Below are 57,671 nucleotides of genomic sequence, written 5' to 3'. Positions count from 1 at the left end.
ATGGCATTGAAGACGGTATTGATGCTAGTCATCAACTCGCTTTGTTGGCACTAAATTGCGACAACCGCTCGACGAGTGTACGGGTTTCATCAATGAGGCCACTGATTTCTGACGCCGATGCGGTGGTTTTTTGTGCCAGCGCACGCACCTCATCCGCTACTACAGCAAATCCTCGGCCCGCATCCCCAGCTCGAGCAGATTCGATCGCCGCATTAAGGGCAAGTAAATTGGTTTGGTCAGAAATACCGTTAATCGTCCCTGTAATGGTGCCAATGCTATCTAGAATTTGCACCATCGATCCATGCGTGTCGCTGATCACCGCGTTCCGTTCACTCACATCAGAGCCATAAACGATAGTTTTGGAAAGCTTTCCTTCGTCATCTAACACAGGTGACATTACAGCTTCCACCGTCACACGCTTGTGCTCATGTTCACAGGTAAAATGCTGCTGAATGACTTGGCCAGATTGGAGACGTTTTAGATCGTAATCACCGACTAACCCTTTTAAGTCGCGGTAACGGCGTTGGCATGCGTCCAGACTCTTTTCCCCAAGGGCATTTAAGCCATGACTATTGATCAACTCAAAGTGTCCTTGCGAGTCACATTCAATCACGATGTTACTTTCGGAAATCGCTTTTAGACGAGCATCATTCTCCACCGCTTCAGATTTGGTCGCATTGACATTCGCCTGCACCGAGATATACCGCTCGACTTGACCATCATGACCAAAAATTGGGTTAATCGATAACGAGATCCAGTAAGGTTCTCCCGCTTTGGTATAGTTGAGTATTTCTTCGTAAAAAGGCTGGTTATTATCAAGATTATGCCGAATACGCGCCACGGTTTCTGGGCTTGTGTTCTTGCCTTGCAATACATGCCCCGGCTTTTTGCCAACCATGTCTTCCAAGGTATAGCCCGTCATGTTGGTAAACCCAGGGTTCACATACTCAACCAAGCCATTGGGGTCGGTGATAATCACTGAGTTATCCGTCCCGTTAGCCACCAGTGACAGTACCTTAAATTCTTCTTGCTGCTTTTTCTGCGCGTCGATGTCTTTCACAAACGCGGTGTAGAGAATATCACCGCTGTCGAGTTTGACCCGAGATAGAGATAAATTTGCCCAAATGGTGTGACCGTCGAAAGTATGCAGTTGAATGTCACGTGATGTTCCCACGATTTTATCTTGCCCGGTTTCCCTATTCGCGTTCACAAATTGGTCGTGTCTAGATTGGATCTCAGCAGGCACCAGCATTTTCACATTTTTGCCTAACACATCGTCTCGCTCATATCCCCACAATGCTTCAGCCGCTTTATTGAAAAAGATCACTTCATTCTTGCTGTTAATCGTGACCACTGCATCAATACACTGTTCGAGGGTTTGATTAATGATTTCTTGCGACTCTTTCTGTTTGCTGATGTCTTTTACAAACGCGGTGTAGTGGATGTGCTTGCCAACTTGGACTTTCGATAACGAAAGGTTACACCATGCAATACTGCCATCTTTACGTTCAACCTGAACATCGCGCGATGTGCCAACAATCTTGTCCTCGCCGGTATTTCGGTTGTTATTCACGTAGCTGTCGTGATTCGCCTGATACATTCTCGGCACCAGCATTTTCACGTTTTTACCAAGGACCTCATCGGGTCGATATCCCCACAAACGCTCAGCGGCGGGATTGTAGTAGGTGATGTTATTGTGGTGATCAATCGTCACAATCGCATCAATGGCTTGATCAAGAACTTGCCGTAGCGCCCCCTCGTTGTTTCCCTTTATCCATTTAGACTTCAACATACTCGCCCCCACTACATCTCAACATTCAACTTATTGCTTAGGATCTAACGAGCCCAGTAGGAGAATCGTTCAAAATAAGTGCAACTGAGAAACTGAAAATCTTATTTTTTAATACAAGAGAAGTGACACAACGACGAGTCTTTGCATAAAACCTTAAAGGTTTTAATGCATTAAACAATGATGGTTTGGCGAGAGCTACGTATATCTAGCGGCTACGACTACGTGGTTTTTTATTTGAACGATTAAGAGGGTGAGTATAAAGATAGACAAAGTGCTATTTTATCCATCACCCTCCATAACGGTTAAAATCAATCCAGCGCCTTTTGGTAACAGACACCATCGATATTGTGCCCAGCGACACGGGCGATATTCGATACCGTGCCACATTCAATAAAGCCATTGCGTGTTAGTACGGTTTGAGAAGCAATATTGGTGGTCGCAGCCAGAGCATGCAGTGTATTTAGCCCATACTCACGTGCAACATCTAACGCATATTTGACCGCGCGAGAGGCCACGCCTTTACCCGTTTGCTCCTCAGCAATGCGATAGCCTAACGATCCTGTCCCTGATACCGCATCAATTTGGCTAATATTAACGCGACCAATAATGGCTTGGCTCGTATCAGTAATCAGCATGGGAATGTGTTCGTTTTGCGCGTTAAGCATAAGCAGTGACTCAATATGCTCAGCAACGCCATCGAGGTTATAAAAAGCGTCTCCGCGACTATCAACGAAGGTTTCAAAATAGGTTCGATTAGTCTGCTCAAACGCGAGTAACGCCTCTCGATCGTGGCTCGTCAGTGGACGCACTAACAGTTGCATAGTCTCTCCCATCAGTCAGGTCCATGTTCGAATTGTTTCAACGCTTCATTGGGCGAGTGCCAAGGCGCTTTGGATGCAGTATGAATGTGAAAATCCGGGGCGTGGCGCGGTGCCGTATCGAGGATGCCAAGCCGAATATTGAGCAGCCCTTTCTTCACTTTATGTGAAAACAAACTCGCCCCACAGTGCGCGCAAAAGGCAAGTTCGGTTTCGTCACTTTTGGGGTAATAGCGGATATCTGACGCGCCCGACACAATCGCCACTTTACTCTTTTCAATGCCACCCACGGATGAGTAATCAGCGCCAGTAAATTTGCGGCACTCAGAGCAATGGCAATTCCCCATATAAAGAAATTCATCCGGAAATGAGAGGTGTATTTTTCCGCACAGGCAGCTCGCTTTGAGTGTTGTCATCAACTTTATCCTTGTCCAACGAATTTAAAGCCAGTGTATAAAAACACTGGAGGCAAAGCGAACGTTATTCCTGATAATGCTGATATAAAACAATTATTTAATGTCCTCCTTACTCTCTGCTCGCGAGTGTTCATTGGCAACATAACACTATTTACACTGTAAATAGCGCTCATCACCTGTCTCCACCCTGAACAAAAGGTGACTTTGCTCACATAATTATTGCGATTTTATGAATCCCGCCGTAATATCCGTCGCGACGGACATATTAATGAGACTAACGTCACAGTTGTGCCGCTAGCGTTTCCCCATCGGACGGACTATTTGTATTCGAGCATCTGAGGTTGATATGAAATTGGCACAGGTTTCATCCCCCGTTCGGACCGTGTTTCATGGTGCCGGGCAATTCCTAGCCATTGCGCTTTATTTTGCGGCTATCGCTGGCATTATTCATTACAGCGTCGCGGCCCATAACGTTGCCTCTGAGGCGTCATTGATTGAGCTTTCCCAGCTTATTTTATTGGCCGCGTCCGTATTTACTTTTCGACGTGTCGCGTATGTGAATCGCACGTATAGCTCGGCTGCGTCGCTAATGAGTGCCTTTTTCTTAGTCCTAATGATCCGTGAGCTTGATGCAACATTAGATGTAGTTTTCCACGGTTTTTGGAAAATACCAGCGCTCACCGTCACGGCACTGGCTCTCTGGCCAGCAGCCAAAAACTGGCGTGAAACAGCTGAGAGTCTGGCAAGGATCGTCACATCTAAATTCGCTCCCGTACTGATGGTCGCCTTAGCGCTGTTACTCGTTTACTCGCGTTTGTTTGGCATGGGCGTGCTTTGGGAGCAAGCGATGGGCGCCAACTACGTGCGTGATGTGAAAAGCATTGCGGAAGAAAGCACTGAGCTGATGGCGTATGCCATGATTTGGCTCGCGGCACTCGGCTATTGGTTTGAAGCACGTCGCGCCCAAACGATAGACGAGACGCAATTATCTCACCCTGTATCTGAGAACGACCTTTCGCTGTAACCGCAATAAACCTAAGCGGAATAAGCGACACAAAATGTAAGCGGCCAACGGGTCGCTTTTTTATGTTTACCTCAAACATAACTAAACTGGCGACCTAATTAGACGGCTCTGCCAGCTATAGTCGGCACCATTGCTTGATGCTATTATTACCGAGAATAGATTAAGGAATTCATATATGGCTAAGTCGTTTTTCGCCTTGTTGGCGTTATTATCATTTTATGTGTATGCCCAACCCGAGGACGACATAACCACCAAAACGGGCCAAGTGGTAACCGAAAAAAACGAGTCTATTTGTAAAACCACCTTTAGTCGCGAAATGTTCAATCAACAGATGACATTTAGCGATCAGGACAACGACAAAAAAGTCCGCCGTATTGCTGAACGCAAAATTGCTGCGGCACGAGAGGCCTTTGCGGAAACCGGTAGCTACTGTGACGCCGCAGATGTGCTCCTCACCTTTGAGCCCAAATCGCTATCCAGTAAAGATGGTGACGCACAGTTCCGAGAGTAACTCATCATTTCTCACCTTATTCATTTGGCGTAAAAACACACAGAAACCAGACTGTGTTAGACTGTTGGCCAACATTTATTCAGGCAAAACACAAAACAGTTATGAAAAAAGTACTTTGCCTTATGGCATTTAGCGTGATGTTATCCGGCTGTGATAACAGCGAGGTGGGCGATGTGAGTTTAGGCATGTTCACCATGAAAGATATCAAACTCAATCACTTGGTTGATCCTATCGTTACCGGCGTCACCTGCCATGTCGCCTCGGTAGAAGCCGACCTCAGCTTTGCTGATCCCAGCGACAGTGCGATCTCTTGTCGACAAACCGGTGAGATTACGCCCGAGATGATCGCACAAATTGATAAAAGCGACTCTGGTGAAGTGGTGTTCCGTAAATCAAAAAGTATCTTCTTTAAGTCTATGAAGATCCGTCGTATTTACGATGCCAAAAACCAAACTTTGATGTACCTGTCCTATTCCACCAAAGAAACCTCAGGCAGCTTTAAGCATAGCTTGTCGACCGTCCCGTTATGGGGAACCAAGGCGTATCAGTTATCGCCTCAAAAAGGCTAACAATTCACTGAATAAGCGGCTACCATAGCGGGCCAATAGACTAAAGATGCTCGCGATGAAAACGGTAGAATCTCGTATCGCGGCGTGGTTAGATGAAGTGGTTATCGGGTTAAACCTGTGTCCCTTTGCTGCCAAACCGCGCCGAAATCAACAAATCAAAATAGATATCTGCTCCGCGTGTGACGATGCAGATATTCTTGAAGCCGTATACCAAGCACTCACCGACTTGGCGCAGACGGATCCGGCGATCACAGACACGACCGTTCTCGTCGTCCCGAACGCACTCCATGATTTTGAACATTATCTTGATGTGCTGTCGATGGCCGAGAATCTTATCGACCATTTTGGTTGGCGAGGGACTTTCCAGCTCGCCAGCTTTCATCCGCAATATTGCTTTGATGGTTGTGAACCTGATGATGCAGAGAACCTCACCAATCGTGCGCCTTATCCGTGCTTTCACTTGATCCGTGAAGACAGTATGTCGCGAGCACTTGCACATTACGGTCAGGATCCAGAGGCGATTCCGGCGCGCAATATCGCCTGTGTCTCTGCACTCACTGCCTCTCAGCGAGCCGCGTTGTTTCCGTGGTTATCCACTGACGAAGACGCATAAACGACGCGCGTTTCACCCAAATCGCACTCCCCTAAACGCAAGGTTAACTCGTCCCCATTAGCAAGGGGACCAACCCCTTCAGGGGTGCCAGTAAATACCACATCCCCAGGACGTAGCGGGAAGGTATCACTCATATGTGCAATAAGTGGCACCACTGATGTCAGCATGTGTGCCGTATAGCCTTGCTGTCGGATTTCGCCATTAATCGCCAGTGAAAAGAAAACATCGTCCCAGTTCTCTGGGGTTGCCACAAAGGGGGTTATCAGCGCGCTGCCCGCAAATGCCTTTGCCCTCTCCCAAGGCAACCCCTTTGCTTTTAGGTAACTTTGTTGGTCACGTCGTGTTAAATCCAGTCCCAACGCCATCGCTCCCAGACCTGATTGTACCTCCGACGGTGTTGCCTCATACAACGGCTGGGTGATCAGAACTGCCAGCTCGGTTTCAAAATGCACCGGCGCAAACTTCTCTGCCAACGTCAGAGCGTGACCGAGCAGTTGGATCGCGCTTGGCGGCTTGATAAAAATCACCGGTTGTTCTGGAAGCGGATTATTGAGTTCCGCCGCATGCGCCGCGTAATTTCGCCCGACACAATAAACCTGTCCGACTGGGAGTGTAATCACATTCCCGTTTATCCATTGGTGTTGATAGTCCATCTCCTTGTGGTTCCTTGTCGTTTAAAAGTCGATCCCTGACCAATTTTGATAACGAATTAATACAGATTGCAAGACACAGTTGGCATTTCAAAGGTCGTTGACTTGTTGATTTTCAACTCAGCGCTAACGATAAAGCAAGGCACAGAAGGGAGCCAATATGGAGCACTTTACCTTAAAAGAACCAATTGCCTGCGTTATCTTTGACTGCGACGGCACCTTGGTTGACTCAGAGAAGCTTTCTCACCAAGCCTTAGTCGCCACATTTGCGTCTTTCGGCGTGGCGATCGATTTGCAAGAATCTTTGGATCATTTTGAGGGCGGCAAACTCACCGACGTGTTGCGCCAAACCTGTGAGCGCTACGCCGTACAACTCCCTATCGACCAATTAGAACCAAGGTACCGTACCTTATGCCACCAGCTGTTTGAACAATCTTTACAACCCACTACAGGTATTGAAGAGGTGTTAAAAACGCTGGCCTCCCAAGGCATCGAGATGTGTGTCACTTCCAATGGTCCGACCGAAAAGATGGCGCACGCCTTAACCCTGACCGGCTTAATGCCTTATTTTGAAAACCGACTCTTCAGCGCCTTTGATACCAACAGCTGGAAACCTGCGCCAGACTTGCTTCATTACGCTGCCATGAATATGGCATGCCCGTCCCAACAGTGTATCTTTATTGATGATACCAATCGCGGCATTCAAGCGGGTATTAACGCCAACATGCGCACCATACACTTTAATGCCAACCCAAACGCGCTCACCACAGCCCACCCATTGGTGCACCGTGAATACTCAGCTGAGGGGCTAAAACAGTTATTTTACCAAGCGTATGTAGCGATCTCACCTTGAATGGCTACTTAGCGCAATCGCATGTTGGCGCCACCACTCTTCGTCGACGCGAATGGCCTGTAATTGACCGGCGCGCTCAATCAACCAATGCCGCTCCAATTTCAATGCGGGTGTACCAACCGCCACATTGAGTGCCGCCATCGGTGACCCCTCTAAGGCTTCCCAACGGCTGGTCCAGTGACATTGATGAATGGTTACATTGGCAGACAATTTCTCACTCATCGTCTGCTGCTGATATTGTGGGTAATAGTCAGGTTGTAAGTAAGTGCGAACATACCCCACAGGTACGCCCACTGACGAGACAACGCCTTCTGCTTGATAGATCGCACTAAAGGGTGGCAAGTGCATCTGTTGGCTCATTTCTGCACTGGCTAGCATTGTCGTTTCTTTTTGAATAGCAAACTGTCCGCCTTGTGCGGCGAAATCAGTCGTCCAGTCTATCAAGTCACTGGGGTTATACCGCCAAGGATTCGGCGCAATAAACCAACCTCGCCGGTCAAGCCGGTAGATACGCCCTTCTGCTTCTAAAACTGCGAGCGCTTCACGCAAAGTGACGCGCGTCGTATGGAAGGCTTCCGCTAACTGCCGCTCTGAAGGCAGTTTTTGCCCGGGGTCGAGTTGGCCACTGTTGATCTGCTCTAAGAGTTGCTGGCGAATCGCCATAAACTGCATCATTGAATTAATACGCCTAGCCAAGGTTTGCGTTTCTAATGTGATCTTTCTCAACTTGCCTATTAAAACCTGACCTCAAGGTGCCAGAACTAGACATAGGTTAAGATAGAATCGCCAGTCTACTCGGAATTGCAAACAAGAACAAAAGATGTGCCAACGGATTAAGCAGGCTTTATCATGGATTAGACCATGCCACACACTCACACTTTTCGTGTGTAGTTGGCTATTCGTTTCTCTCGGCTTGATGACCCAAAGTCACGCCGATGATAACCAGCTATCCGATTACTTTATCGAAACGTGGACCTCTGCAAGTGGTCTGCCTCACAATAGCATTAACGCGATTGAACAAACCACAGATGGCTACCTGTGGTTCGCAACGTGGGAAGGCATTGCCCGTTACAACGGGCTGGAGTTTGTTCTTTTCGATCGCGGCCCCAAAACCCAAATGCAAGATTCCGGCACCCGCGCACTCGCGGTTGGTCCCAAAAATGAGCTCTACGCGGGTGGCGCACGCGGCAGTGTGGTGATGCGACAGGGGTTTTCATGGCACTCTTTACCGACTGCACCCAGTTTAGTGAACGATATTCTACGTGACGCTGACGGCGGCCTCTGGCTCGCTATCGAAGGCATGGGCGTTGTCCATTACACGGCTGAACAGTTGCAAATGCCTACTCCCCGGCCCACACACTTTATCGAGACAATCAGTAGTTATCGTCTCGCGTTAGCGCCCAACAAGCATATCTATGCCGCCACAGAGAAAGGGGTTTATCTCTTATCGGCGCAGCAGGGTGCCACGCCCATCTCTCATCATAACCTGTTCGAAAAAGTATTCTACGTTTCTACCGCTAACGACGGTGCTCTCCTCGTCGGCTCTGAGCATGGCGCTTGGCGCTATCAACAACAGCGGTGGACACCACTCGATGGCGCCTTGCTTAACCAAGCCGTCACTCTGGTAGAGCAAGACAGTCAGGATGCCTACTGGTTTGGTACGCTGAGTCGTGGCGTTGCCCACCTGAGCGATGGCGAACTCGACTTTCTCGACAATCATCGAGGGTTGCCTAACAATCGCATTTTATCTTGGTTTGAAGACAGCGAAGGCAGTATTTGGATTGGCACTAACGGCGGGGTAATGCGTTTACGCTATGCCCCCTTTGTCACCCTGACCGAAGACCAAGGGTTGGCAGGAAACTACGTACGTACTGTCTTGGCAGGCAAAAACCATCAAGTATGGACGGGCGCGAGTGAAGGGCTTAGCCTGATTGATACACAGCACGGCAGTGCTCGAACGCTGGCGGATAATGTGTCGGTGCTCAGTCTTGCTCATCGCCGTCAAGGTGGGCTCTGGGTAGGAACCTACCAGCAAGGACTCCAGGTTTGGCAAAACGGCACGCTGCATGCGCCGCGCGGCATCAATGGCCACTTGCCAGATGAAGAAGTACGGGCAATTTTAGAAAGGCCTGATAACATCTTATGGGTTGGTACTCCTCGCGGATTGGCAAAGCTCAATCAGGGGACCCTAGCCCAGCTTTATGATAGTCAGAATAGCGATATGCCCGGCAGTTATGTCATGGCATTGGCGAGCGACGAACAAGGTAAAGTCTGGGTAGGAACCGGACGCGGGGTCAGCTATATTGAAGCGGGTCAACTCCACACACTTGACCTCTCACAACAAGAGCAAGCTCAGTATGTCTTCGGCTTTTATATTGAGCCGGGATTTGTTTGGATGGCAACCGACCGGGGCGTGATTCGTTACTCGCAAACCGATGGAAGCCTTGCGCTTGTTGGTCGCCCGCAGGGACTACCGATCGATAAATTTTTCCAAATCATCAAAGATGATAGCGATAATTTTTGGTTGTCGAGTAACCGTGGTATTTGGCGCATTAACTATCAACAAGCGCATCAAGTTGCTGACGGTACGCGCCAACGCATCGATTTTGAGCACTATGATCAAAGCGATGGCATGGCGAATAACCAAGCCAATGGCGGCTCGTCACCCGCAGCGACGATAACACCAGAGGGCACCTTACTGTTTGCAACCGCCAAAGGCGTGGCCAGTGTGAGTCCGGAGCGGATTGCGCGATTGCTCAGTCGCCCACTGCCTATCGTGATGCAGCAAGTCCAATTTGATGGTAAAGATATTAACCCCGAAGCCAATGATATCGCGCCAGCGGGTACCAATCGCGTCCTCTTTTCTTACGCTGCGCTCGGCTACTCGATGCCAGAACAAATCCAATACCGCACCCAGCTTGAGGGGTTTGAGCTTGATTGGGCCTACCGGCACGAGAGTCATGATGCGGAATACACTAACCTGTCGCCGGGGATTTATACCTTTAAAGTAAGTGCTCGCTACCCTTATGGAGAATGGAGTGACGATGTACTGCGTTACCAGTTCACCTTAGAGCCTTCGCTGTGGCAACGCTCTGATATGCGGGCACTTGGTTTTTTTCTTTTTGTGAGTGCAGCGTACGGCATCTTTTTGTGGCAAATTCAACGCCTGAAACACAAACAACTTCATCTTAAAGCCCTGGTCGAAGAAAAAACGCAAGCGCTGCAAGCGCAAGCCGATGACTTTGAACGGTTATCCAAAGAAGACCCTCTCACCGGGCTGGCGAATCGTCGTGCGTTTGATGAATATTGGCATCATGCCTTTGACCAAGCACGTGAATCTGGCGAGCCATTGCAGGTCGCTATTCTGGACATTGACCACTTCAAACGGATTAATGATCATTACTCCCACTTAGTGGGCGATCTGATTATTCAGCGTGTTGGCGCGTTTCTAAATCAAGAACAAAAACACTTACGCCATGTGGCTCGCTGGGGAGGCGAGGAGTTTACTCTGCTGTTTGCTGGCAGCGTTGCCGACGGATTCAGCTATTTCGACCACCTGCGTCGCCAAATCGCAGCGCTAGACCTGTCTGATATTGACACCACGCTCTCGATTACGGTCAGCATTGGCATGGCGGGTAATCAGCAAGCCAGTGACTATGTCGATGGTCTAAAACGCGCCGATCAGGCGCTGTATAAAGCGAAACGTGATGGCCGCAATTGTGTCCGCCAAAGCAAGAGTGAGTCGACTGCTCGGTAAAGCGATGAGATCAAAAAAGGGAGCGTTTGACGCTCCCTTGTTCATGGTTCATTACAGCCTCATGCCGTCAACGATTACGCCATGGTATCTAGGCTTTTCTCGTATCCTTCAAATTGCTTAGAGACAGACTCGCTTGGACCACCGGTCAGTTTACTGATGATGATCGCACCTAGACCAGCAAAGAAGAAACCTGGGACGATTTCATACAAATCATAGATGCCACCCGACATCTGCTTCCAAACAACCACGGTGATACCACCAATCAAGATGGCAGCAAGTGCACCGTTACGGTTCATTCCACGCCAGAAAAGGCTCAGGAGCAAGGCCGGACCGAAAGCAGCACCAAAGCCTGCCCACGCATAGGAGACCAAGCCGAGTACCGAACTTTCTGGATCCATCGCAAGCCCTAGCGCAATCGCAGAAAGCAAGATCACAGCACCACGACCTACCATCACCACTTCTTGTGTGGACGCGTCAGGACGGAATACTTGCTTATAGAAATCCTCTGCCAATGCCGATGAAGAAACCAGTAGCTGTGAATCGGCGGTACTCATGATCGCAGCCAAAATAGCAGCTAACAGAATACCTGCAATGACGGGATGGAAAGCAGCATTCACCAACAGCATGAAAATTTTCTCGCCGTCTTTCAGATCACCGGTCATGTCATTTTGTACGTACAAAATCCCAACCAAACCGATCAACACCGCACCAAACATCGACAACGCAGACCAACCCACCGCAATGCGACGCGCTGTGGTGATGTCTTTGTTTGAACGCGTCGCTTGGAAACGAGCCAAGATATGAGGCTGACCAAAGTAACCCAAGCCCCAAGCAGCCAGCGAGATGATGCTAATCCACGTCAGCGGTTCACCGTTAACATCGCGCCAGAGTGTCATCAGCTCAGGATTGATCGCGGCCACATCATTGCCCAGTTTGAAAACACTGCCATCCATAATAACAAAGGGCACAATCAGTAGAGCTGCCGCCATTAATAGACCTTGAACCAAGTCGGTCCAAGAGACGGCTAAGAAACCACCAAACAAGGTATAGGACACAACGCAAATCGTGCCAATCACAACCGCGGTGGTGTAATCAAAGCCAAAGACGGTAGTAAAGAGTTTACCACCCGCCACCAAGCCTGAACTGGTGTAGAAAAGGAAGAAAAGCAAAATGAAGAAGGCCGAGATCGTTTGCAGAAGCTTTGACTTATCTTCAAAGCGACGCGAGAAGAACTCAGGCAATGTCAATGCATTGTCGACTTCAATACTGTACGTACGCAGGCGCTTGGCACAAATCAGCCAGTTGAGGTAGGTCCCCAACAGCAAACCGCCTGCTAACCAAAGTGATTCCATTCCAGCCGCATAGGCATAGCCAGGAAGGCCAAGCAGCAACCAACCACTCATATCTGACGCACCGGCCGACAGTGCCGCAGGCCAAGGACCTAATGAGCGGCCACCGAGAAAATAATCCTCGGAGTCGGAGGTACGTTTATACGCATATATACCAATGACAAGCATCAGTATGAGATATGCAAGAAACGTGGCACTGATGGCATAGCTATTGTCTATCATATCTGTCCCTCAATTACATGGCCCCTTCCGGGGCCATCTCTGGAAAGTTAATGTTCACCACTGCCGAGTTCCAGAAGCGTGGCATTACCACCTACAGCAGTGATATTAATTGTGCGGGTGCGCTCGGTCACAAAGCGCAGCACATAGTCAGGCGCGCCGATAACCGGATACAGCTGGGTATCGGACTCTGCGACCAGAGCTGCAATCACACCCTGTCGTTGTGCAAGCTGACGATTGACATCACGTACGTGTGTAAGCGTGCCTGTCGTCGCTAAACCCACAATATTGGGATGCGCCAAGAGCGGCGCATTGGTATCAAGGTCAACACGAATGGCCACCCTGTCCGGACACCCTGCTTTGACCAAATCGGCCAACACGGCATCCGCCATATCGGTGTGAGTGCCCTCTACACTCACCACCACACAATTACCTGCCACCAACGCAGCCGCTAACTGCCCACACAGTGTGACGTGCGTCAACGACGCATCACCTGTGATAGCAAACGTCCCGCGACCAACGGTATACAGCTCGTTGGTTTCCCCGGTTGGGCCAGGTAACTCGTGTACTTTATCGAGCAAACGCTCGGCATTATCACACTGAAATCGAATCATTTTTGCTGCGTCTGCAAAGGCTTCACCTCGTGCTGACACTGTGTCAGACCAACGCTGCAATAGCGCGACACGGCCTGCGACACCTTGATCGTTCCAGTCTTCCCATACCGCTTCACATTGCTCAATGATGCTATTTAATTGGTTCATTTTTCTCTCCTGATCCTTTCAACCGACTTATTGGGCATTCACCGTCGCTTGAGTGAAGCGATACAAATAATGCGGGCCACCGGCTTTCGGGCCAGTGCCTGATAAACCACGACCGCCGAATGGCTGAACGCCAACCACAGCACCAACTTGGTCACGGTTGACGTAACAGTTGCCAACGCGTGCACGGTGTTCAATGTGCGCACAGGTGGTTTCATTGCGGCTATGTACGCCCATCGTCAGGCCAAAGCCGGTACGGTTAATGTCATCAATCACCTTGTCCAACTCTTCAGCGCGATAGCGCACAATGTGAAGAATGGGACCAAAGTGCTCTTCACTGAGCTGATCGATGCTCCGGATCTCAAAGGCCGTTGGCGGCACAAAGGTTCCTTGGTCACACTCAGGAGAGAGCGCAACTTGCGTGACTAACTTGCCACTGCGTTTCATTTGTTCGATATGCGCGAACAACTTGTCTTTCGCGGTCTGATCTATGACTGGACCAACATCCGTCGACAGCAATTCTGGGCGTCCAACAGACAGTTCAGCCATTGCGCCTTTGATCAAGCTAATCACTCGATCGGCGATATCTTCTTGGATATAAAGCACGCGAAGTGCCGAACAACGCTGACCCGCCGACGCAAATGCTGAACGCAATACATCACGAACGACTTGCTCGGGTAAGGCGGTGCTGTCGACGATCATGGCATTTTGACCGCCGGTTTCTGCCACCACAGGCACAGGGTCGGCATCTCGCTCTGCCAAGGTACGCGTAATACGCTGCGCCGTTGGCGTCGAGCCCGTAAAGGCCACACCCGCGATACGCGCATCTTGCGTCAAGGGGGCACCCACCACAGGTCCACTACCCGGCAAGAGTTGAATAACGCCCGCAGGGAGCCCGGTTTCAAGCAACAACTCGATAGCGCGGTAAGCAATGATCGAGGTTTGCTCCGCAGGCTTAGCTACCACTGTATTTCCTGCAACCAGAGCGGCACTCACTTGCCCCAAGAAAATCGCTAATGGGAAGTTCCATGGGCTAATACAGGTGAAAACACCGCGTCCGTGGTAGCTCACCGATTGTTGGGTACCATCAAAGCCTTGGTAACTAAACGGAGCCGCTTGGAGTTCCATCGCTTGCTGCGGGTAGTAACGCAAGAAGTCAACCGCCTCGCGCACTTCATCGATACTGTCGTGAATAGTCTTCCCTGCTTCTCGGTGACATATAGCCACCAACTCGCCTAAATTCGCTTCTAGTTTATCAGCAAGGTCAAGTAAGTACTTACCACGCTCGCTCACATCGGTTTTTTGCCATTCAGGGAAAGCGTTCGCCGCATTATCCAGCGCTTGGTTAACCTGTTCAGCCGTAGCCCAATCCACACGCCCTACCACTTCGTTGCGATCATAAGGAGCATGCACAGCGTGGGTATCACCTGATGGTCGTTCGCCATTCACAATCGGACCGGCTTGCCATTGGTAATCTCCCATAAAGGGCGCAACGCTATCGGTGAATGGTTGCCATTCAGATGCAATGTCCGTCGCAACGCCTTGGGAGTTTTGACGGGTCGGTCCGAAAATCTCACTCGGCAGCGGAATGCGATCATTGTGCAGCGTCGCATGCCCTCGCAAGATATCGACAGGGCTGGCAATCAGATCCTCAATAGGGCAACGGGCATCAACGAGACGGTGAACGAAAGAGCTGTTGGCGCCGTTTTCTAACAGGCGGCGGACAAGATATGGCAGCAAGTCTTTGTGGCTACCCACTGGTGCATAAATGCGCACATCACTATTAAATAGGCCTTTGGCATGGTTATACAAGGCGTCACCCATGCCATGTAAGCGTTGGAATTCAAAATCCTGATGGGTCGCCATTGCCGCAATCGCCGCGATAGTATGTGCATTATGACTGGCAAACTGAGGATAGATGAGGCCACGCACGTGATCGCTCAGCAAGAAACGTGCACACGCTAAATAGGACACATCGGTGGCTTCTTTACGGGTAAATACCGGATAGCCATGATGACCGGTTTGCTGACACAGTTTGATTTCACTGTCCCAATACGCACCTTTCACCAATCGCATTGGGATCAAATCACCTTGTTCTTTCGCCAGCGCCGCCAGCCAAGTGATAACAGGTAACGCACGCTTAGAATAAGCTTGGACGACGAGACCAAACTTGCCCCACCCTTTAACGGCATCGTCACGATAGAGTTTTTCAAACAAAGCCAGAGACAGCTCTAAACGATCGGCTTCTTCGGCATCGATGGTGATGGCGACATCTTTTTCTCGTGCACGTTTAAGCAAAACCAATACCGTCTCAAACATTTCTGTCATCACACGATCTTGATTCGCGACTTCATAACGTGGATGCAGCGCAGAAAGCTTGATAGAGACTGACGGCGACGGTCCTGAGTAGCTCGATTTTGCCGCGCCAACCGCATCAATGGCCTGTAAATAATCATTGAGATACTTGCGCGCATCATCGGCCGTTAGGGCCGCTTCTCCCAACATGTCAAAGGAATAGGTAAAGCCTTGGCTACGCGGCGTCTCACCGTTTTTTAACGCCTCGTCGATATCACGGCCCAGCACAAATTGGTGACCCATGATTTTCATCGCTTGATGCATCGCTTGACGAATCACAGGCTCAGAGAGCTTATTCACTAAACGATTGATCACAGACGCAGGTTTTCCTTCGGTGCTCTCATCCAAGGTCACCACTTTGCCCGTTAGCATCAGCCCCCACGTTGAGGCATTCACAAACAGTGAGTCAGAATGACGCAAGTGTGCTTTCCAATCGGCAACGCTAAGTTTGTCACGGATGAGTGCATCGGCGGTATGCGCGTCAGGAATGCGCATCAGTGCTTCTGCTAGACACATCAGCAAAATGCCCTCGCGTGTGTCCAAGCTGTATTCCAGCAACAACGCATCAATCATTTGCACGGCTTTCTTATCCGCACGGACTTGCTCAATGAGCTTGGTCGCCTGGCGGCGTGTTTGTTCACGCTCTGTCTCTGACGGCTCAGCAAGAGGGATCAATTGGGTTAGCCATTCACTTTCATCAACACAGTAAAGTGGCGATATTTCAGACCAAATCTGCGCTAGCGGACGCTCGATAAACGATGGCTGCATAGCATCGATGGCTTTAAACATAGTGGTATCCTCACTCACGTCCTTCCCAACTCGGGCAGGAAAATGTTACGTCATTGTTACTTGGCGATCGATTCTATGCGGGGTCTATCGTCAGGGTCTTACAAAAAGCTCCGGCATTATTGCAAAATCCTCCGGTAATTAACAAATAAAGCTGTCGATCGCCATGCCTCCATAACAAATAGGACGCATGGCGGCGATAAAAATAGACACGAGATCGCGTTGTGAACAAACGCTAAGGAGTCAACTTAAACTTTGCGGGCGAGACACCAAAATAGCGTGAAAACGCATTGGTAAACCCACTTTGACTGGAGAAGCCACAGCTGTCAGCGATTTGCGCCATCGTCAAATCACTTTCTTTAATCAGTTGCTTTGCCAACGCGAACCGCTTTTCCAACACATATTGGTGGGGAGTCATCCCGACTTGTTCTTTAAACAGTTGATGGAATTGGCTTTCTGCAAGAAAAACACTACCAGCCAGCTGGGCGACGGTAATCTTGCGACTCATATGTTGGTGAATATAGCGGTCGATGATATCCATGTTGAGCCGATGACCGTCTCGTCGTGGTGAAATGTGGTCACGAAAATGGCGGTGCAACACACACATCAGGGTGTCGGCACACGCTCGACTGAGCAATAAATCGGTTGGATTGGCTATCATTTCTGCCGTTAACGCTTTAATTAAGGTCTGAGCCTGAGTGTCGAGCTGAAAATACGCATCACGTTCAAAAAGACGAGCGATGTTGTCATGCATCGACGCATGCCCAACCCATTCTTGATACGGTAGGTTAATTACCAGTATTTCATTGCGTCCCACACCGGTAAAGGCATGCTCTTCGGATTCTGTTACCAAGCACCCCTGTCCCGGGCCAACGAGGCTTCCTCGCCCACCGACATCAAATTCCGTTTGTCCTTGCAGCCCTATCACCACTTGTTTGTAATCATGGCTATGGTGCAATTGCTGGCTGGGTAACGCTATCACTTCAGACACTTTCGGCGTCTTTGCCATTGACCGTCACTATCACCGTTAACCTATGTCGCATTATTTTGTCACGATTATCAGTAGCACGCGATCATCATCTTTCGGAACTATGATCAAGAACCTCTATTTTTACGGCCGATGTCATTTGGACTAAAAAAATGCGGAAGATCCCTCATTTTTGATTAATAGATCAGCGTAGAAGAACAAAAAAGACAACAAAACAATGACAGTGTCAGCTGCTAAGCTACTGTCTATAAAGCGGTTAAAGGCGATGCGATGAGAAACCTCTCTTCTTGATCATCGTTTCGAGGCGATCAATGGCGATCTTGGCCTTGATCATGGTTCCGTCACACGCGTCGTCACACAATCTTATTTGAAGCGCGGCGGCGCTTAAGGTAATCTCGCGTGGATATTAAAAACAATGAACACAGTTGCACCGATCACGTCGCAGAATGCTGACTGCCGTCAAATAATTAACACGGTTTGCGTGGCAACACTGGTTTCCGTGATAGTCTACTTTTTGGACATAGGTATTATTATTGCGACACATGCGTAAGCAAGGGAACTATGACAACGAAATACATAAAGGCGCTATGTTTAGCGCTCCCTCCCCTACTGCTAACCGAGTTGGCGTTCGCTGAAAACGCGTCTTCCGCGGATAACATCGATCCGGTCAGTGAGTTGGTTGAGAAACTTCGCGCAAAAGAAGATGTGCTGGAGTCTCAAAACGATGAGCTGGCCCTGCAGCAGGCGAAGCTTGATGACCTTTTAGTTAAACGCGCCACGTTAGATGACGAGCTAAGTCAACTGCAACGCGAACGTAGTGAGGCTAAAGCCCAGCTAGACGCCAAGTTTCAAGACTTGATTGCTGACCCAAGTACCGACATTGGTCCTTATCAGCAAGCGTACCAACAGGCTTGGCAAAAGGTTAATAACCATCAACAGGAACAAGCTGCGAACGAATCAGCGATTATCGAGCAGAAAAAGTTGCTCGCGCAGCAAGAACGCCAGCAGGCTTTATTAGCCACTACGTTGGAAAACCTGCACGAGGCCATGCGTGAAGCTCGGGCTGAGCGCTTGCGTAAAGAGTTGACACAAAAAGACACCATTGAGGTTGTCCATAGTGTCACCTGTGCGCCCAATATGACGCTTGCCGCTTGTGCGAATCAAGGTAAGACCTTGACAATGCAACAAGCCATTCGCGAATTCCGTGGCCAAGTCACCGACTTTGTCACCGAATCGGCGGCGGTGAAGCAAAACATCGATAAAGTTGCTTTCAACATTCACGTCACTAACAGTGAAGTGGTTGATGCAGGCTTTACCGGTGGCACCGACTACACCACCCGTATTAAAGCGGAACTCGTCAGTCGCCCGGGTAAAACAGCAGCCTGTCGCTTGTTAGATCTGGAAGATCGCTACTGTGTTGAAACCACACAAGCGCAGCAACAAGCCAAGCATAAGCAACAAGCAAAACGCTGGGTCAATGTCACTGTTCGCTCTAACCGTTATGACGACAGCGTTAAAATTAACGACGTGTCTTATGGCAGCACACCTGTTGAACTGATGCTTCCTGTTGGCACCCATGAACTGACGGTGAGCAAGCCTGGGTTTGTCTCATACAATCGCGAAGTTTATCTGGGCAAAGATCAGGTCGTTTGGGCCAAGCTCGAAGAGCAACCTAACCGTCCACCTAGCCCGGGAAAAAAGTTTACTGACCCTGTATCCAATAACCTTGAAGCCCCGCAAATGGTGGTTATTGGCGCAGGTGAATACAAAGTCGGCCCAGACGCACGAGAAAACGTTGCTGTGCGTCACTCGTTCGCGATTGGCTCGACGCCTGTCACCGTGGCGCAGTTTGATGCTTTTGTGAATGCGACCGGTTATGTCACCGCTGCAGAACAAGGTAATGGTTGTAATATGCTGGTTAGTGGTGAGATCAGCCAAAGCTTGGAATCCGACTGGCGTCAGCCTGGTTTTGACCAAGCCGCAGATTCACCCGTTGTTTGTGTGAACAAGAAAGATGCCAATGCTTATACCAAATGGCTCAGCCAACAAACCGGCCATAACTACGCACTGCCGAACGATGTGCAGTGGGAAGTGGCGGCCCGTGGCGGCACAAACAGCGATTTCTGGTGGGGCAACGAAATTGGTGTCGGCAACGCCAACACAGGCTGGAGCGGTACAGTGTGGTCAAACACACGAACCTCACCGGTTAAAAGCTTCCCGCCCAACCCCTTTGGCGTCTATGACACAGCCGGAAATGTCTGGGAATGGGTAAGCAGTGAAGAGCCAATCGCCCGTGGTGGTGCTTGGAACTTTTCACCGCAACGTGCTCGCGCATCAGAACGCTTGGACGTCGGCGAAAATATGAGTGCTAATTACCTTGGTTTCCGCGTGATCAGAAAAATCTAGTCTGACAAGCGATAGTATCTAAGTCCCTTAAAGCCGCTTTCTCAAGCGGCTTTTTTTCTGCTTACTTTATCGGTAAGCATCATCCGCACGGTACGACTTGCCGACGTACCACGACTGTCCATAACCCAGCCAAATCAACAGCAGAATAATACACTGGTTAAGAAAGCGTTTATCAGTTACTTACACTTTGCAGCATAGATTGATCTTAACCACAATCTTTAAGTAAAGTCACTTTATCTTGTGTCAATGGGTCAAATCCCCCCTACCCAACGTCTAGGCTTCTGGATATAGTGGCAAGCGTAAACAGTATTTGTCCCGATAAATGCTTTTACGTAAATCCTAACACTGTTAGGTGCAGTCAACGATAACTAGAGCGGTCAACAACCCTCATGACTCGTTCGGTTATTTAGACAACCTCTTCTACACGTCGTACAGGATACAGCCCGAAAGGGCGACTCTTGTCTTTGCCGGCTTTATGCCGGCATTTTTTTGTGCTCAAATAAGCCTGCCTGTTTTTTTATGTTCAAACGGACAATGGCGTCCAATAATAATAACATTCGATCGTGTAGGCCTTATGATGCAACCGGTTTCCATGCTGCCTCCCTCTCTCTCAATGCTTGAACAGCTGCCAGGGTGCTGGGGATGCAAAGATAAAAACTCCGTGTTTGTTTACGCAAATAGTGAATACTGCCGGCTCGTGGGACTCAAGCACCCTCAAGAGTGTATTGGTAAAACGGATCACGACATGCCCTGCCCAACCATCGCCTGTGCCGATCAATTCCAGGCGCAAGACAAACAAGTGATGGCAACAGGCAAACGTCTGAGGGTATTAGATATTCATCCTTACGCAAACGGCCGATGGTACGCCCATCTTTTTACCAAAACGCCTTGGTACGATGAAGCGGGGAATATCTGTGGTGTCGTTTTTTGTGGCCAAGAGTTGAGTGACACGGCGATCTTGGAAGTCGGACACTGGATATGCCGCGCAGTGACACATCCAGAGGATCATCCGCTCGACGCACCATCACATCGTCCCGATATCCATTTAACCGCGCGAGAGTCTGAAGTGCTATTTCTGCATCTGTATGGCAAAAAGCCGCAATTAATTGCGCAAACTTTAGGGGTATCGGTAAAGACGATTGAAAACCACTTTGCACACCTGCGAGAAAAGTTTGGTGTAGAGTCCAAGGCAGCTTTAATTGAACGGGCGTTGGCGTTGGGGTTCGGCTCTGCGATCCCAGAGCGGTTGCTCACTAAGCAAGTGTCTGTGGTATTGCGAGATTAACGTACTGAGAATAGAGAAAGTGCTACACAAAGCAGCACTTTTCATTGCTTACATTGGCTAAGAGATAGGGCTTAGGGCGCAAGGCGTTCAACATCCCATTGATCGTCATCGTTGCGCTGGTATAAAAAGCGGTCGTGCAGCCGATGCTCTCCGCCTTGCCAGAATTCAATGCTTTTTGGTTTCACACGATAGCCACCCCAGAATGTGGGCACTGGCACTTCACCTTTTGCGAATTGCTGTTTGAGCTCCATAAACTTACCTTCAAGGGCGGAGCGCGCCGTCAGACGCTCGCTTTGCTTACTCGCCCATGCAGCGATCTGGCTTTCCTTGGGACGGGAGGTAAAGTATTTGAAAACCTCTTTTTTGGTCAATGGCTCAGCGTCGCCGGTTATATGCACTTGGCGCTCAATAAAGTGCCAAGGGAAATGTAGGCTAATTTGACTATTGTTCTTTAAATGCAAGGCCTTACGACTGCCTAGATTGGTGTAAAACACGAATCCATCGTCACTGTAGTCTTTCAACAGCACAATACGTTGGAAAGGCTGACCGTTTTCATCCACTGTCGCGATCGTCATCGCGGTAGGGTCAGGAACTTGAGTTTCTATGGCCTGTTTGAGCCAATGTTCAAATAATTGTAGTGGGCTATCAGGCAAATCATTGCGGCGTAGACCGCCTCGCGTATATTCTCTTCGAATGTCAGACAGATCCATTGCATTCTCCAATTCATTCATTTTTCGTTATTTTGCGCAGGTTGCGCCAGATAGACAAGGATATTCTCGGGTACGGTATTAAACCGACTCCGATCAATGGCCAAGGAGCAAGACGGTGAAAAAGTCGCAATTTGTGTTGTCGGCGACCCTACTCGGCACGGTCTTATCCGTGATCGTTGGCATTGTCACCTTCAACGAAACCAAGTTTCAGTTAATAGCGCAAATGCGCGAGGATGTTCGACAACTCGAAGATAAGCTGTCTGCCGAGCTGGCTCGATACAGTGAGCTACCCGCCGTCCTCGCCACCGATCCACGCTTAGTCGCCTTATTAGCTGATTCGGCGCCCAAACAGCAAGTTGTAGAGATCAATCGTTTATTAGTTCGGTGGGCCTCGCGTCTTGAAGCCGACACCGTCTACCTGTTGAACAGACAAGGGACCACGATGGCGGCCAGTAATTGGCAGAGCCAAGCCTCTTTTGTGGGCCAAAACTATGCGTACAGACCCTATTACCAACAAGCGATAAAAGGGGGAAAAGGCGCTTATTATGCCTTGGGCAGTCGTTCAGGAAAGCGCGGTTATTATTTTTCCTATCCCGTCCGTGACTCAAATCAACAGGATTTACTGGGAGTGCTCGTCATCAAGGTTGACCTGTCGATTATCGAACAAGTATGGAAATATCAAACCTTTGACTACCTATTGACCGATCCGCAAGGGGTTATTTTTTACAGCTCTAACCCAGACTGGGTGTACCAAACACTTACTACCTTGCCCACGCCTCAAAAGCAAAGTATTCAACGCTCGAGGCGTTATGGCGACACCCCGCTTATCCCGCTGAGCCAGTTTCAGCATCCTCGCCAGTTAGGAGATAACGCGGTGGTTTCCCTCGGGCTAGATGCCTCTGCACGTCAGCCAATGCTGATGACCACACACACCATCAGCCAAGCAGATTGGCAGCTCTATGGACTCACGCCGATCAGCACCCTTTACCCTTATGTTTTTCAGGCAGTCATACTATTCATCACGTTTTATTTCTTGGTCACTGTGATTGTCTTAGCTTGGTGGCAGCGTCTTGCTGCTCAGCGCCAGCTTGCACGATTAAACCAGAATCTTGAACGCAAAGTCGCACGCCGTACACAATCTTTGCAAGCGTCCAACCTGCAATTGCGTGACACCCTTCATCAATACGAGCGCACGCAACAAGTGCTCAAACAAACACAATCAGAATTGGTACAAGCCGCCAAAATGGCGACCCTTGGAGAGATGTCTGCAGGGATCAACCATGAAATCAATCAACCACTTGCGGCCATGCGCACCTACACAGAAAACAGTCAGCGCTTACTGGCCAAAGCACGCTATCAAGACGTGGAAGCTAATTTGGCGAAAACGCTCGAATTGATTCAAATGATCAGTGACATTGTGGCGCGTTTTAAGATCTTCGCAAAAAAATCACAAACCCGAACAGGTACCCTCGATGTCGTGCCATTACTTCATGCCGCTGTCTCGTTGACCAAAAGCCGCTGGCTTCGTCAAGGCATCACGGTACAGCTTCCCTCACACTCAAGCCCTCTTTATGTTATCGCTGATGCCATTTTGCTTGAGCAAGTATTAGTCAACTTGCTCACCAACGCGATTGATGCTGTATCGAGTACTCCCGACCCTTGCATTCGGTTTGAGACTCAACACGATGCAAGCCGCCTTGAACTGCGTGTGATAGACAATGGTAAAGGCATGGATAGTGAAACACTGGCACAGGTTTTTACGCCCTTTTTTACCACTAAAGAAACGGGACTCGGGCTTGGGCTGACGATTTCGAAGCGGATCCTCGAGAGCCTACATGGTCAACTTATCGCTAACACCAACCCAACAGGCGGAACCATCATGATCATTCGTCTGCCCGTTCCGACTAAGGAGAGTGAATAATGGAGCCGACAGTGATTGTGGTCGATGATGAGCCTGCGGTCCGCGATGCGATGACGCAGACACTGCGTCTTGATGACTGGCAGGTCAACGCGTTTGCGACCGCACAAGAGGCATTAGCGGCCCTAACCACCGACTTCTCAGGCGTTATCATCGCCGATATTAATATGCCCGTCATGGACGGTATGCAGCTATTGCAAGCGATATTAGCGCTCGATGGTGAGATGCAAGTGATCATGCTTACCGGCCACGGTGATATTTCTACCGCGGTCGAAGCCATGCGGCTGGGAGCGTACGATTTTATCGAAAAACCTTTTGCAACCGATCATCTTTTGGACGTGTTAAAACGCGCGTATGACAAGCGTTCTCTGGTGCTCGAAAACCGCGAACTTCGCAAGGAGCTTGCAGCGCAAAGTGGCCCCGGGCCGCGCATTTTAGGCAACCATCCGCAAGTGAAATCCGCCCGTCGTCAGCTGGGCTACTATCAGCAAACAGACGACGACGTGTTACTAGTCGGAGAAAAAGGCACCGGGAAAGAGCTAGCTGCTCGCTTTATTCACGACCATGGCAAATGGCAAAATACGCCCTTGATTACCCTCAAATGCCGCTTGCTGCCTACCCATTTGCTAGAGCAAACGTTATTTGGCGGCGAGTTGCCTCACTGGGCTAACAAAGCTGGAAAATTGCATGCTGCAGACGGTGGCTGTTTGTTAATTGACGGCATCGAGGCGCTACCGATCCCTCTTCAGCAACGGTTATATCGCTATATTCAGTTACGTGATAATCCTGAGCATCCCCAAACCAGCCAGGTTCGCCTTATTGTCACATCACGGTTTGATTTGGCCGAGCGGGTACAACGTGAGCAATTCGATCCCGCATTATGTCAACATTTCCTGACTGGCCACGTTTTGATGCCGCCATTGCGTGACCGCTGTGATGACATTATCCCGCTATTTCAGAACTTTACTCGAACCATTGCGTCACGCTATGGCATCGAAGCCCCAACATTGTCTTCACCACAACAACAACGTTTATGCGCACACAGCTGGCCGGGCAATGTGCGAGAGCTTCGCGCTTACGCCGAGCGATTGGTCCTACTTGGCGAAGATAGGCTAGACAACGCAGCGCCTTCCGCGACCACAGAGTCTAAATTGCCCACACTGACGGACCGTGTCAGTCAATTCGAGTTTGAGATCCTTAGCGATGCATTGCGACGACATGGTGGTCGACTAAAAGACGTACAACAAGAATTGGGCCTCGCGAGAAAGACCCTTTACGACAAAATGCGCAAACACCAGTTAGATAAAGAAAATTTCAAACGTAACCAACATTAGCGGTTCCTTCGTATCATCGTCGCGCAGTGATACATAACTTCGCATAAAACCAACAAATAAAGTAAAAAATCAGCAGCATAGACTAGACTTTTAAGAGCGGTTTCTAACATGGGGAGAGACATGGCTTGGCGCGATAAGTCTCATGCAGTATTGCCCAGAGACGAGCATCTCGATTACATCGATGATAAAACAGCGGCTTTGCTCTTAAACGCGCCAAAAAGTGCGCGTATCTTGTTGTGGACAATCGCTTTGTTTTTGATCGCAGCCGCCATCTGGGCTTCCCAAGCGCAACTCGATAAAGTGACGGTCGGGCAAGGAAAAGTGATCCCCTCCTCGCAACTGCAAGTGGTGCAAAACCTTGAAGGCGGGCTGGTTAAAGAGCTGTTGGTCAAAGAAGGCGATAAGGTCGTCCGTGGCCAACGTTTAATCCTTATCGACGACACCCTGTTCCGATCGGACTTTCGAGAGCGTGAGCAGGAACTCAATGGCTTGCGCGCCGATGAAATCCGCATTCGCGCATTGCTCGAGTCAGTACAAATTAATGACACCGCTGCACTGGAAGAGTGGCGTGACAGCATCATTCTCAATCGTCAACCGCTCCAAGTCCCCAGCGATTTGGCCGCAGCGCGTCCGGGGCTCGTGAACCAAGCACAAGCCAGTTATCAAGAGCAGCTATCAAACATTCAAAATCAGCTGTACGTGACGGCACAAAAAATTCGCCAAAAAGAGCAAGAACTGATCGAGCTCGAATCACGCATCGACAACCTCGAGCAAAGCTTGGCGTTCGCACAAGAAGAGCTCAACATTACTCGCCCCCTCGCCGAAGAAGGGGTGGTGCCTCAAATTGACTTAATTAAACTGCAGCGCCAACTCAACGATACCCAACGTGAGCTATCCTCTGCACAGTTATCGTTGCCTTCCATGGTGTCATCAATGCGAGAAGCGGTATTCCAGCGTTTAGATGTCGCGTTAACGTTCAGAACAGAACAACAAGAAACCCTTAACCAAGTCGAACAACAAATCGCCTCGATGACAGAGGGAAAAGTGAGCCTACAAGACAGGGTCGCGCGCACCGTGGTGACCTCCCCGGTTGATGGCACCGTGAAGAAGTTACATGTCAACACTGTCGGCGGCGTGATTCAGCCTGGGATGGACATTATTGAAATTGTCCCTTCGGAAGACAACCTACTCATTGAGGCCAAAATCGCGCCACAAGACATTGCCTTTTTGCGCCCTGGGTTGGAAGCGGTGGTGAAGTTTAGCGCCTACGATTTTACCGTGTATGGTGGCCTAAACGGTCAGTTAGAAACCATCAGTGCAGATACCATTCAAGACGAGGAAGGCAACAGTTTTTATTTGGTCAAGGTACGTACCGAGAAAAACAACATCGGTGACGCAGAAACACTGCCGATTATTCCCGGGATGACCGCGTCTGTTGACATCATTACCGGGAAACGAAGCGTCCTTGATTATCTAATTAACCCTATTGTTAGGGCACAAAACACGGCATTACGGGAATAGGGATGACTGAAATATGATGCCAGTTTGGACACGTATGAGTGCGGCTGTAATAGCGGTACTCAGTTTGCTCCCCGCCGCCCACAGCCAGTCGTTAGAACAGGCAGTGGTGATCACACTCGCCACCGATCCTGAATTGCGCGGCGGGTTTCACGAGCTGATGAGCTTGCATGAGCAAATGAAAAACAGTGAAGGCGACTACCTTCCCGACATCGATTTAGACGCAGGCATTGGCTATGAGCGTATCGAAAACGACTCCACCCGCGCACAAGGTGATATCGACTTTGATCGCAAAGACGCAACACTAAGCCTGCGCCAGTTGTTATGGGATGGGCAAACCTCACACAATGTGAGGCGCACACGTTATGAAGCCAACAGTCAGCGCTTTCAACTGCTCTCCGATGCGGAAGACAAGGCCCTGCAAGTCGCCGAGGTCTATCTGGATGTGCTTAAGGCAGAACAAGTATTGGATCTCTCTGAGGCCAATATGGCCGTGCATGAACAAATCCTCTCTGATATTCGTCGCCGCGCGGAGTCTGGAATTGGGTCAACGGCTGACTTATCCCAAGTCGAAGCACGTGTCGCGCGTGCCAACGCAAATTTACTCTCGGCACAAACCAACCTCGAAGACGCCTTTACTGCGTTTTTCCGTGTCGTGGGTGAGCCTGCTAACGAGCCAATTGAACCCGTTGTCGATAACCTTGCCTTACCGCCCTCCATTGATACAGCGTTAGAGCAAGCCGTCAGCCGCAGCCCATTGTTAAAACTGGCACGCTACGACATTGAGGCGGCGCGCGCTCAATACGAGCAGTTTAAAGGCAATCATCTACCTAATGTTAGTTTGGAAGTCAGTCAAACGTGGGCTGATCAAGTGAGTGGCGTGAACGATACCAGTGATGAATTTAGCGCGATGGTGCGCTTTCGGTATAACCTTTTTAATGGAGGGAGCGATCAGGCCACCATTCGCAGAGGCGCATACGAGCTGAATCGCGTACGAGACATCTTTGACAATGCCTATCGGCAATTGGAAGAAAGTACGCGTTTAGCATGGAGTGCCTACCAGCTGACCACCCAACAAAAAGTGTTTCTCCAACAACAAGTGGATGCAGCGTCAGACACAGTGCTGGCCTATGAAAAACAGTTTCGTATCGGCCGACGCACCTTATTGGACTTGCTCAACACAGAAAACGAGTTGTTCGAAGCACGTCGCGCTTACCTTGACGCGAACTTTGATCATCTCTTAGCGCAATACCGGCTATTGAATAACACCGGCAATCTATTAAATGCGTTGCGGGTGACGATACCTGCCGAATGGCAAGTTAACGCGGAGGACCACAAATGATGCGAGTCCTATTTTACGCTGTGTGTATCAGCCTCCTCAGTGGCTGCGGTTATGCCATTATGGCACCGCCGGTGGCCCTGCAAGAACACGACGTTGCCGATGCGGATAAGGATGGCGTGATCAATGCGCGTGATCGCTGTGAACAAACGCCAATCGGTGCCATAGTCGATAATCAAGGGTGTCCCAGTTATGTGGAGCCAGACTCCACCGTTCAAGCGTCAGAGACGCCAGCCACATCGTTGCGGGTGCTATTTGCCAATGATACCGCAAAAGTCAGCCCCGACTATGTCACTGATATAACAGCTATGGCAGACTTCCTTACCCAGTACCCCGGCGTGTCAGTACGTTTAACCGGTCATGCCAGTGCCATTGGCTCGCCCGAGTATAATTTACGCTTATCGCGAGAGCGGGCACGTGCGGTTAGGGCCGAGCTCGTCAGCGCCGGCATTGTTCCAAGCCGCATTGAGATTGATGCGCTGGGGGAAGCGAATGCCACGCACACCGATCCGAACGCGCCACAAGACCGGCGCGTGAGTGCAGAGCTGTTGAACTTTAAAGGAGATGTAGAGAAAGCGTGGACAATCTTCACTCGCCGGCCCCAGTAGTACAGCGATCCGTATGTCTATGAAGCGATGGGGCGTCGCCATATTGGCCATTTTGCTGTCGATGAGTGTCGGCGGCTTGACCACCACTGAATCGCGTTGGATCCAGCAGGTTTCCGCGTTTTACGGTGAGCGTGCGGGCAAACGCGTATTGGCCTGGCGCAATATGGTCGCGAATACACAGAGTCTGTCGGAGCAAGAAAAGCTGCGCCAGGTAAATGATTTTTTTAACCAATTGTATTTTGTTGATGATATCGAGCTATGGGGAAAAAAAGACTATTGGGCGACGCCCCTTGAGTTTCTCGGCACCAGCGCAGGCGATTGTGAGGATTTTAGTATCGCCAAATATTTCTCACTGCGAGAACTCGGTGTCGATGATAAGAAGCTACGGTTGGTGTATGTCAAAGCGATTCGGTTGGATCAGTTCCATATGGTTGTCGCTTACTATCCGACACCGTCATCGGAACCTGTGCTGCTCGATAACCTCGACCCAGAAATAAAACGCGCTTCATTGCGGCGAGATTTGCTACCTATCTACAGCTTTAATGGTAGCCGATTGTGGCTGATGAAAGAGCGAGGCCAAGGGGAGCTGGCCGGTAACTCCTCACGACTCGGACTATGGAATGACTTACGTAACCGCGTCGACACGTTAAAAATGCAAAAACCCGTTAAACTTTTTGATAGGTAACGACCTATGACGTTATTCAACCAAATATTCACCTGGATGCTGGTCATTTTCTTCTTCTTGGTGTTGTCGGTGTTCGGTATCGAGCTCAACACCACGCGCAACTTTTTGCTCAACCAGCAAACCGCAGATGTGAACAATACCGTGAACTCGATGGGCTTGGCCCTCGCCCCTTACTTGGAATCAGACGATAAGGTGGCGGCCGAGTCTGTGATCAATGCGTTTTTTGACGGTGGCTTTTACCGTGAAGTCAACCTCACCCTGCTGTCCGATAACAGTGAAATCGTGCGCGAATATCCAGTTAAAATCCAAGGTGTTCCGCAATGGTTTATCAACCTCGATATTTTCCCAGTGATCACGGAAAAGCAAACCATTACCAGTGGCTGGATGCAATTGGCAGAAGTAGAGGTCGTGGCCCATCCCGGCTATGCCTACAAACAATTGTGGAAGTCGTTTGTACAATTGGGGTCGAGTATGGCGGTCATTTTTCTGATCGCATCGGTCGTGATCGGCTGGCAATTGCGCCGCTCTCTCAAGCCCTTAGCCCGTATCACCGCAAAAGCAGGCGAGATTGCTAAAAACCGATTTGGCGACCCTATTCCGCTTCCTCCGACCATTGAATTAAAAACCGTGGTCAGGGCCATCAATGTCATGACCGAACAGCTGAAAAGCTATTTTGAGCAACAAGCCAAAGAAGCCGACCGATTACGCAAAACCGCTTATCGCGATGCCGTTTCTGGGCTCGGCAACCGCAGCTTTTACGTCGGCCAACTTAAATCTTGGCTCACCGAATCGGGCGTTGGCGGGATGGCACTGATTAAGGTTGATCTGATCAGTGAAGCGTACAAAAAACAAGGGTTCGAAGCGGGTGATAACTTGGTGGAACGTTTTGCCAATAATCTCACCCACACCATTATTACCGATGACAGCATGACAGCGGCCCGTTTGAGCAAGGACGAGTTTGTGATCTTAGCTCCCAATACCGACGCTGATGATCTGCGACTACTCGGTGAAAGTGTGCTGGCAATGGTAGTCGATATGCAAGCCGATCCCATGGGGCTTACGCCGCCGAAAGTGGCTGTCGGTTTAGCCGTGAATGGTGGAGGGAATCGTGATGCCAGTATCTTGCTCTCGCAAGCCGATAATGCGCTTTCTCAAGCGCGGAATACTCCCGATCATCCAGTGGTGCTGATTGACCAGTCGATGGGCGATGCGGCGATGGGTAAACAGCAATGGAAAGCACTCCTTCATGAAGCGGTGGCGAAAGAGCTCTTTGTATTTAAGTTTCAGTCTGTCAGTGACAGCACCTCAAAACTGCTCCACCAAGAGGTCTTCTCGGCGATTGAAAAAGACGGTGAGTATTATGGCGCCGGCCACTTCTTAGGGGCAGTAGAGCAACTTCAGTTGGGTGAGACCTTAGATAAATATGTGATCACCCACATTATGAAAACCCTCGCTCAAGATAAGAGTGCCGGCCCACTCGCGGTTAACTTAACCCTAAGCAGTATCACGAATGCATCCTTTATCCGTTGGTTAGGCAGCGCCATGTACCAAAACAGAGGACTTGCCGGTCGTCTGTTGTTTGAAATCCCGGAAGTGGCGTTTGTCCGCCATGCCGACCACACCAGTCTGCTCGCGGATCAAATTCGCCAAGCGGGTTTCCAATTTGGGGTGGATAACTACGGACGCAACTTCCAGTCACTTGATTACTTGCAACGCTTCAAACCTGATTACGTGAAAATCGATTTTGCCTATACCAATAATATCGATGACGATGCTCAGGGACATGTGTTGGCGTCGGTGTGTCGTACGGCCCACAACCTCAATATCACCACCATCGCAACACGGGTCGAAACCGAAGCTCAGCTTGCTCGCCTCTCGGAGTTATTCGTGAACGGCTTCCAAGGCTATATCTTTGAGAAATCTAAGGACAGCAATGGTTAAAGATCCGCTGCTACAATCTCTCATCTATGTGTCGCGTTATTTCGGTAACGCGAACTCTCCGGACGCACTGGTGTCAGGCCTACCCATTTCCGATGGTTATCTATCGCCCTTTCTCCTTCCGCGCGCCGCCGAGCGCGCTGGTATTGTTGCCAAAGAAGAAACCATGGCCATCAAAGAGGTCTCGCCGTTACTTTGCCCTGCCATTTTGTTGATGAAAGATAACGATGCGTGCGTCTTGCTAGGATTAGATTTAGCAGCTGGCCAAGCAGAAATTGTCCTGCCTCACGCGGATATGACGCCCCAGTGGGTCATGCTGGATGACCTTAATGACGCCTATGTCGGACGGCTTTTCTTACTTAAAAAGCAATTTCGATATGATGAGCGCTCTCCCAAAGCGCAAGTCAAAGATGAAGGCCATTGGTTTTGGGGCACACTTTGGCAATCTCGCCACATCTATCGCGATGTCCTGATTGCCTCATTATTTATCAATGTATTTGCCATCAGTGTACCGCTATTTTCGCGGTTGGTTTACGACAAGATAGTCCCAAATCTTGCGTTTGATTCCCTCTGGGTGCTGGCCAGTGGCATTTTCGTCATTTTCGTTTTTGACCTCTTGCTCAAACTCCTGCGCAGTTACTTTATTGATATATCGGGTAAGAAAACTGACTTGCTAATCTCTTCACGTATCTACGCCAAAGTGATTGGGATTAAGATGGAAGCACGGCCGCCGTCCGTAGGCGCGTTTGCAAGGCATATGCAAGAATTTGAGTCTATCCGCGAATTCTTTACCTCTGCCTCCATTTCAACGCTCATCGACCTCCCCTTTGCGTTGATTTTTCTCTTCGTCATTTGGCTGGTCGCAGGTCCTCTGGTGATTGTGCCCCTGATTGCCGTCTCCTTGCTTATTATCCATGCCATGCTGATTCAAAAACCGCTACGACGCACAATTGAAGAAGGCACGCGTTTATCGTCCCAAAAAAATGCCAACCTGATTGAAAGCCTCGTTGGCCTAGAAACGATTAAGATTTTTGGTGCCGAAAGCCAGTTTCAATACCGCTGGGAAGAGGCCGTGGCACACATGGCGAATTGGAGCATCAAAACCCGGCGCTTGACCGATTCCGTCCACAACTCCGCAAGCTTTGTCCAACAGTTTGTCGTCGTCAGTATGATAGTGTTTGGTGTCTATCAAATCGCGGAAGGCGCCTTGACCATGGGCGGACTGATAGCAGCCAGCATGCTCAGCTCTCGCGCGGTCGGTCCTTTAGTTCAGCTTTCGTTGCTGTCAACGCGCTATCACCAAGCCAAATCCGCTTTAGATATCATCGAACAGCTCATGGAATTGCCCACGGAGCAAGTGGCTGGCAAACGTTACATTCATCGTCCGATGATGCGCGGTAAAGTCGAGCTAGATAACATTGACTTCCACTACCCCAATGCCACCTCTCAAGCACTGCGTCGTGTCTCGTTTACTATTTACCCTGGAGAAAAAGTCGCAATCATTGGCCGGGTAGGCTCAGGGAAAACGACCATTGCACGCTTGTTGGTAGGGCTATATCAACCCACGTCAGGATCGGTGGCTTTTGACGATACCGACATTTCCCAGCTCCATTACATTGATGTGCGTCGTAATGTCGGTTTTGTTCCTCAAGAACCGACCCTCTTCTTTGGTTCGATTCGTGACAATATTACCCTTGGGCAGCCGTTGGCGGATGATATCGATATTATGGATGCAGCGACCCGTGCCGGAGTTCTCGCGTTCACCCAATACGATTCAGCCGGTTTGGAGCGCCAAGTGGGTGAAGGTGGCGTTTTGTTGTCAGGAGGTCAAAGGCAAGCTGTCGCGCTCGCTCGCGCTTTATTAGGACGTCCGCCCGTGATCATTTTAGATGAACCCACCAGTCAGATGGATAACCGTACTGAACAGTTCATTAAGACTCAGCTCAAAGACCTTCGCCGAGAGGAGACGCTAATTCTGAATACCCATAAAACAGGTATGCTCGATGTGGTCGATCGTGTCATTGTGATGGAACAAGGCAGTGTGGTTGCGGATGGGCCGAAAAAAGCGGTGTTACAAGCATTAAAAGAAGGGAAAATAAGGAAAGTCAGTTAATCAGTTTACAGTGTAAACTCGCGATTAAGCTTTCGCTTGATAGGGTTTAAGCTGAATTTTTGCATTCTCATACATCAAAATGGACGGACCGTGCTCCGAGTCGACCGAATGCTTTTCTTCCCCGATGGTGCAATGCACTCGGCTCAAAAGAGACTTGGTCGCGACAATCGTCGATTCCCGGTAGCCCGCGGCAATTTGTGCATCCGTTACTTCAATCTCGTGTTCAATGTTGTCTATCTCTTCAAAAAGATGATCGCGCGTGGTGGTAATACGCTCTACCATCGCTGCATCACGCTTTTGAGCCGGTAAGGCTTCAAGCTTCGCTTCTGCGGCTTTGATGCGGTTGAGTTGCGCTTTTTTCTCTTCCCATTGTTTATTGAGATCGACCACTTCACGTTTCAACAACGCCAAGCGTGAGAAGCAATGAATATATGTGTGAGCCCCTGCACTCGCACCGATGATCACCGCCTCCACTTTTTCACCTACTTCGTGTTTACCCCCCGCCAGTGTCCCTTTCCGTTTCGTGGCATCGGCAATCATCAGTGATTTACCCACATGGGTTTGACAGTGCATCGCATGCAACGTGAGCTCGAGGTTGTTGTTAGCACACAAGGTGGCATACTGCGCAAACTTAGCAACGATGTTGCCTTCCGCCACCAAGGTACAATTGATCTCGGAGTCAGAGGCTACTTGGCGGCCGATAATACCATTTTGTATGATAATGTCTCCGCCTGCCGTGATGGTGCATGACTCAACGACACCGCCGACAGTAACTGTGCCGGTCGCGGTCACTTTCATCCCGACTTCGACGTCGCCTTTAATCACCACACTCCCTTCAAAATTAACGTGCCCTGTCCCCACATCGACCGCGTCCAAACTCAAGGCATCATCTACCGCGACACCGTCATCCAATAAACGCGGAATACCCGCCATGGTTGCCACCAAGATATTAGGGTCTTTATTACTGAATTCACTGCCATCATGTGCATTCAGCGCCATGGGTTTACCTGGTGTGGTCGGTAATACCGACCCAGTCACAGTGAAGCCTTCGTAACCGGCAGTTTCAGGCACCAGCTTGGCGAGTGGCTGACCATTTTTCACCATCACCATCTCACCGAGATCACGCATATCGACTCGCCCGTCATCACGCTCTCTCGGTCGGCGAACACGATCGGCGGGATCTTCGATTAAAAAAACGATATGGGCGTCTTCACCCGGCACTGGCTGGCGACCAAACGCAACCGGTACATCCAAATATTCGCCTGGTTTTAAGCGCCCAGAAGCAGAGAGGAGTTTTTGTAAGGTTGGCTTTTTGATGCCACGCACAATGTTGGCTTCACGCAAGGTCGAGAGAATATCATTTGCTTTAAGACCACTGCCACCACAGGCACCATTCACGACTAAGTAGGCTGTCATTTTATCGTCAGCAATACGTGCTTCGACTGTTGCATCACGGCTTTCGGCAATGATGATTTCTTCGGACTCATCATGTTCGGCACTGTCATTCAGCTTAGCGAGCGCAGATTGAATCGTATCATCAAAGCAAAAGAAACTACCGACCTTGTTGGCAACCAACCAGTCTTTAATCTGATGTTTATCAACCAGCTCATCGCCTTGATGATGTCCGCCGATTGATAGATATACTCGTTGTCCATCCTGCGATATACGTAGGATTTCGTCTAGCATCTTGGTCCCTGCCTATTCGGTCCTTTTGAAAACCATATCGTCAACGCGAAACAGTCCTCGTCATGAGTTTAAACCTTTATCGAGGCGAAATATTTTGGGTAGTTTCTTATAAATTAGCTGACATTGAACGCAACCACGCGCAATTGTCTCATTAATAATAAATTATAGGGGTTTTGGCACACATGGAAGTGAGGTCACGTCTAAAATCGTGAGGTAGTAAGCGTTTATCATAAAAAAGTGTGAGGATGCAGTGAGAAGCGTACATCTTATTGCATATCACGCATTCCGGTTAGAATGCGTGCTATCTAACACGATTATATCTTCGTCACCGTTAAAGCTGAGCGTAGGCATTGCGTTTTGGCAATAATTTACAGTGTAAATAGGGGCAGCGATAGGACGTCAAATTTACACTGTAAATAGAGGCTAATTATCCAATCGAAAAGCCACGTAATCACGCAGGGCTTTCTCTGCCGCCTTCTTACCTGACAGATTAAACCGAGCACAGACAGTTTGCCAACAAAGGCCTTGTAGGACTTTACTGGTTAATAGCGCCTCGCGCCAATCCCACTCGACAGGCGACGTTGACTGAAATGTCCACCGAGTCCAGGCTTGCAAACTCCCAATCGCCGCTTCAGTGCCAACACCGCCGGCCGCATACCCCTGCACTTGACGAGTCTCCGCGTTGGTTAGCGGACGAGCGGGCATGAATGCGACCAGTGTCGCCGCAATATCGGGCTCCAAATTCTGGTGTGCGCTCATCAATAAAAGGGGCAAGCTTTGCTGAAAAAGCGTCACGGCTTCTTTCATCCATGTCATCGTCTCTACCGGCCTAATTAACTGCAATGAGTAACATCCGCTAGCCTGGTCGCGCTTGATGCCAAGTTTGACCGGTTCAAAACCCTGCTTCTGCCAAAAGTGAATAAGGGCCTTTGTCGCCCCAAAACTGGTGCCTATACAGGCTATATTTTCTTTCGCGGCTTGCTGTTGAAGATGCGTCAGTAGTCCACTTGCTACACCGTGCCGACGCCATTCAGGAGCGACCGCAATGCGCTGAATACGCCATAGCTTGTTCTCTAACACCGTTGCGTCTCCAAGGTGAGTCGCCAATGATTGTGCCAGTAAGTGCCCGCGAATACGGCGAGTACCTGCAATCACTGCCTCACTTAACGGAGTTGAAAAGCCTCCCTCTTCCGCCACCACCACAATGCCAATCGTGTGTTCACCTTGCTTGGCAACGACGATATGCAAACTGTCATCATCAAGCAACAAGGCTAAATCATTGGGCGATGTTTGATAATGGGCCGTCATCAATAAAGAAAATAGCGTGACCAACTCTTGTTCATGATGGAATAGATGTTCAGCGCTGAGCGTTTTAAACTGCAAAACGCTATCCGCACACGGCTCCACCTTTGGTGGTATCACATCGTGAGCTACATTGAGTAGGAAAAGCTGATTCAGACAGGTCTCTACCGGATCGCCTTCGGCCCAACGCATGGGTTCGGTTAGGGTGAGAGAGCGCCACTGTGGCTGTTCTTCTTCGAGGAGCGCGCGTAATCTAAGCGTAAAGGCACGACCCGTTCCTTCATAACCATGCTCGGTACTGGCAATGGCGACACGGCTATACTGACGAAGGATCTGACTAAGCATCGGTAGTGGAATGGCTGCCGCCTCATCAACGAGAAGAAGATCGGCGTCGGGGCATTCTCGCAGCAACGCATCTGGCGCGACAAAGCGAATACGACTACCTTCAACACCAACATCGAGCCCATTCACCTCCATGATGCCCAGCTGACGTTTGGCATGGGCAAACAAGGTAGTGACATTGGCGGGAGTTGGCGACGTCACCACAATTTGTCGCGGCGCTTGTAAGGCTAACTGCGCTGCCGCTATTCCCATTGCTGCGGATTTGCCACGCCCACGATCCGCGGTCAGCAATAAAGGTCGACGGCGATGCCCAGTCACTACCTTTTTTAATCCGTTAATTACATCCTGTTGTGAAACGAGATGAGATACGTCGGATAAAGGCGGAAGGGTGGGTGCCCGCCAACCTTGATGTGAAATCCAAGCCACACTGTCCGTATTTTGCAAAAGCCGAAGCATTCTTCTGACTGATAACGGTAAGGTCGCCACATCGGCCGCCACCTGCAAAATGATCAGAGAGCCGGCTCGACAACAACCACTGATCGCACAGAAGGCCTCGCTATTAAATGCCCCATCAACGTCCACTAACAGATGGCCACACTCTTGCCCCAACCATTGTTTGGCTTGCCGCCAGCTGATGACATCCGGCGCATCTTGGCTTGCTACGCGACGCACTGGCGCTTCTCCTAACGCTACGAGGATGTCAGTCACCGACCGCTCAGAGACCACCAGTTGACGATGCGAGCGGGCTTGGGCTGTTTCAATGAGTTGAGAGAGAAACTGGGACAAAAGAGACGTGGCAGACATGAAGCGCCTAATCGAGTAGCAAACAATAGGCTGATCATAACTGAAAGCAAAAAAAACGGCACGCAATGCGTGCCGATATTCAATCGCGAGGTCGAGGCTTACACGTTATCAAGCTGCTCTTTAATTAATGCGAGAATACGCTCAGCTTGCTGATCATCGATCTTTTTAAGGTTGATGCTTAAACTACTGCCTTTGCGTCGATACGCCGCACGGCCTTCCACTAAGGTCGTTGATTGCTCTTTTTGCTTCGCTTTTGGCGCAACTAACTCATCCTTAAATTGCTCGATGTGCAAGGTCACTTCTCGGGTAATACGCGTCACGCCCTGCGCATCCACTTGTTGCCACAACGGAGTATTTCCCAGTTTATCCAATAGTGCCTGCTGTTGACTGTCGTCTAAGCCAAAGAACAAACGATGCAACTTCACTATGGTTGGTCGGCCAAGTTCGGCGACACTCGGATAGGCTTGCAGTAGTGGCAAGGGTAGGGCAGCAGCTTTCAACGCACCACTGACCAGTGCTTCACTGCACTGGCAGACGGTTGCCAACGCCTTTTGATCAGCCACTTCGCCACTATCCAACATGGCTTGCATCTCTTTGCCTCGCTCATACAACGACAAAGGTTTATGCGCATTAGCGACATCGGAGAGAAATTTTGCATGACGCGTACTGATATCTTTCGCGACATAAACGAGGAAGTCTTGCTCTGCAATCAAGCACGACATGCGACGGCGGCTACCGTCCAATACCTCAATGCGTCCATCATCTAACCAACGTCCCACCGCGGGATATTGCTGACCGCGGTCTTTGAGCGTGGTGAGAATATCTGATAGCGCGAGCTCATTAAGAAACGACTGCTCTCGGGCGTTTTTATCAAATACCGTGGTTTTCTCGGCGATATCTGCCGCCGGTACTTTAATTAGCTCAAATTCAACAGTATGTTCGCCGGCCACGGCCAGCTCAATCACCGCCGCTTTTTCGCTAGCCGCTTTTTGCGCTTCTTGCGTGGTGGTGGCGCGACGCTTGTCGGCTTTGGCAAACAAACGTGCATTCAAATCGGAAGTTTTAATCGCCATTCTTCTTTATCACTCCTGATTGAGCAATGCCCAGTGACTATGTAGCACACGCTCAAGCTCAAGCCCAACACGGTGCACCGCTTCTTGCGCAGTTGATAGCGTCTTCTTACCTCCCTCAAAGTCTTGCGAGGTCAAGTCAAAGACAGTGCTATACGTATCTGCACAGGTCTCAAACGCGCGGCTTCGAGGAATCGTCGCCATCATCACTTGGTCACCCAAAAGGTAGTTCATTTCAGTCAACACTGAAATTTGCTTTTTATTGTCATCTTCAAACATGGTTGGCATTAAGCGCACAAACTCGAGACCATGCCAATCTTCAGGGAACATTTCATACACTTGAGGTAAGTGCTGGAAAAAGTTCACCGTTGACGCCCAATCTAAGCGCTTGGCGGCACACGGGATCACCAACGCATTTGACGCATACATCGCATTCCAAACGAGGGGGTCGATGTGCGGACCCGTATCAATCATGATCACATCGAACTCATCACTGATAGGGTCAATAACCTTCTCTTTGAGCAATTCGACGACATCGAGCGACTGACTACTTGCCAATGCTTGCCAAGCTTCTGCGTTGAACATGGCATCCTCAGGAAACGCAGCCATGGTTTTTAAGTTTGGATATTGCGTCGGCAGCAAGACATTACGCATCATAAAGTCTTTATCTGCCGCTTGGGGGGTATTATCCAGCATGACGTCGACCGCCGAATAAATCCCTTCCTGTTCCGTCAGGCTGATTTGTGGATTGAGGAATAGACGCAACGATCCTTGAGGGTCAAGGTCAATTAAACAAATGCGATAGCGCTTCTCCAGGTTTAATGCCATACAGGCCGCGAGATGCACCGCACTCATTGATTTACCCGTTCCGCCTTTCTGGTTCTGGATGTTAATCACCCAAGGCTTATGGGCTTTTCCTTTACGCTCATGAAAAGAGGGGACATTGGCCGCATCCATGATTTTATGAGCTTCATCTAAGGTAATCGAGTAGTGGTTTGCATTGTTCTTGGTGAACTGATGCCCTTGCTGCTCCATACGAGAAATTGCTTCATCTAGCTTACGACGGGTTAAGCCAGATCGGGTTTCCATCAACGCTTTTGACATTGGTGGAAACAACTGATCATGTCGCTCTTCCATCACAATTTCGACGCGATCAGACTGAACTTGTTTCGTCTGCGCAGCGATATTGCGAAGGTTTTCAATCGTCTTTTCCCTATCCATCTTCTTTTCGCCATCATGAGGAATAATTGGCGATTGTACAGCACTAAGAAGTAAATACAATAAAAAGCTGAACAGATAGCAATCAAATAAAGATCCTGCTCACAATTGTTATTCCAGCGAATATAAGGGCAGTTTTGCCGCCATAATCTTGCGGTTGATGTAGGACAAACGCCAAACATTTAAAATGTCACAGTGTCACTTATTTACAATGTAAACGGAAACACTTCACGGAAGCCTATTTCATGATGGACAAATTACGGATGGTGTCATTTCAATCTTAATTGTCTGTCTGACGATACTCCACGAGTCACCTTTCTACCTCGCTTGATGCTATTAGTAACCTTTAACATGGCTTTTGATCATTTTTCCCGAAAACATGATCAAGGTAGATGCGATGTAAAGCGTAGTAACCTTGATCATGCTTACGCTATCGGTATCCCTGTTGAGGAACGATGATCAAGTAATATATCCGTTGAATTTGTCAGCAAATGGACGCTCACTTACACCAGTGAATACGGAAAAATGATCAAGTGAACCGCGACAAGCGGACTCTTCCCTATTCAGGCCGGAACGATGAGACCAGTTGGCTAAAATACGGTGAATGTCCGATGTAGCAAGGGATCGCAAAGGATCGTATCACCATTCCGCGGCTACAGTAGGCTCGCAGTTATCGCTACGCATACGATCCAACAGCACGATCGCCATCATGATCATTGTTCCGTAAGTCGGACACATATCTCGGCTTCGCTAATCTACTGTGAATGTCATTTCAATTTTCAGCCCAAGCGCTCCTTTTCCCTCCTCGCCTGGTGACAATCTCACCAATATTGACCGGAAAAGCTGAAAATGACGCTAGCTTGATCATAGTTCCATACCATAAACAGCGGCTATCCGGCGTATTTTGGCTAGGATAACCACACAAGGTAATACTTGCCTGTGGATAAAGTGTGTGTGAGCCATGATCATCGTTTCAATTGATTGATGATCATCGCTTCGCGCCATTGATGATCATTGATACGGGCATTACATGATCATCGTTGGTGACGTATGTTGATCATGCCTCCGACCTTGTGTTGATCATGCTTTCGGGGGTGTCAAAAAATAACATTTTAATAAACAAATACTTAAAGAATATTCGCCGCATGGATCAATAGATCAGATCATCAAATTAGATCAGTTAAATCATAAAGATCAGTTAAAAGCGCCAATAAAAAAGATCTTTCTTTTATGGTTTTTTTTTATTAGGATTTACCTGGAAGTATGGTCAATTTACGGTCTTTGCTTATTTGACTATTCTCGCTCTCCAATGAGCAAGCTATCGGGAAAGGAACAAACTGCACATGAGCAGCACCAAACCAGAAAAAATACTGATTAAAGCCCCACGATCGCACAAAGATGGGCATCTTTTTGAAGTGCATGCTCAAGTTGTGGACTGGCTTGCTCAATATGAACATTTTAAAGGGGTAACCAAAAGTATTCTTGAGTTACTGAATCTGATTTCAGTCCGTGGCTTTTCCTCCCAAGATGGCTATGTGTCAACCACAGAATTAGTCGATGCCACTGAAGGCCAACTCACCCGTGCCGCGATTCAGCAACGACTGCGAGCAGCTGTCAGCCTAGGGTTATTCGTCCAACAACCGGTGCGGTTCGAGGAAGGCTTAGCAGGCAAAACCATGCTTCACCGCTTCGTTAATCCTAGCCGTTTAATCTCTACCCTTGGTAGTGCGGGGTTAATGACAGAGAAAAGCCGTGATGTGGTCAAACAAAAACGCTCGAAAGCATTGGCACAAAACCAGGTAAATCGCCAACTGCTCAGTGAGCATGGGCTAGGCACGCCTCCTACCATGCCGGATGAGAAAGATCAGATCTTGGTATCGCCGACCAGTTGGGCTGGGATCATTGACCAAGCATTGGCACCGCCGCGAACGAAAAAAAGTTACCAAAAGTCGATGGTGGCGATCAGTGGCACCAAAGCGATCATCGAGACACGCTCAGCGAAGTCTATCATGACGGTGGACGATCTGATGACCTTGTTTGCGCTGTTTACACTGACAGTGCAATACCATGATCATCATTTGCCCAGCTATGAACTGCAGACCCAGACCATCGGCAATAAAACGCCAATTTATATTACGGACATCCTGCAGCTGCGCGGTAAGAAAGACAGTGGCCCAGCGCGAGATGCTATCCGTGAAAGTATCGATCGGATTGAATTCACCGACTTTCAGTTGCACGAGCTGACGGGACGTTGGTTGAGCGAAAACATGCCGGAAGGGTTTAAAAGTGACCGATTCCGGTTCTTGGCTCGCACCATCACAGCGTCAGAAGAAGCCCCAAAAGAAGGGGAGGATGGTGAAGTAAAAATCAAACCGAACTTGTATATTTTGGTGTGGGAACCGTCGTTCTTCGAAGAGTTGATGACAAGAGACTATTTCTTCTTGTTCCCCCCCGAGATCTTGCGTCAGCATACCTTGGTCTTCCAGCTGTATTCGCTCTTCAGAAGCCGTCTGTCGCGTCGTTTAGAAGATTCCTTGTTGTTGAGCGAACTAAACCAGAAAATGGCGAGAAACATCGAATGGCGCCGTTTTTCGAGCGATCTCATTCGAGAGCTTAAAAAACTGGCTGATGGAAAGGTGACGGATGATGTGTTTGCAGTCAATCTGTGGGGGTATCACCTGACCCTCACTCGCGAGGATGATAAAAAGTATCCTGACTATCGGATGGATATTAAGTGCAATGTGGATGAAGTGATCCGCTACTCACGGGCCAAGATGTATAACGAAGGTAAACGATCGCTAGCACCAACCATGCCGAACCCACTGCGCAATGAGATTTTACCCAAACAAGACCTTGATCAGCTTTCCGGGATTATTGATGGGGAGTTTGAACCCATTCAGCGCAAAGAAAAGTCCAGCGGTCGATTAGGGCGGCGCGTGAAGTTACGCAAGCACTTGGTTGAGGTGAACGCGGATGAGCTCACGATCGTGTTGTCGAAATATACCTCGGAAGAAGCCCTACAACGCAGTATCACGGCGTTATCAGCAATGACGGGGCATCCAGCGTCTGTGATCACGGAAGAATGCCAAGGCTATTTAGAGAAGCTGGATTGGCTGATGGTGGGTGAGAATGTGGTGCCGTACGAGACGCTAAGCCGTACCATCGAGTTTTATAACCAACAGCAGCAAGAGCGTCATCTTTCCATCGAGCGACTGATCTCTGGCTTAGCCGTGCGTCGTAAAGTCTGTCAGCGCGTGTATGAAGGCCATTTAGATGGGCAAGTATTAAGTGTACTTGATGAGATCGCCTCAGGGCGTTGACCTTACCGTTTTTCATGTCAATAAGGATTGGCAGTAAGTTAACCAAGCGCTGACAATTGCTAAAGTAGGGACGATATACTCCATCTCGATAGATACCTTTGTCCTATTTGATGTCCTCGTCGACATCCTTTGGCACTTCTCTCGCCAGCGGGCTCTTTGCCCGCTTTTTCTTTGCCTGAATCCCCCCTCTCGCCGTCAACGTCCAGCAAATTAGGCGTTTCATTGGTGAGTTTACAGTGTAAACTGCCTGCTTTTGCTTAATTGATTTTTGCTGTTTGGGAGATCTATGCCTGTTTTCTTGCCCTTTGCGGCAGTGTCCATTTGGGCGATGAATACCATCGTCAACAAGATGGCGGTGGTTGTGATTGCTCCTGGAGCCATGGCTTTCTATCGATGGTTCTTTGCGATTTTAGTGCTTACTCCCTTTTGTCTGCCGACTTTATGGCGACAGCGGCGTGCGGTGTTTAAATTAGCCCCTCGTCTTGCGGTGTTGGCGTCTCTGGGTATGGTGATCAACCAATCGGTCGCCTATTTTGCTGCACAAACGACTACCGCCACTAATATGGCATTAATTATGTCGTTGGTCCCAATGCTCAGTTTGCTATTTAGCGTGTGGTTTCTGCACCAACCGCTAACACGTATCGCCATCGCTGGCGCGATATTGTCCTTCTCTGGGCTTGGGTATATGCTCACTCAAGGTCAGCCTATGACGCTGCTTGAAAGCGGTGTCACTGTCGGTGATGGACTCATGTTGATTTGCGCATCTGCTTATGCCTTGTATTGTGTATTACTCAAACGCTGGCCGATGTCGGTGTCTAATTGGGTTTCTGTGTATGTACAAGCATTGTTTGCGGTATTGATGTTATTGCCTGTGCTTTACGCCGCGCCCAGTGCTGATATTGTGCCCGACGCGTATCCCTTGGTGGGCTTTGCGGCCGTCGGCGCGTCGGTATTAGCGCCTGCATTGTGGCTAAATGCGATCGCGCTCAATGGTGCTAGCCGTACTGCGATGTACATGAATTTATTACCCGTGCTCACCGCAGGCATTGCCATGATATGGCTTGATGAAGTATTAACGCACTATCACCTCATTGGTGGCAGTTTGGTGCTTATCGGCGTTGGATTATCGCAACGATCTACCCATCCAACACGCTGACAACCGTCTACACTTGATAAATGAGCGTAGTATCAACCTAGGGTGTTGATAGGAGGTGAGCGATGTGGTGGTTAATTGAGTTAGATTGGATGCCTTTATGGGTGACGCCTGCGCAAGGCCGCGTGAAGTCATCGGCCTCATCACCGATTATTTGGTAGTGAACCCAAGGAGAAATCGTTACGAACATGGAAGTGAAGGAAATGGAGACGCCGCGGGTAACGATTCGACCCGCCTTTCGTCGTGAAGCGGCCTATTTCTGGCGTCAGATTTACCACTCTCGCGCGTGGAAGCAGTTTGACGCGCCTTATATTCCCCTCGAACCTGTCTCATTTTGGTCCTTTCGGTTTGGCCTGTTCCGACGTTTCATTGTTGGAGACAGTGCCAAAGTCATTTGTGTGGATGAACGTCCTGTTGGTTATGTGACCTTCTACTGGGAAGACAAACGCACACGCTGGCTTGAAGTGGGGATCACTATTTTTGACCCCGCCGATTGGGGGAGGGGAATCGGCCGCCGCGCGTTGACCTTGTGGGTGGATGAGTTATTTCGCTGCCAAACACTCAACCGAATTGGATTGACTACTTGGTCAGGGAATCCGGGCATGATGCGCTGCGCGAAGGCGTTAGGCATGAAAGAAGAAGGCCGGTTGCGTTCGGTGCGCTTCTTTCAAGGTGAGTACTATGATGCGTTACGTTTCGGTGTGCTTCGCGAAGAGTGGTATGGGTTACATCACGCCTCTACCCAGCTTGGTATCAACAATGTCTCTTTAGACGCCCAACCCGCTCCGCTTGCTGCAGCATCAACCATGCACAAGCATCATACGCTGGTATGATGCTGGCATCACTTGTTTGTCGATGGCGTGACTCTCAAGCGGGCGTGATAACACATAGCCTTGCAAGTAATCGCATTGATGATCACGTAGCCAAGCAAGTTGTTGCCGTGTTTCGACCCCTTCTGCGACGACACGCAAATCAAGCGCATGGGCCATGGCAATAATCCCACGACACATTCGGCGTGTTCCAGCAATGAGGCGATAAGGGTAAGGTGCCTCGATGACAGTTTTGATGGGATTTTGTGTCATTTCCGTGAACACTGGGTGCTGACGGTGATCGGCGTCGTCAAAAATATGACGTATTTTTTATACAGTCATCAGGTCGGTATCACTGGACGCAACAACGCAAAAATGTGATGTGAATCACTCATTGGTTAGTGGCTTGATTAGGAAACGAACTTTTGAAAAGGGTGGTTGATTATTCATTCTTCTCGCTCAGATTCGATACATTATGCCTGATCTTTCGATAGGGGATCACGACCTTCTCTGCTAACTTCTAGTGAGTCGATGGATGACACACTCTCGACAACACCTCTGTTCCTGCCGAGTAATAACACATTGATTGTGGGGGAGTTCCATGAAAAAGTTGGAGAATGTCTCTGCGGTATGTTTCGATCTAGATGGGACCTTGGCGGACCCATTTGACGACCTTGTTGACGCGATATCGGGCATGTTAAAAGGGCTCGATCTACCACCTGAAGATCCGAATACGATCAAAGACTGGATCGGTGATGGCGCAGATTTGTTGATCCACCGGGTGTTAACACGCCAGATCAATGGTCGCGTGTCAGATGCGGTCTTGAATCAGGCGCGCACACTTTTCCTGTCCTCTTATCTAGGCAAAAAACCGCCAAAAACACGACTCTATCCGGGCGTCCTTGAGTGCTTGAAAGGACTGGCACGCAGACAGCTGCCCATGATCTGTACCACGCACATGCAAACCGTTCACGCCAATAGTTTGTTAAAAGCACTCGGCGTGAGTCACTTTTTCACGCGGATTGTAGGCGCTGATGCGATTGCTGCCTTGCAATCTGGCCCCGATGCCATCTATGAAGCCGCGGCGATTTTACGCGTTGCGCCCACGGAGCTATTGGTTGTTGGGGATGCAGTGAATGACGTTCATGCCGCACGGTCGGTCGGATCCCCTGTTGTTTGCGTGACTTACGGCTATAATTACGGAACAGAGATAGAGAAAGCGCGTCCCGATCTGACCCTTGATACACTCGCGACGCTGCCCAATATCATAGAAAAGCCGATGCATTCACGCGAACAGGGACCAGCAACCACTGTTCCATCGCATCCGGTCATCGCGTCGCCTTTGCCGTCTCACACCTTGCGCCGGGGAGGTGATGCGCCATTCCGATAAACGGTCAGGAGGGAAGCGTGAAAAACGAACTAGATCCTGCATATCTACTTCGCGCCTACGAGATAGTGACTCAGTTTGGAGAAAAAACCGAACAAGGACATCGCCTAGATGGCATTGAAGCCTTCTCAGATTATGACGGCTACACCATTTATTTAGCCGGAAATGGCGTACAGTTACGGGTGGGGTTTCACAATACATATCACCTGGATTATGAGCACGAAAACCTTAAAACGCAGTTCTTGAATAAGGTCGATGCCTTGGTGAAAAACTATCGACAGTCGTGACCAAACATTCGATAAACGCCCCGTCATGGGGCGTTTTTTTTGGCCGATGATCAGGATTTGTTATGGATAATCAAACCATTAAGAAAAGCTGTACCGACAAACAGTGCGCAGTGACAGGCACGGATGCCCACTATCAAGCACTCGTGGCGAGTGCAGCCGCTGCCATTTTGGTGATTGATGAATCAGGTGTGATTATCGATGCCAATCCCTACACCCACACATTGCTGGGCTATGACCATCGGCAACTGGTGGGCAACAATGTGGAATGCTTGATGCCGCCAGAGCATGAAGGGAAACATCAGCATTATTTGATGCAATACCTTACCGGTGGCGAAGCAAAAGTGATTGGAACTGGGCGGCGAGTTAAGGCCCGTCATGTCGATGGGCACCTCGTCCCTGTACACCTCGCGGTCAGTGAAGTACAGATAGACAGTCGGCGTGAGTTTATCGGCATCATGTCCGATCTTAGCGCGCTCACGCAGGCGCAAGCGAGCGTAAAACACGAGCGCAACCAGCTAAAAACCATCATCAATGCGATTGCCAATCCAGTGTTTGTCCGCGAGCTAGGCGGGCGATATACCATGGCCAATCATGCATGTGTGCAGGCCGTTGGGGTCGATAATGTGGAGGCGTTAGCTGATGCCTTTGCCCAGTTATTACCCAAAGGAGGACGAGAGACACTCAACGCGCTGGATCATCAACTGACCATGAATGGCGAGCCGGTGCATACCGATGTCACTCTGAACGATGGCCGCACCTTTAAACTGGCGAAAACCCTCATCCATCACCTCGAAGGTGAGCCATATGCCATTGTTACCGTCGCGTACGATGCCACCCCACTTCTTAATGCCATGAAAGACGCGGAGCGAGCGAACCAAGCGAAAAGTGACTTTCTTTCTGCAATGAGTCATGAATTACGCACACCGCTTAACTGTGTGCTTGGCTATGCACAATTATTAATGAATGCGACCTCGCCGGCGTTAGAGGCCACTCAGCAACAATACGTGGCACAAATACACCAAAGTGGCCGTCATTTACTCGCCCTGATTAATGATGTGCTGGATCTTGCCAAAATCGAGGCGGGAAAAATTTCCCTCAACCCGAGCTGGGCACCTTTGCGTCCGATGATTTGCGAGGCTATCGATTCGCTGTTGCCTCTTGCCCATCGCCAGACGGTGAGTTTGCGCCATACTCTACCGGACACACTCAACGGTGATATTTACGTCGATGCGACCCGTTTTAAGCAAGTGCTGATCAACCTCATTAGCAATGCAATTAAATATAACCATGCGGGTGGACGTGTCACGGTATCGACCCGTCAGCAAGCCGAAACGATAACGATCGCGGTGACGGACACAGGCATTGGCATTGAACAGGATAAGCTGAGCGCGTTATTTGAGCCTTTTAATCGCTTAGCGGCCGAGCAAACCCATATTGAAGGGGCAGGCGTGGGGCTTGCGGTCACACAGCAATTGATCGCGCAAATGCAAGGTGAGATCACCGTGAGCAGCGAAGTCGGAAAAGGGAGTTGTTTTGCCGTCACCTTTCCCTATCGTGGCCAGTCGTTGACCGAGATAGCGTCTTCATCCACACCATTCACCCTTACCCAGCCGCATCGAGTGCTTTTTATTGAACCAGACGTTGCACAGCAACGCTTAATGGCCGATTGGTTCGAAGATTGGCCGTTACTGACCTTGACCTGTGTCCATGATTTATCGTTAGCAGCCGCGATGGCGCATACCACACCGCCCTCGCTATTCATGGTCAGTCATGCGGTGCTTGATGACACGGCAGATCAGGTTCAGTCGCGACTCGGTGAACGGCCCATGATCGTGGTTAACGTGCCGGACACCGAATCTATGCAATCGCACAGCGATAGCATTGTGACGTTGGCGTCACCGGTATCGGGTGCGGCGTTGGGCCGAGCGATGCAAACACTTTTGGAGGACAGGGCATGACACGAGAAAAATCCCAAGCGCAGATCCTGATCATTGATGATCGACCGGAAAATGTCGACTTGTTGACTGCCATGTTGCTGCAATCTGGCTATCAACACATCACAGGCCTTAACGATCCACGCCTTGTGGCCGATTACCTCTCACCGATCCCCGATTTAGTGTTGCTTGATATGCGGATGCCACAACGCTCGGGGCTAGATGTTCTCGATTTGCTGAACAATACGCTCGGCGAGCACTGTCCCCCCGTGATGGTGCTTACTGCCGATAGTGACAACAATCTGCGCAATCAAGCCTTATGCCGTGGGGCCATTGATTATCTCACCAAGCCGTTTGATCATCATGAAGTGCTCCAGCGCATCCATAATATTCTCCATTTTCAATTCAAAACCCTGAAAGAGCGAGATCAAGCGGCGCGTTTGCAGATGTTAGTGAATAAGCAAACCGCGGCATTACGTACCCTGTCTTTAACCGATCCCCTAACCAATCTACCCAATCGACGTGCGCTGGTGGATGCGGCTGAACGTCAACTCGCAAAGGGGATGGTGACCGTGTTTATGATCGCGTTGGATGGGATGGAGGCGGTCACACAGCATCAAGGCCACTTAATGACAGAAGCGCTGTATAAGCACCTAGCGGGGCTCTTAGCCAGTAGCTCGGTCGCAAGAGGGCAGCGTATTGGTGTGTGGGACAACACACGTTTGGTGATGTTAGTGGAAGGAGATATCACCGCCATTGACGCACTTGCTAAGCGGATTTGTCGATTATTGAGTGGTCATCACACCCTTGATGGCCGTTTGATGTCGATGCACTGCCATGTGGGAATAGCCCAAGCGGAAGGTGAGCATCATGATGTGGAGCAACTCTTTCGCCAAGCGATTCTAGCTATCCCGACCGATGACACTGAAGTGGGTCATTATCGCCAAGAGTTGGATGCGCAATCGCAACGTGAGCATATGATCCGCAATGGACTTAGCCCGGCCCTTGAACAAGGAGGGTTGTCTTTGGTCTTTCAGCCCAAATGGGATCTCAATACCGGTACCATGGTAGGCGCTGAGGCGTTATTGCGTTGGCATCATCCGCAACTGGGAGCGATCAGCCCGGCCGAGTTTATTCCCATTGCCGAGCGAAGTGCTGATATGATCCAACTCGGCGATGCCGTTTTTTCTATGGCGTTGCGCGCGCTGGTCCGTTGGCGAGAGCAATACACCTTGCCTGAGGCGTTTCACTTAGCCATCAATGTCTCTTCCCAGCAACTTCGCCACGGTTTTGCCGACAGCATTCTTGCCCGCTGCCAAGCGCTGGAAATACCCACCCAAATCATTCAGCTTGAGGTTACTGAATCGGCGTTAATTCGACATATGTCGGTGGCGCTTAAAGAGTTACAACAGCTCCGTGATGCGGGGATGCACATTGCGCTTGATGATTTTGGCACAGGCTACAGTTCATTGAGCTATTTGAAACAGCTTCCTGTGGATTGGGTGAAGCTTGATCGTAGCTTTATTCAAGATCTTGCATCCAACGCCGGTGACAAACATCTTGTTGGTAGCGTGATCGACCTAGCGCATGGGTTTGGCCACGGTGTGGTGGCCGAAGGCGTGGAAGAAGTTGGCCAGCAACAGATTTTGCAGCGTATTGGCTGCGATCAAGCGCAAGGCTTCTTATATGCCAAACCGCTGGGAACAGAACAGTTTGAACAGCTTCTGCAAACCGGATGTGAGTGCCCAGCGACGGCTATCAGTGCGCCCGTGTCTGGATAGCCGTGGTCATCATCGGATTAGAGATGAGTCATGCGTTAGAGATGGCTGATAATGGTATCGAGGCGCTGATTAAACTCGGTGTTGGTCACCAAGCCTGACGTGGGACCAAAATGCTGGTGAAAACTCGGTAGCGATAAGGTTCCTTTAACCTCAGCAGCAAAATAGGGAGCAGAGTGCTGGGTTGAGGTCAATACTGGGTGAAAATCAACGAGAAATGCGTGACGGCACGGTATGCGTAAGGCTTGCGCTTTATCCGTAGGATGCATATCCTGAACACAGTTAGTCGGGGAGCAAGTAATTGCTGAGACTGCGAAAGCAGGACCCGTAGAACCTGATCCAGTTAGCACTGGCGGAGGGAACTGACACGATCAGCGCACAAAGTGACGCATACTGCCTCATTTTGTCTCCTTCCGCCCCTGATGATTAAGGGGCCAATATGAACCTATCTCCACCTGTTATTCTTACCATTGCCGGCTCAGACAGCGGTGGTGGTGCGGGCATTCAAGCCGACATTAAAGCGATTTCAGCGACCGGCGGCTATGCTTGCTCGGTGATCACCGCGTTAACCGCGCAAAATACTTGCGGTGTCGAGGCCGTCTCGGCGGTTGAACCTGATTTTGTGCGCGCCCAATTAGATGCGGTGTTATACGACATGCCGGTGCGTGCGGTGAAAATCGGCATGCTGGCCAATCAAGCGATTATTCGTGAAGTCGCTGCTGTGCTGGCACGGTCGCCACACTTGCCGGTGATTTTAGATCCCGTAATGGTCGCGACCAGCGGCGATCCTTTGCTCGACGAGCAGGCCATGACGGCGTTGATTGACGATCTTATCCCACGCGCAACCGTGCTCACTCCCAACTTGCCGGAGGCCGCCCGTTTAACTGGCCAGCCTGTTCCTACCTCTGTCGAGCAAATGCATGAGCTGGTGCCGGCACTTCGCCATCTAGGCTGTCCTTACGTGATGCTCAAAGGGGGCCATCTATACCAGACGCCCGAGAGTGTCGATATGTGGATTAGCCGAGACACCTGTCAAACTTTGCGCGCACGCCGCGTTGAAACCACCAACACTCATGGCACCGGTTGTTCACTGTCTGCTGCGATCGCCTCGTTTTATGCTCAAGGGATGACGCCTATCGAGGCCGGGCGAGCGGCTAAGCAGTATTTGACGGAGGCCTTAGCGCATAGTCAGCAGCTAACGGTCGGAAGAGGGGCTGGGCCGGTGCATCATTTTTACGCTTACCCTGATAATTTGTGTCTGTCGCCAGCAGAGCATGCTGTCGCGGAGTTGCCCTGAGACGAGCTCGCGCTGTGAGGGATGAGATCAGAAAGCACCATGACTGAAGGATAAGAGGGAAACGATCCGCTGCAACCTAAGTGGGGCAGCGGTATCGAAAAGAAAACACAAAGATGCGTTGGACGCGCCCGTTAGGCGGCAGACCAATGTGGTAAACGCTCGGCGGCGATATAAAAGACGCGATCGCCCGGTGCCACTTCGGTGTGTAGGCGAGGGTTCAGAGTGATCCCATCGCCTTTGTCGAGACCAATTAAGGTTGCATCGTGCTCATGCTTTAATTGATTAAACAAGGTGCCGACATCCGTTGCTCTTGCATCGGTGGGGTAGCGGGCACAGTATTGGGTCATCCCTTGAGCCGTGCTCAATAGCTCGTGATGTAATTGACTTGAACCGGGATCAACGGCTGCTTTTGCCAGCATTTCCACCGACACAGACGGCACACATTCAGCGTGCGGATAGTGCTGCTTCAATATTTGGCTGAGTGCATCATCTTGAAAATACGCGAGTAAATGAGCGGAAGGGTTTTTGTGGGCGCAGAACAGAGCCGCAGAAAGCGTAATATCGTCTTCTGGGTTATCGATAATAATGCTAGAGGCGCTGTCGATGCCGGCGCGCGCTATGCCCTCTGCATCGGTAAAGCTGGTCACGCGCACAAACTCTACCTCGCCAGGCAGCGGATTTTCCATTTCAGGACGCACACAAAGCACGATCGGGCGCTCGCCATGAATACCGCTTTGCAACAAACGGATTAACTGAATGGTACGCTGGCCGTTCCACCCCAAAACTAAAATATGATTTTTCACAGTAAGACTCCGTTTTCCTTGTAATCCACGTCGCCAATAATCCACTAAGGCACTGGTCACATGCCCAATCACCACCGCAAACAGACCGAGCCCACCGGGAATGATCCAAAAGGCGGTAATCCACTGTCCTGCCTCGGTCGCGGGCGAGTAATCGCCATAGCCCACGGTAGAGGCGGTGACCACTAAATAATAGATGTAGCGACTGAGTGACTGAGTCATCTCAGTTTCACCCGCCGATTGTAAAAGCAGCCAGCCAATAACGCCGTAGGCGAGTACGACCAATCCGAGAATACGCCCGTTTAAATGGGCGAAGTGGCTGATAATCCAACGTTTAAAAAGCAACCAAAAGGTCATAGTGTCTCGCTCATTCGCTATAGAAGCGCCAGTATGAAGGGATTTTTTATGGGTTTACAGTGTAAATCAATTCATTGGCGTTGAGAGGATCACAGTTTAATCGATTACAAGCGCATACATATGCATAAAGCGTACAATGCAGGTATTACCGACTAGGAGGACTTCGCGTGTTTACATCTCGTCGTCAACTCGAACAAGAGCAACAAAAACGTACTGAATTACAACTAAAACTGGAGCAAGTCAATGCCCAGATAGACGCGCTACACAGCGAAAAAGCGGCGTTAGAATCGGAGCTGGCCGTGGTACAGAGAAAACGGCAAACCGGTAAAGCGATCGACGCTAACCTGTGCCATTTTGGTGATTCAATTACCGCGACCCAATCTTCGCTGGCGACCCTAGCAGAAACCATTAATGGTGAAAAAGAGCGTGTGACGGAGGTGAGCCATCAGGCGGCGTCATGTGCCGAACAAGTCAATGATCTCGCTCGCCATGTGCAGTCATTATCCGCGCAATGTCAGCAATCGTCGGAAGCAATTCGTGCTCTCGATCAGCACGCACAGGAAGTGAGTGGCATTGTGAATTTGATTCGCGATGTGGCTGACCAAACCAATCTGTTGGCCCTGAATGCGGCGATTGAAGCAGCCCGAGCTGGCGAGCAAGGGCGGGGCTTCGCCGTGGTGGCTGATGAAGTCCGCAACCTCGCCGAACGCACTTCCACCGCCACGCAAGATATCACTCAGCTGGTGGAGAAGATTCGCGCCGGGAGTGGACATGCGTGTACGCTAACCGATCAGCTTGCCAGTGAAGCGATCAAATATAGCGAGCAAGGCCAACAGGTGGCAGATGCGATGGCGACGCAAAGTGAGCAAGCGCAGCACAGCCGAACCACCATTAAAGCATCGGCATTGCGTGCTTTTTGTGAACTGGCGAAACTCGACCATATCAGTTTTAAGTTTGCGATTTATCGTGTGGTGCTCGGTGAAGATAGCATGAGTGCCAACGACGTGACTGATCATACCCAGTGCCGTTTAGGGCAGTGGTATGACCGCGGCGAGGGACGACAGTACTTCGCCCAGTTACAAAACTTCAAAGCCATCGCCGCCCCTCATGAGCAAGTACACACCCACGCGAAAGCGGCGGTGGCCGCGTTTCATGCACAGCAACCCGAGCAGATGGTCGCGGCGCTAACAGGGATGGAAAATGCCAGTATGACGGTGATTGATAAGCTTGAACATCTGGCGATTGAAGGCAGCGAAGAAGTTGCGTAACGCGATGGGTGTGAAATAGCGACACCGATGGTAATCTCATCCTAAATCAAGGATAAAAAGCCGAAGGAGGCTGAAGTTACCATGACGTCGATTGCATTACTCGATGGTGGCCTAGGGCAAGAAATTTATCAGCGAGCGCCACAAGTGAGCTCACGGCTTTGGTCGGTGGCGGTAATGTTAGAGCATCCGGATATTGTTAAAGGCGTACACAAAGACTTTATCCGGGCAGGCGCCAAAACGCATACTCTCAATACCTATCCGGCCACCCCGACACGCTTGGCGAAGGCGGGGTTGCTCGATAGCATTGACACCATCTATCGGCAGGCCTTTTTTGCATTGCAACAAGCCATCGACGAAACCGGCGAGGACGTTGATATTGCCGGTTGCTTACCCCCTCTAGTCGGCAGCTATCTCGGTCAGCCCCAGCGTAGCTTTGAAGACATGAAAGCGGAGTTTGCCCATATTGCGCGCCTGCAGCCAGACGTGGATGTCTTTCTTATCGAAACCATGAGCAACACACTCGAAGCACGCGCAGCCTGTGCCGCCGCTCGCGAGCAAGGTAAGCCTTATGGGGTTGCATTTCGTCTCGAGGCTGATGGCAACTTACGCTCTGGCGAGTCGCTTAACGAGGCAATGCGTGCCGTGGCTGACTACGCCCCCACAGCGGTGATGCTCAATTGCTGTGATCCAGCCGTATTGACCACTGCAATGCCACACATGGCACGGAACTATCACACCGTGGGTGGCTATGCGAATGCCTTTAAATCTGTGGATGATATGGCCAAAGGCAGCAAAGCCGATGCGCTAGAAGCCCGTGAAGATCTTTCACCGCTAGTGCACACCGAACGCGTACAACAATGGATCGCCGACGGTGCCCTTGTAGTTGGCGGCTGCTGCGAAATCACCCCCGTCCATATCCAACACCTCGCGCAAACCCTTGAACAATCTCACGCGATCATCAAGTTCTCGCAGCTGGGTTAGGGGGACAGTTTAACTCGTTCCCACGCGGAAGCGTGGGAGTGCATACGGTGCTGGAACCATAGGTGACGGTAATGCCAAATCTCTGAGATAACGTCTTATGCGATAGGTTGGGGATATCTGCATTGGTAGAAAAAGTAAGACAATAAGTAGCCAGCGACATAAATGCGACTCCCTCAGGAGTCGCATTTATGTTCTGCAAATAAACGATTTTAGGATGATCTGTAATACTTATACAGCGTCTAAATTCATTTTTCGCGTAAAAGAGTCAATAGTGAATAAAACCTGTTTGAAATATCTAGGTTAAGTATTAGGGATTGCCATTTTTATCCCAAATATAGCCACTATTACCGCTCCCGGCACCATCGCTTTTTCTTCCTAACGCGAGGATATGTTGGTCGTTACCGTCATTAGTATAAACCCAAGCAATACCAGTGTTATTGGTAATGTGAGCATGTTTGGCATGTTGATCTAAGTTTCGAGGGCCAGGAGTACCATAATTCGGAGCCCGGTCTTTAACTTCGGTCAATTTATTTAATATGTTGATGTCAGCTTCACAAGCCTCTTTCAACTTTTGAGTTGCGTATGTCATCGTCATAGTATTCTCCTTTCATGACAGTGTTATAAAGGCCATTCCATTATCAATGTTTTGGGTGATGGCCATAGCTATCATCTCTGAATGCTTGTGCCGCATTAACAGGGAAACTCTTTCCTGACATTAGCCACTTGACGAACACTCAATCCAAAACGGCGTGCAACTTTAGCGCGAGAGTCGCCGTTTAAAAGTGCTTTCACAATTTCCTTGTTACGTTCTTGGATATCGATTTGGCGTGAAGTCGGCAGCGCGAGATAAGTACCGCCATACATCTGGCTTAAAACTTCTACGCTCTCGCGGGGAAGTATTTCTATCAGTTTGCTGCGGTCAGGAAATTTGGGAATGTAAACGTCCTGCCCACCCAATTTAGAAACCAGTAAATAGGTGTCTGAAAAGCCGATCATATCGATCAGCTCTCGTGTTTTCTCTGATAGAAGAGATATATTGATACTGTTATGATTTATAGTCGTTTTTGAGACATACTGCATACTTATTTCCCTGTCAAGTAAAGCATGCATTGAGGTTACTTAGATAACCATAAAAACGGCATAGAGAACTTTTGCTCTGTGGAGTGAACGCACTTGAGGTAACAGAACATGATTAGAATTTGGGATGTGTTGCTTATGGAAGGTTTTTCATTTTTAGGAAGGTAATACGTTCAGCGCTGAAGGCGGAGGAGATTTCCCGAATTGAGTGGTAGCAATGGCGCTTTTAGTCTTTGCTATTTTTAGCCAGAATTCGACACATTTGCGATAGACTGTAGTCGGTTGAGCTCGGGACGTTCCAGCTGGGTACCGCTGATGTTTTCGGTATAAAAGGCGGCGATGCGTTGGCCATGGTCGTTGGCAAATTGGGTCAGGCTGTCTTTGGCGCGCGCGGCATTTTGCTCGTCGGTGGAGGCGCGTAGATAAGCGCGGATAAACATAAAAGCCCCTTGTGCGTGAAACGTCTCATTTAGATGGTCGCACAAAGGAGTGTCGCATTTAAGTGGTCACATAGCAAGAATGGGCGACTCCCGAGGGAGTCGCGTTTGGGTATACTTTAATGAAAAGCCTCGTTAGTATCAGTACTGTATATCTACTTTTATCGGAACATGTATCGCCCATTTTTTTCTATAGCTAAAAATGGTGGATCTTGAAATCTACTGTTTTCCATCTTGGACAAAATATCGTATAGGCTATCTCCAGACATAATGGTTGATTCAATACCATAAGAGTTGAAGCAAGTTTTCTCCTTTAAAACTAATGTACGGGGATCACCTTCCTTTAACCTTTTCATCCACTCTAACTCTACATCCCTAATTATAGCGGATTTTTCTGTAATCCATTCATTACACTTTAAGTTTACAATTCCCATGAGAAGGCTTATTGGAGAAACCCCGGAGTTTTCATATAAATATGAAATTTCATCATTTTTATTTATCATTGATGAATGCCTGAATCCCGCTGAAATCATTAATGTTCGATCTGCCAATGGTCCATCATTTGATATGATTTTGTCGATGAATCTTTTCCAATTTTCATCTGCAGGAAATTGATCCCTAGCGTCAAACCTAGCAGAAAATATAAATATTTCGAAAACCTTTCTACCTTTGAAAAGATTTTTTTCAATTTCTAGGATTAGGCTTGTTATGGGTTCATCACTATCCATTGTTTCAACCCCAAAGTTATCATTTTTTAATCCGAGGAAGTTAGTGAAAAATTCTTTTATTTTTTCATTGAGCCATTCATAGTTTAGTGCCTTTCCAGCAACGGGATCTGCCGGTAATAAACGTATTTTATTGATTTTTTCCCAATATATATTGACTTTGTCATTAATTTCAGTTTTTGATGCTTGGCATAGTGAAGCAAGAAAACTAACTAGACCTATTGCTGCACCTCGACTATGACCACCTATGACCAACTCAACTTCTTCATTCGGAGATAGGCTCTCAAGATAATCAAAAAGAGCAAATATCTTATCAATACTAACGAG

46 protein-coding genes, 1 pseudogene and 1 riboswitch are annotated in these 57,671 nt (G+C 49.5%); of the genes and pseudogenes, 26 read left to right on the top strand and 21 right to left on the bottom strand.

Going from position 1 to position 57,671, the window contains the following annotated elements; translation table 11 throughout:
• Nucleotides 1–31 precede the first annotated feature (31 nt).
• The 3 genes from BZJ17_RS10345 to BZJ17_RS10335 form a co-directional block, all read right to left on the bottom strand.
• A complete protein-coding gene (locus BZJ17_RS10345) occupies nucleotides 32–1,792 on the bottom strand; it encodes a PAS domain S-box protein (protein ID WP_077640657.1) in 1,761 nt (586 codons plus the stop codon).
• Nucleotides 1,793–2,100: 308 nt separating this feature from the next.
• Nucleotides 2,101–2,613: a GNAT family N-acetyltransferase gene (locus BZJ17_RS10340; protein ID WP_157893181.1), complete on the bottom strand. Its 513-nt coding sequence runs from the start codon at nucleotides 2,611–2,613 to the stop codon at nucleotides 2,101–2,103.
• A gap of 11 nt (nucleotides 2,614–2,624) precedes the next feature.
• A complete protein-coding gene (locus tag BZJ17_RS10335) occupies nucleotides 2,625–3,026 on the bottom strand; it encodes a GFA family protein (protein WP_077640655.1) in 402 nt (133 codons plus the stop codon).
• Nucleotides 3,027–3,372: 346 nt separating this feature from the next.
• Between BZJ17_RS10335 and BZJ17_RS10330 the strand changes: the two genes are divergently transcribed.
• The 4 genes from BZJ17_RS10330 to BZJ17_RS10315 all read left to right on the top strand — a co-directional run bounded on the left by BZJ17_RS10330 (nucleotide 3,373) and on the right by BZJ17_RS10315 (nucleotide 5,743).
• Nucleotides 3,373–4,050 carry a hypothetical protein gene (locus tag BZJ17_RS10330; protein ID WP_077640654.1) on the top strand — a complete coding sequence of 226 codons (678 nt, stop codon included), beginning with the start codon at nucleotides 3,373–3,375 and terminating at the stop codon, nucleotides 4,048–4,050.
• 175 nt (nucleotides 4,051–4,225) lie between these two features.
• A complete protein-coding gene (locus BZJ17_RS10325) occupies nucleotides 4,226–4,561 on the top strand; it encodes a hypothetical protein (protein WP_077640653.1) in 336 nt (111 codons plus the stop codon).
• A 101-nt stretch (nucleotides 4,562–4,662) separates the two neighbouring features.
• Nucleotides 4,663–5,130: a CreA family protein gene (locus BZJ17_RS10320; protein ID WP_077640652.1), complete on the top strand. Its 468-nt coding sequence runs from the start codon at nucleotides 4,663–4,665 to the stop codon at nucleotides 5,128–5,130.
• 46 nt (nucleotides 5,131–5,176) lie between these two features.
• A complete protein-coding gene (locus BZJ17_RS10315) occupies nucleotides 5,177–5,743 on the top strand; it encodes a DUF1415 domain-containing protein (RefSeq protein WP_241836788.1) in 567 nt (188 codons plus the stop codon).
• On the opposite strand, the gene BZJ17_RS10310 is transcribed toward BZJ17_RS10315, so the two are convergent.
• Nucleotides 5,695–6,396, bottom strand: coding sequence for a fumarylacetoacetate hydrolase family protein (locus BZJ17_RS10310; RefSeq protein WP_077640650.1), 702 nt, complete (start codon nucleotides 6,394–6,396; stop codon nucleotides 5,695–5,697). The genes BZJ17_RS10315 and BZJ17_RS10310 overlap by 49 nt on opposite strands.
• Before the next feature lie 157 nt (nucleotides 6,397–6,553).
• Between BZJ17_RS10310 and BZJ17_RS10305 the strand changes: the two genes are divergently transcribed.
• Nucleotides 6,554–7,246: an HAD-IA family hydrolase gene (locus BZJ17_RS10305; RefSeq protein ID WP_077640649.1), complete on the top strand. Its 693-nt coding sequence runs from the start codon at nucleotides 6,554–6,556 to the stop codon at nucleotides 7,244–7,246.
• On the opposite strand, the gene BZJ17_RS10300 is transcribed toward BZJ17_RS10305, so the two are convergent.
• Nucleotides 7,238–7,921: a GntR family transcriptional regulator gene (locus BZJ17_RS10300; RefSeq protein WP_077640648.1), complete on the bottom strand. Its 684-nt coding sequence runs from the start codon at nucleotides 7,919–7,921 to the stop codon at nucleotides 7,238–7,240. The two genes, BZJ17_RS10305 and BZJ17_RS10300, sit on opposite strands and share 9 nt — an antisense overlap.
• A 241-nt stretch (nucleotides 7,922–8,162) precedes the next feature.
• On the opposite strand from BZJ17_RS10300, the gene BZJ17_RS10295 reads away from it, so the two are divergent.
• On the top strand, nucleotides 8,163–11,003 hold the full coding sequence (locus tag BZJ17_RS10295; protein ID WP_077640647.1) for a ligand-binding sensor domain-containing diguanylate cyclase: 2,841 nt from the start codon (nucleotides 8,163–8,165) through the stop codon (nucleotides 11,001–11,003).
• A 74-nt stretch (nucleotides 11,004–11,077) separates the two neighbouring features.
• On the opposite strand, the gene putP is transcribed toward BZJ17_RS10295, so the two are convergent.
• The 4 genes from putP to BZJ17_RS10275 all read right to left on the bottom strand — a co-directional run bounded on the left by putP (nucleotide 11,078) and on the right by BZJ17_RS10275 (nucleotide 17,479).
• On the bottom strand, nucleotides 11,078–12,574 hold the full coding sequence (putP, locus tag BZJ17_RS10290; protein WP_077640646.1) for a sodium/proline symporter PutP: 1,497 nt from the start codon (nucleotides 12,572–12,574) through the stop codon (nucleotides 11,078–11,080).
• A 47-nt stretch (nucleotides 12,575–12,621) separates the two neighbouring features.
• A complete protein-coding gene (locus BZJ17_RS10285) occupies nucleotides 12,622–13,332 on the bottom strand; it encodes an aldehyde dehydrogenase family protein (RefSeq protein WP_077640645.1) in 711 nt (236 codons plus the stop codon).
• A 27-nt stretch (nucleotides 13,333–13,359) separates the two neighbouring features.
• Entirely contained in the window at nucleotides 13,360–16,473 is a 3,114-nt protein-coding gene (gene putA / locus BZJ17_RS10280) for a bifunctional proline dehydrogenase/L-glutamate gamma-semialdehyde dehydrogenase PutA (RefSeq protein ID WP_077640644.1), read from the bottom strand.
• A 232-nt stretch (nucleotides 16,474–16,705) separates the two neighbouring features.
• Nucleotides 16,706–17,479, bottom strand: coding sequence for an AraC family transcriptional regulator (locus BZJ17_RS10275; protein WP_069586778.1), 774 nt, complete (start codon nucleotides 17,477–17,479; stop codon nucleotides 16,706–16,708).
• Between the two features lie 540 nt (nucleotides 17,480–18,019).
• Between BZJ17_RS10275 and BZJ17_RS10270 the strand changes: the two genes are divergently transcribed.
• Entirely contained in the window at nucleotides 18,020–19,864 is a 1,845-nt protein-coding gene (locus tag BZJ17_RS10270; protein ID WP_077640643.1) for an SUMF1/EgtB/PvdO family nonheme iron enzyme, read from the top strand.
• 577 nt (nucleotides 19,865–20,441) lie between these two features.
• Entirely contained in the window at nucleotides 20,442–21,149 is a 708-nt protein-coding gene (locus BZJ17_RS10265) for a helix-turn-helix transcriptional regulator (protein WP_108743806.1), read from the top strand.
• A gap of 71 nt (nucleotides 21,150–21,220) precedes the next feature.
• Here BZJ17_RS10265 and pdxH read toward each other — a convergent pair whose 3' ends face one another.
• Nucleotides 21,221–21,859, bottom strand: coding sequence for a pyridoxamine 5'-phosphate oxidase (pdxH, locus tag BZJ17_RS10260; RefSeq protein ID WP_077479657.1), 639 nt, complete (start codon nucleotides 21,857–21,859; stop codon nucleotides 21,221–21,223).
• A 115-nt stretch (nucleotides 21,860–21,974) separates the two neighbouring features.
• Here pdxH and BZJ17_RS10255 point away from each other — a divergent pair, with 115 nt between their 5' ends.
• The 8 genes from BZJ17_RS10255 (at nucleotide 21,975) to BZJ17_RS10220 (ending at nucleotide 33,312) form a co-directional block, all read left to right on the top strand.
• On the top strand, nucleotides 21,975–23,780 hold the full coding sequence (locus tag BZJ17_RS10255) for an ATP-binding protein (protein WP_077640641.1): 1,806 nt from the start codon (nucleotides 21,975–21,977) through the stop codon (nucleotides 23,778–23,780).
• Nucleotides 23,780–25,111 carry a sigma-54 dependent transcriptional regulator gene (locus BZJ17_RS10250; RefSeq protein ID WP_077640640.1) on the top strand — a complete coding sequence of 444 codons (1,332 nt, stop codon included), beginning with the start codon at nucleotides 23,780–23,782 and terminating at the stop codon, nucleotides 25,109–25,111. Before BZJ17_RS10255 ends, BZJ17_RS10250 begins: the two co-directional genes overlap by 1 nt.
• Nucleotides 25,112–25,231: 120 nt before the next feature.
• Nucleotides 25,232–26,632 (top strand): HlyD family type I secretion periplasmic adaptor subunit, encoded by a 1,401-nt coding sequence (locus BZJ17_RS10245; RefSeq protein ID WP_077640639.1) that lies wholly within the window; start codon nucleotides 25,232–25,234, stop codon nucleotides 26,630–26,632.
• A gap of 34 nt (nucleotides 26,633–26,666) precedes the next feature.
• The gene (locus BZJ17_RS10240) at nucleotides 26,667–27,971 is read left to right on the top strand and encodes a TolC family outer membrane protein (protein WP_108743808.1); all 1,305 of its coding nucleotides are present in this window, start codon (nucleotides 26,667–26,669) and stop codon (nucleotides 27,969–27,971) included.
• Nucleotides 27,968–28,576 carry an OmpA family protein gene (locus tag BZJ17_RS10235; protein ID WP_077454846.1) on the top strand — a complete coding sequence of 203 codons (609 nt, stop codon included), beginning with the start codon at nucleotides 27,968–27,970 and terminating at the stop codon, nucleotides 28,574–28,576. Before BZJ17_RS10240 ends, BZJ17_RS10235 begins: the two co-directional genes overlap by 4 nt.
• Nucleotides 28,577–28,595: 19 nt before the next feature.
• Nucleotides 28,596–29,261: a transglutaminase-like cysteine peptidase gene (locus BZJ17_RS10230; protein ID WP_069586770.1), complete on the top strand. Its 666-nt coding sequence runs from the start codon at nucleotides 28,596–28,598 to the stop codon at nucleotides 29,259–29,261.
• 6 nt (nucleotides 29,262–29,267) lie between these two features.
• Nucleotides 29,268–31,202, top strand: a complete 1,935-nt coding sequence (locus BZJ17_RS10225) for an EAL domain-containing protein (protein WP_077640638.1) — start codon at nucleotides 29,268–29,270, stop codon at nucleotides 31,200–31,202.
• Entirely contained in the window at nucleotides 31,195–33,312 is a 2,118-nt protein-coding gene (locus BZJ17_RS10220) for a type I secretion system permease/ATPase (protein WP_077454848.1), read from the top strand. The genes BZJ17_RS10225 and BZJ17_RS10220 overlap by 8 nt, the downstream gene beginning before the upstream one ends.
• 24 nt (nucleotides 33,313–33,336) lie before the next feature.
• Here BZJ17_RS10220 and BZJ17_RS10215 read toward each other — a convergent pair whose 3' ends face one another.
• From BZJ17_RS10215 to BZJ17_RS10200, 4 genes are all read right to left on the bottom strand, one after another.
• The gene (locus tag BZJ17_RS10215; RefSeq protein WP_077640637.1) at nucleotides 33,337–34,998 is read right to left on the bottom strand and encodes a FapA family protein; all 1,662 of its coding nucleotides are present in this window, start codon (nucleotides 34,996–34,998) and stop codon (nucleotides 33,337–33,339) included.
• A gap of 423 nt (nucleotides 34,999–35,421) precedes the next feature.
• Nucleotides 35,422–37,446 carry a GNAT family N-acetyltransferase gene (locus BZJ17_RS10210; RefSeq protein ID WP_077640636.1) on the bottom strand — a complete coding sequence of 675 codons (2,025 nt, stop codon included), beginning with the start codon at nucleotides 37,444–37,446 and terminating at the stop codon, nucleotides 35,422–35,424.
• A gap of 98 nt (nucleotides 37,447–37,544) precedes the next feature.
• The gene (locus tag BZJ17_RS10205; protein ID WP_077454851.1) at nucleotides 37,545–38,519 is read right to left on the bottom strand and encodes a ParB/RepB/Spo0J family partition protein; all 975 of its coding nucleotides are present in this window, start codon (nucleotides 38,517–38,519) and stop codon (nucleotides 37,545–37,547) included.
• A gap of 9 nt (nucleotides 38,520–38,528) precedes the next feature.
• A complete protein-coding gene (locus BZJ17_RS10200; protein ID WP_069586764.1) occupies nucleotides 38,529–39,737 on the bottom strand; it encodes a ParA family protein in 1,209 nt (402 codons plus the stop codon).
• A 1,340-nt stretch (nucleotides 39,738–41,077) separates the two neighbouring features.
• Here BZJ17_RS10200 and BZJ17_RS10195 point away from each other — a divergent pair.
• From BZJ17_RS10195 to BZJ17_RS10185, 3 genes are all read left to right on the top strand, one after another.
• On the top strand, nucleotides 41,078–43,054 hold the full coding sequence (locus BZJ17_RS10195) for a replication initiator protein RctB domain-containing protein (RefSeq protein ID WP_077640635.1): 1,977 nt from the start codon (nucleotides 41,078–41,080) through the stop codon (nucleotides 43,052–43,054).
• Nucleotides 43,055–43,340: 286 nt separating this feature from the next.
• Nucleotides 43,341–44,210, top strand: a complete 870-nt coding sequence (locus BZJ17_RS10190) for a DMT family transporter (RefSeq protein ID WP_077640634.1) — start codon at nucleotides 43,341–43,343, stop codon at nucleotides 44,208–44,210.
• A 185-nt stretch (nucleotides 44,211–44,395) separates the two neighbouring features.
• Nucleotides 44,396–45,040: a GNAT family protein gene (locus BZJ17_RS10185; protein ID WP_241836787.1), complete on the top strand. Its 645-nt coding sequence runs from the start codon at nucleotides 44,396–44,398 to the stop codon at nucleotides 45,038–45,040.
• Here BZJ17_RS10185 and BZJ17_RS10180 read toward each other — a convergent pair.
• Nucleotides 45,008–45,289 carry an EAL domain-containing protein gene (locus tag BZJ17_RS10180; protein WP_077640633.1) on the bottom strand — a complete coding sequence of 94 codons (282 nt, stop codon included), beginning with the start codon at nucleotides 45,287–45,289 and terminating at the stop codon, nucleotides 45,008–45,010. The two genes, BZJ17_RS10185 and BZJ17_RS10180, sit on opposite strands and share 33 nt — an antisense overlap.
• Nucleotides 45,290–45,617: 328 nt before the next feature.
• Here BZJ17_RS10180 and BZJ17_RS10175 point away from each other — a divergent pair, with 328 nt between their 5' ends.
• The 4 genes from BZJ17_RS10175 (at nucleotide 45,618) to BZJ17_RS10160 (ending at nucleotide 50,405) form a co-directional block, all read left to right on the top strand.
• A complete protein-coding gene (locus BZJ17_RS10175; protein WP_077640632.1) occupies nucleotides 45,618–46,406 on the top strand; it encodes an HAD hydrolase-like protein in 789 nt (262 codons plus the stop codon).
• 17 nt (nucleotides 46,407–46,423) lie between these two features.
• The gene (locus BZJ17_RS10170; RefSeq protein ID WP_069586758.1) at nucleotides 46,424–46,690 is read left to right on the top strand and encodes a DUF3081 domain-containing protein; all 267 of its coding nucleotides are present in this window, start codon (nucleotides 46,424–46,426) and stop codon (nucleotides 46,688–46,690) included.
• A gap of 62 nt (nucleotides 46,691–46,752) precedes the next feature.
• Complete coding sequence (locus tag BZJ17_RS10165; protein WP_077640631.1) at nucleotides 46,753–48,648, top strand: ATP-binding protein; 1,896 nt, start codon at nucleotides 46,753–46,755, stop codon at nucleotides 48,646–48,648.
• Nucleotides 48,645–50,405, top strand: a complete 1,761-nt coding sequence (locus BZJ17_RS10160; RefSeq protein ID WP_077640630.1) for an EAL domain-containing protein — start codon at nucleotides 48,645–48,647, stop codon at nucleotides 50,403–50,405. Before BZJ17_RS10165 ends, BZJ17_RS10160 begins: the two co-directional genes overlap by 4 nt.
• Before the next feature lie 35 nt (nucleotides 50,406–50,440).
• On the opposite strand, the gene BZJ17_RS10155 is transcribed toward BZJ17_RS10160, so the two are convergent.
• Nucleotides 50,441–50,671 carry a hypothetical protein gene (locus BZJ17_RS10155; protein WP_077640629.1) on the bottom strand — a complete coding sequence of 77 codons (231 nt, stop codon included), beginning with the start codon at nucleotides 50,669–50,671 and terminating at the stop codon, nucleotides 50,441–50,443.
• An 8-nt stretch (nucleotides 50,672–50,679) separates the two neighbouring features.
• Nucleotides 50,680–50,780: riboswitch (TPP riboswitch) on the top strand.
• Between the two features lie 61 nt (nucleotides 50,781–50,841).
• Between BZJ17_RS10155 and thiD the strand changes: the two genes are divergently transcribed.
• Nucleotides 50,842–51,699: a bifunctional hydroxymethylpyrimidine kinase/phosphomethylpyrimidine kinase gene (thiD, locus tag BZJ17_RS10150; RefSeq protein WP_077640628.1), complete on the top strand. Its 858-nt coding sequence runs from the start codon at nucleotides 50,842–50,844 to the stop codon at nucleotides 51,697–51,699.
• 131 nt (nucleotides 51,700–51,830) lie between these two features.
• Here thiD and BZJ17_RS10145 read toward each other — a convergent pair whose 3' ends face one another.
• Nucleotides 51,831–52,856, bottom strand: coding sequence for a potassium channel family protein (locus BZJ17_RS10145; RefSeq protein ID WP_077640627.1), 1,026 nt, complete (start codon nucleotides 52,854–52,856; stop codon nucleotides 51,831–51,833).
• 167 nt (nucleotides 52,857–53,023) lie between these two features.
• Between BZJ17_RS10145 and BZJ17_RS17610 the strand changes: the two genes are divergently transcribed.
• Both BZJ17_RS17610 and BZJ17_RS10135 read left to right on the top strand, forming a co-directional pair.
• A complete protein-coding gene (locus BZJ17_RS17610) occupies nucleotides 53,024–54,124 on the top strand; it encodes a methyl-accepting chemotaxis protein (RefSeq protein ID WP_077640626.1) in 1,101 nt (366 codons plus the stop codon).
• A gap of 81 nt (nucleotides 54,125–54,205) precedes the next feature.
• Nucleotides 54,206–55,105: a homocysteine S-methyltransferase family protein gene (locus BZJ17_RS10135; protein WP_077640625.1), complete on the top strand. Its 900-nt coding sequence runs from the start codon at nucleotides 54,206–54,208 to the stop codon at nucleotides 55,103–55,105.
• 307 nt (nucleotides 55,106–55,412) lie between these two features.
• Here BZJ17_RS10135 and BZJ17_RS10130 read toward each other — a convergent pair whose 3' ends face one another.
• From BZJ17_RS10130 to BZJ17_RS17210, 4 genes and pseudogenes are all read right to left on the bottom strand, one after another.
• On the bottom strand, nucleotides 55,413–55,700 hold the full coding sequence (locus BZJ17_RS10130; protein WP_077640624.1) for a hypothetical protein: 288 nt from the start codon (nucleotides 55,698–55,700) through the stop codon (nucleotides 55,413–55,415).
• Between the two features lie 95 nt (nucleotides 55,701–55,795).
• On the bottom strand, nucleotides 55,796–56,185 hold the full coding sequence (locus BZJ17_RS10125; protein ID WP_157893180.1) for a Mor transcription activator family protein: 390 nt from the start codon (nucleotides 56,183–56,185) through the stop codon (nucleotides 55,796–55,798).
• 272 nt (nucleotides 56,186–56,457) lie between these two features.
• Nucleotides 56,458–56,622 (bottom strand): annotated as a pseudogene (locus BZJ17_RS10120) (recombinase family protein); the annotation flags it as partial.
• A gap of 158 nt (nucleotides 56,623–56,780) precedes the next feature.
• Nucleotides 56,781–57,671, bottom strand: an 891-nt coding sequence (locus tag BZJ17_RS17210; RefSeq protein WP_077640622.1) for a hypothetical protein, incomplete at its 5' end; no start/stop codon positions are given.

The organism is Salinivibrio sp. IB574, from assembly GCF_001996205.1.
Lineage (GTDB): Bacteria > Pseudomonadota > Gammaproteobacteria > Enterobacterales > Vibrionaceae > Salinivibrio > Salinivibrio proteolyticus.
Note: the sequence above shows the minus strand (reverse complement) of the source record. Positions and strands in the feature narration are given on the sequence as shown.

What these genes read in the sequence shown, in the direction of transcription:
- BZJ17_RS10345 (WP_077640657.1), bottom strand. Translation starts at nt 1,792, where the DNA reads ATGTTGAAGTCTAAATGGATAAAGGGAAACAACGAGGGGGCGCTACGG.
- BZJ17_RS10340 (WP_157893181.1), bottom strand. Translation starts at nt 2,613, where the DNA reads ATGCAACTGTTAGTGCGTCCACTGACGAGCCACGATCGAGAGGCGTTA.
- BZJ17_RS10335 (WP_077640655.1), bottom strand. Translation starts at nt 3,026, where the DNA reads ATGACAACACTCAAAGCGAGCTGCCTGTGCGGAAAAATACACCTCTCA.
- BZJ17_RS10330 (WP_077640654.1), top strand. Translation starts at nt 3,373, where the DNA reads ATGAAATTGGCACAGGTTTCATCCCCCGTTCGGACCGTGTTTCATGGT.
- BZJ17_RS10325 (WP_077640653.1), top strand. Translation starts at nt 4,226, where the DNA reads ATGGCTAAGTCGTTTTTCGCCTTGTTGGCGTTATTATCATTTTATGTG.
- BZJ17_RS10320 (WP_077640652.1), top strand. Translation starts at nt 4,663, where the DNA reads ATGAAAAAAGTACTTTGCCTTATGGCATTTAGCGTGATGTTATCCGGC.
- BZJ17_RS10315 (WP_241836788.1), top strand. Translation starts at nt 5,177, where the DNA reads ATGCTCGCGATGAAAACGGTAGAATCTCGTATCGCGGCGTGGTTAGAT.
- BZJ17_RS10310 (WP_077640650.1), bottom strand. Translation starts at nt 6,396, where the DNA reads ATGGACTATCAACACCAATGGATAAACGGGAATGTGATTACACTCCCA.
- BZJ17_RS10305 (WP_077640649.1), top strand. Translation starts at nt 6,554, where the DNA reads ATGGAGCACTTTACCTTAAAAGAACCAATTGCCTGCGTTATCTTTGAC.
- BZJ17_RS10300 (WP_077640648.1), bottom strand. Translation starts at nt 7,921, where the DNA reads ATGATGCAGTTTATGGCGATTCGCCAGCAACTCTTAGAGCAGATCAAC.
- BZJ17_RS10295 (WP_077640647.1), top strand. Translation starts at nt 8,163, where the DNA reads ATGACCCAAAGTCACGCCGATGATAACCAGCTATCCGATTACTTTATC.
- putP (WP_077640646.1), bottom strand. Translation starts at nt 12,574, where the DNA reads ATGATAGACAATAGCTATGCCATCAGTGCCACGTTTCTTGCATATCTC.
- BZJ17_RS10285 (WP_077640645.1), bottom strand. Translation starts at nt 13,332, where the DNA reads ATGAACCAATTAAATAGCATCATTGAGCAATGTGAAGCGGTATGGGAA.
- putA (WP_077640644.1), bottom strand. Translation starts at nt 16,473, where the DNA reads ATGTTTAAAGCCATCGATGCTATGCAGCCATCGTTTATCGAGCGTCCG.
- BZJ17_RS10275 (WP_069586778.1), bottom strand. Translation starts at nt 17,479, where the DNA reads ATGGCAAAGACGCCGAAAGTGTCTGAAGTGATAGCGTTACCCAGCCAG.
- BZJ17_RS10270 (WP_077640643.1), top strand. Translation starts at nt 18,020, where the DNA reads ATGACAACGAAATACATAAAGGCGCTATGTTTAGCGCTCCCTCCCCTA.
- BZJ17_RS10265 (WP_108743806.1), top strand. Translation starts at nt 20,442, where the DNA reads ATGCAACCGGTTTCCATGCTGCCTCCCTCTCTCTCAATGCTTGAACAG.
- pdxH (WP_077479657.1), bottom strand. Translation starts at nt 21,859, where the DNA reads ATGGATCTGTCTGACATTCGAAGAGAATATACGCGAGGCGGTCTACGC.
- BZJ17_RS10250 (WP_077640640.1), top strand. Translation starts at nt 23,780, where the DNA reads ATGGAGCCGACAGTGATTGTGGTCGATGATGAGCCTGCGGTCCGCGAT.
- BZJ17_RS10245 (WP_077640639.1), top strand. Translation starts at nt 25,232, where the DNA reads ATGGCTTGGCGCGATAAGTCTCATGCAGTATTGCCCAGAGACGAGCAT.
- BZJ17_RS10240 (WP_108743808.1), top strand. Translation starts at nt 26,667, where the DNA reads ATGAGTGCGGCTGTAATAGCGGTACTCAGTTTGCTCCCCGCCGCCCAC.
- BZJ17_RS10235 (WP_077454846.1), top strand. Translation starts at nt 27,968, where the DNA reads ATGATGCGAGTCCTATTTTACGCTGTGTGTATCAGCCTCCTCAGTGGC.
- BZJ17_RS10230 (WP_069586770.1), top strand. Translation starts at nt 28,596, where the DNA reads ATGAAGCGATGGGGCGTCGCCATATTGGCCATTTTGCTGTCGATGAGT.
- BZJ17_RS10225 (WP_077640638.1), top strand. Translation starts at nt 29,268, where the DNA reads ATGACGTTATTCAACCAAATATTCACCTGGATGCTGGTCATTTTCTTC.
- BZJ17_RS10220 (WP_077454848.1), top strand. Translation starts at nt 31,195, where the DNA reads ATGGTTAAAGATCCGCTGCTACAATCTCTCATCTATGTGTCGCGTTAT.
- BZJ17_RS10215 (WP_077640637.1), bottom strand. Translation starts at nt 34,998, where the DNA reads ATGCTAGACGAAATCCTACGTATATCGCAGGATGGACAACGAGTATAT.
- BZJ17_RS10210 (WP_077640636.1), bottom strand. Translation starts at nt 37,446, where the DNA reads ATGTCTGCCACGTCTCTTTTGTCCCAGTTTCTCTCTCAACTCATTGAA.
- BZJ17_RS10205 (WP_077454851.1), bottom strand. Translation starts at nt 38,519, where the DNA reads ATGGCGATTAAAACTTCCGATTTGAATGCACGTTTGTTTGCCAAAGCC.
- BZJ17_RS10200 (WP_069586764.1), bottom strand. Translation starts at nt 39,737, where the DNA reads ATGGATAGGGAAAAGACGATTGAAAACCTTCGCAATATCGCTGCGCAG.
- BZJ17_RS10195 (WP_077640635.1), top strand. Translation starts at nt 41,078, where the DNA reads ATGAGCAGCACCAAACCAGAAAAAATACTGATTAAAGCCCCACGATCG.
- BZJ17_RS10190 (WP_077640634.1), top strand. Translation starts at nt 43,341, where the DNA reads ATGCCTGTTTTCTTGCCCTTTGCGGCAGTGTCCATTTGGGCGATGAAT.
- BZJ17_RS10185 (WP_241836787.1), top strand. Translation starts at nt 44,396, where the DNA reads ATGGAAGTGAAGGAAATGGAGACGCCGCGGGTAACGATTCGACCCGCC.
- BZJ17_RS10180 (WP_077640633.1), bottom strand. Translation starts at nt 45,289, where the DNA reads ATGACACAAAATCCCATCAAAACTGTCATCGAGGCACCTTACCCTTAT.
- BZJ17_RS10175 (WP_077640632.1), top strand. Translation starts at nt 45,618, where the DNA reads ATGAAAAAGTTGGAGAATGTCTCTGCGGTATGTTTCGATCTAGATGGG.
- BZJ17_RS10165 (WP_077640631.1), top strand. Translation starts at nt 46,753, where the DNA reads ATGGATAATCAAACCATTAAGAAAAGCTGTACCGACAAACAGTGCGCA.
- BZJ17_RS10160 (WP_077640630.1), top strand. Translation starts at nt 48,645, where the DNA reads ATGACACGAGAAAAATCCCAAGCGCAGATCCTGATCATTGATGATCGA.
- BZJ17_RS10155 (WP_077640629.1), bottom strand. Translation starts at nt 50,671, where the DNA reads ATGCATCCTACGGATAAAGCGCAAGCCTTACGCATACCGTGCCGTCAC.
- thiD (WP_077640628.1), top strand. Translation starts at nt 50,842, where the DNA reads ATGAACCTATCTCCACCTGTTATTCTTACCATTGCCGGCTCAGACAGC.
- BZJ17_RS10145 (WP_077640627.1), bottom strand. Translation starts at nt 52,856, where the DNA reads ATGACCTTTTGGTTGCTTTTTAAACGTTGGATTATCAGCCACTTCGCC.
- BZJ17_RS10135 (WP_077640625.1), top strand. Translation starts at nt 54,206, where the DNA reads ATGACGTCGATTGCATTACTCGATGGTGGCCTAGGGCAAGAAATTTAT.
- BZJ17_RS10130 (WP_077640624.1), bottom strand. Translation starts at nt 55,700, where the DNA reads ATGACGATGACATACGCAACTCAAAAGTTGAAAGAGGCTTGTGAAGCT.
- BZJ17_RS10125 (WP_157893180.1), bottom strand. Translation starts at nt 56,185, where the DNA reads ATGCAGTATGTCTCAAAAACGACTATAAATCATAACAGTATCAATATA.